The 57,671-nt window shown below is 59.8% G+C and carries 44 protein-coding genes and 1 riboswitch (2 of these 45 cut by a window edge); of the genes, 10 read left to right on the top strand and 34 right to left on the bottom strand.

Annotation, left to right across the window (positions count from 1 at the left end; all coding sequences use genetic code 11):
• Window positions 1-1,206: the 3' portion of an ABC transporter permease gene (locus tag ACM6JQ_RS03130; protein WP_095113499.1), read on the top strand. 360 nt of this gene lie to the left of the window's left edge; only the last 1,206 of its 1,566 coding nucleotides appear in the window; its start codon lies off the left edge, out of view; the stop codon is at window positions 1,204-1,206.
• Between the two features lie 109 nt (window positions 1,207-1,315).
• Here ACM6JQ_RS03130 and ACM6JQ_RS03125 read toward each other — a convergent pair whose 3' ends face one another.
• The 12 genes from ACM6JQ_RS03125 to ACM6JQ_RS03070 all read right to left on the bottom strand — a co-directional run bounded on the left by ACM6JQ_RS03125 (window position 1,316) and on the right by ACM6JQ_RS03070 (window position 16,313).
• A complete protein-coding gene (locus ACM6JQ_RS03125) occupies window positions 1,316-3,250 on the bottom strand; it encodes a methyl-accepting chemotaxis protein (RefSeq protein ID WP_123376901.1) in 1,935 nt (644 codons plus the stop codon).
• A 140-nt stretch (window positions 3,251-3,390) separates the two neighbouring features.
• Window positions 3,391-4,680 carry an adenylosuccinate synthase gene (locus tag ACM6JQ_RS03120; protein WP_007915835.1) on the bottom strand — a complete coding sequence of 430 codons (1,290 nt, stop codon included), beginning with the start codon at window positions 4,678-4,680 and terminating at the stop codon, window positions 3,391-3,393.
• Between the two features lie 54 nt (window positions 4,681-4,734).
• Window positions 4,735-5,922, bottom strand: a complete 1,188-nt coding sequence (locus tag ACM6JQ_RS03115; RefSeq protein WP_007915833.1) for an ATP phosphoribosyltransferase regulatory subunit — start codon at window positions 5,920-5,922, stop codon at window positions 4,735-4,737.
• A gap of 313 nt (window positions 5,923-6,235) precedes the next feature.
• On the bottom strand, window positions 6,236-7,105 hold the full coding sequence (gene hflC, locus ACM6JQ_RS03110) for a protease modulator HflC (protein WP_007915830.1): 870 nt from the start codon (window positions 7,103-7,105) through the stop codon (window positions 6,236-6,238).
• A complete protein-coding gene (gene hflK / locus ACM6JQ_RS03105; RefSeq protein WP_007915828.1) occupies window positions 7,105-8,277 on the bottom strand; it encodes an FtsH protease activity modulator HflK in 1,173 nt (390 codons plus the stop codon). The genes hflC and hflK overlap by 1 nt, the downstream gene beginning before the upstream one ends.
• A 96-nt stretch (window positions 8,278-8,373) precedes the next feature.
• Window positions 8,374-9,675 (bottom strand): ribosome rescue GTPase HflX, encoded by a 1,302-nt coding sequence (gene hflX / locus ACM6JQ_RS03100; RefSeq protein ID WP_007915827.1) that lies wholly within the window; start codon window positions 9,673-9,675, stop codon window positions 8,374-8,376.
• 12 nt (window positions 9,676-9,687) lie between these two features.
• Complete coding sequence (hfq, locus tag ACM6JQ_RS03095) at window positions 9,688-9,948, bottom strand: RNA chaperone Hfq (RefSeq protein ID WP_007902656.1); 261 nt, start codon at window positions 9,946-9,948, stop codon at window positions 9,688-9,690.
• 95 nt (window positions 9,949-10,043) lie between these two features.
• Entirely contained in the window at window positions 10,044-11,015 is a 972-nt protein-coding gene (gene miaA / locus ACM6JQ_RS03090) for a tRNA (adenosine(37)-N6)-dimethylallyltransferase MiaA (protein WP_095113497.1), read from the bottom strand.
• Window positions 11,015-12,916, bottom strand: coding sequence for a DNA mismatch repair endonuclease MutL (mutL, locus tag ACM6JQ_RS03085; protein ID WP_176472352.1), 1,902 nt, complete (start codon window positions 12,914-12,916; stop codon window positions 11,015-11,017). The genes miaA and mutL overlap by 1 nt, the downstream gene beginning before the upstream one ends.
• Before the next feature lie 8 nt (window positions 12,917-12,924).
• Window positions 12,925-14,355 carry an N-acetylmuramoyl-L-alanine amidase gene (locus tag ACM6JQ_RS03080; RefSeq protein ID WP_414893208.1) on the bottom strand — a complete coding sequence of 477 codons (1,431 nt, stop codon included), beginning with the start codon at window positions 14,353-14,355 and terminating at the stop codon, window positions 12,925-12,927.
• Window positions 14,356-14,826, bottom strand: a complete 471-nt coding sequence (tsaE, locus tag ACM6JQ_RS03075; RefSeq protein WP_007915806.1) for a tRNA (adenosine(37)-N6)-threonylcarbamoyltransferase complex ATPase subunit type 1 TsaE — start codon at window positions 14,824-14,826, stop codon at window positions 14,356-14,358.
• Window positions 14,814-16,313, bottom strand: a complete 1,500-nt coding sequence (locus ACM6JQ_RS03070; RefSeq protein WP_414893207.1) for an NAD(P)H-hydrate dehydratase — start codon at window positions 16,311-16,313, stop codon at window positions 14,814-14,816. Before ACM6JQ_RS03070 ends, tsaE begins: the two co-directional genes overlap by 13 nt.
• 63 nt (window positions 16,314-16,376) lie before the next feature.
• Here ACM6JQ_RS03070 and queG point away from each other — a divergent pair, with 63 nt between their 5' ends.
• The gene (queG, locus tag ACM6JQ_RS03065; RefSeq protein WP_414893206.1) at window positions 16,377-17,447 is read left to right on the top strand and encodes a tRNA epoxyqueuosine(34) reductase QueG; all 1,071 of its coding nucleotides are present in this window, start codon (window positions 16,377-16,379) and stop codon (window positions 17,445-17,447) included.
• 78 nt (window positions 17,448-17,525) lie between these two features.
• Here the strand turns inward: queG and ACM6JQ_RS03060 are convergent, their stop codons facing one another.
• The 5 genes from ACM6JQ_RS03060 to orn form a co-directional block, all read right to left on the bottom strand.
• Window positions 17,526-19,055, bottom strand: coding sequence for a leucine-rich repeat domain-containing protein (locus ACM6JQ_RS03060; protein ID WP_095113493.1), 1,530 nt, complete (start codon window positions 19,053-19,055; stop codon window positions 17,526-17,528).
• Window positions 19,056-19,328: 273 nt separating this feature from the next.
• Window positions 19,329-24,128 (bottom strand): RHS repeat-associated core domain-containing protein, encoded by a 4,800-nt coding sequence (locus ACM6JQ_RS03055; protein ID WP_414893205.1) that lies wholly within the window; start codon window positions 24,126-24,128, stop codon window positions 19,329-19,331.
• A 303-nt stretch (window positions 24,129-24,431) separates the two neighbouring features.
• Window positions 24,432-25,475, bottom strand: coding sequence for a hypothetical protein (locus tag ACM6JQ_RS03050; RefSeq protein ID WP_095113492.1), 1,044 nt, complete (start codon window positions 25,473-25,475; stop codon window positions 24,432-24,434).
• Between the two features lie 171 nt (window positions 25,476-25,646).
• Window positions 25,647-26,258, bottom strand: coding sequence for a trimeric intracellular cation channel family protein (locus tag ACM6JQ_RS03045; protein ID WP_038360340.1), 612 nt, complete (start codon window positions 26,256-26,258; stop codon window positions 25,647-25,649).
• Between the two features lie 250 nt (window positions 26,259-26,508).
• Window positions 26,509-27,051, bottom strand: coding sequence for an oligoribonuclease (orn, locus tag ACM6JQ_RS03040; protein WP_095113491.1), 543 nt, complete (start codon window positions 27,049-27,051; stop codon window positions 26,509-26,511).
• A gap of 107 nt (window positions 27,052-27,158) precedes the next feature.
• Between orn and rsgA the strand changes: the two genes are divergently transcribed.
• The gene (rsgA, locus tag ACM6JQ_RS03035; protein WP_034151654.1) at window positions 27,159-28,190 is read left to right on the top strand and encodes a small ribosomal subunit biogenesis GTPase RsgA; all 1,032 of its coding nucleotides are present in this window, start codon (window positions 27,159-27,161) and stop codon (window positions 28,188-28,190) included.
• A gap of 47 nt (window positions 28,191-28,237) precedes the next feature.
• On the opposite strand, the gene ACM6JQ_RS03030 is transcribed toward rsgA, so the two are convergent.
• From ACM6JQ_RS03030 to motA, 3 genes are all read right to left on the bottom strand, one after another.
• Window positions 28,238-29,401: a sterol desaturase family protein gene (locus ACM6JQ_RS03030; RefSeq protein WP_414893204.1), complete on the bottom strand. Its 1,164-nt coding sequence runs from the start codon at window positions 29,399-29,401 to the stop codon at window positions 28,238-28,240.
• A gap of 90 nt (window positions 29,402-29,491) precedes the next feature.
• Complete coding sequence (motB, locus tag ACM6JQ_RS03025) at window positions 29,492-30,547, bottom strand: flagellar motor protein MotB (RefSeq protein ID WP_414893202.1); 1,056 nt, start codon at window positions 30,545-30,547, stop codon at window positions 29,492-29,494.
• Between the two features lie 3 nt (window positions 30,548-30,550).
• Complete coding sequence (gene motA, locus ACM6JQ_RS03020; protein WP_007915795.1) at window positions 30,551-31,402, bottom strand: flagellar motor stator protein MotA; 852 nt, start codon at window positions 31,400-31,402, stop codon at window positions 30,551-30,553.
• Window positions 31,403-31,568: 166 nt separating this feature from the next.
• On the opposite strand from motA, the gene ACM6JQ_RS03015 reads away from it, so the two are divergent.
• The 4 genes from ACM6JQ_RS03015 (at window position 31,569) to ACM6JQ_RS03000 (ending at window position 36,668) form a co-directional block, all read left to right on the top strand.
• A complete protein-coding gene (locus tag ACM6JQ_RS03015) occupies window positions 31,569-33,107 on the top strand; it encodes an HDOD domain-containing protein (protein WP_007915793.1) in 1,539 nt (512 codons plus the stop codon).
• Window positions 33,108-33,149: 42 nt separating this feature from the next.
• Complete coding sequence (gene rhdA / locus ACM6JQ_RS03010; RefSeq protein WP_007915787.1) at window positions 33,150-33,965, top strand: thiosulfate sulfurtransferase; 816 nt, start codon at window positions 33,150-33,152, stop codon at window positions 33,963-33,965.
• An 18-nt stretch (window positions 33,966-33,983) separates the two neighbouring features.
• Window positions 33,984-34,844: an archaetidylserine decarboxylase gene (gene asd, locus ACM6JQ_RS03005; RefSeq protein WP_007915786.1), complete on the top strand. Its 861-nt coding sequence runs from the start codon at window positions 33,984-33,986 to the stop codon at window positions 34,842-34,844.
• Window positions 34,845-34,913: 69 nt separating this feature from the next.
• Entirely contained in the window at window positions 34,914-36,668 is a 1,755-nt protein-coding gene (locus ACM6JQ_RS03000; RefSeq protein WP_123376892.1) for a molecular chaperone, read from the top strand.
• 89 nt (window positions 36,669-36,757) lie between these two features.
• On the opposite strand, the gene serB is transcribed toward ACM6JQ_RS03000, so the two are convergent.
• Complete coding sequence (gene serB, locus ACM6JQ_RS02995; protein WP_008079219.1) at window positions 36,758-37,972, bottom strand: phosphoserine phosphatase SerB; 1,215 nt, start codon at window positions 37,970-37,972, stop codon at window positions 36,758-36,760.
• A 134-nt stretch (window positions 37,973-38,106) separates the two neighbouring features.
• Here serB and ACM6JQ_RS02990 point away from each other — a divergent pair, with 134 nt between their 5' ends.
• Entirely contained in the window at window positions 38,107-39,618 is a 1,512-nt protein-coding gene (locus tag ACM6JQ_RS02990; protein WP_414893201.1) for an AhpA/YtjB family protein, read from the top strand.
• A gap of 422 nt (window positions 39,619-40,040) precedes the next feature.
• On the opposite strand, the gene ACM6JQ_RS02985 is transcribed toward ACM6JQ_RS02990, so the two are convergent.
• The 9 genes from ACM6JQ_RS02985 to ACM6JQ_RS02945 all read right to left on the bottom strand — a co-directional run bounded on the left by ACM6JQ_RS02985 (window position 40,041) and on the right by ACM6JQ_RS02945 (window position 49,531).
• Entirely contained in the window at window positions 40,041-40,751 is a 711-nt protein-coding gene (locus ACM6JQ_RS02985) for a membrane integrity-associated transporter subunit PqiC (protein WP_007915780.1), read from the bottom strand.
• A gap of 177 nt (window positions 40,752-40,928) precedes the next feature.
• On the bottom strand, window positions 40,929-43,193 hold the full coding sequence (parC, locus tag ACM6JQ_RS02980; protein ID WP_414893200.1) for a DNA topoisomerase IV subunit A: 2,265 nt from the start codon (window positions 43,191-43,193) through the stop codon (window positions 40,929-40,931).
• A 7-nt stretch (window positions 43,194-43,200) separates the two neighbouring features.
• Window positions 43,201-43,725 carry a TIGR02281 family clan AA aspartic protease gene (locus ACM6JQ_RS02975; protein ID WP_095113484.1) on the bottom strand — a complete coding sequence of 175 codons (525 nt, stop codon included), beginning with the start codon at window positions 43,723-43,725 and terminating at the stop codon, window positions 43,201-43,203.
• Window positions 43,722-44,711 (bottom strand): esterase-like activity of phytase family protein, encoded by a 990-nt coding sequence (locus ACM6JQ_RS02970; RefSeq protein ID WP_095113483.1) that lies wholly within the window; start codon window positions 44,709-44,711, stop codon window positions 43,722-43,724. The genes ACM6JQ_RS02975 and ACM6JQ_RS02970 overlap by 4 nt, the downstream gene beginning before the upstream one ends.
• A complete protein-coding gene (gene parE, locus ACM6JQ_RS02965; RefSeq protein WP_007915770.1) occupies window positions 44,711-46,618 on the bottom strand; it encodes a DNA topoisomerase IV subunit B in 1,908 nt (635 codons plus the stop codon). Before parE ends, ACM6JQ_RS02970 begins: the two co-directional genes overlap by 1 nt.
• Before the next feature lie 41 nt (window positions 46,619-46,659).
• Window positions 46,660-47,268 (bottom strand): YqiA/YcfP family alpha/beta fold hydrolase, encoded by a 609-nt coding sequence (locus ACM6JQ_RS02960; RefSeq protein ID WP_095113482.1) that lies wholly within the window; start codon window positions 47,266-47,268, stop codon window positions 46,660-46,662.
• Window positions 47,269-47,557: 289 nt separating this feature from the next.
• Entirely contained in the window at window positions 47,558-48,373 is an 816-nt protein-coding gene (gene cpdA / locus ACM6JQ_RS02955; RefSeq protein WP_414893199.1) for a 3',5'-cyclic-AMP phosphodiesterase, read from the bottom strand.
• Window positions 48,374-48,470: 97 nt separating this feature from the next.
• Window positions 48,471-48,923 carry a DUF1249 domain-containing protein gene (locus ACM6JQ_RS02950; protein WP_095113480.1) on the bottom strand — a complete coding sequence of 151 codons (453 nt, stop codon included), beginning with the start codon at window positions 48,921-48,923 and terminating at the stop codon, window positions 48,471-48,473.
• Window positions 48,914-49,531: an NUDIX domain-containing protein gene (locus ACM6JQ_RS02945; protein WP_007915755.1), complete on the bottom strand. Its 618-nt coding sequence runs from the start codon at window positions 49,529-49,531 to the stop codon at window positions 48,914-48,916. Before ACM6JQ_RS02945 ends, ACM6JQ_RS02950 begins: the two co-directional genes overlap by 10 nt.
• A gap of 227 nt (window positions 49,532-49,758) precedes the next feature.
• Here ACM6JQ_RS02945 and ACM6JQ_RS02940 point away from each other — a divergent pair, with 227 nt between their 5' ends.
• Window positions 49,759-50,505, top strand: a complete 747-nt coding sequence (locus ACM6JQ_RS02940; RefSeq protein WP_007915753.1) for an RsiV family protein — start codon at window positions 49,759-49,761, stop codon at window positions 50,503-50,505.
• Here ACM6JQ_RS02940 and cytX read toward each other — a convergent pair.
• Together cytX and thiC are read right to left on the bottom strand one after the other, a co-directional pair.
• Window positions 50,474-51,766, bottom strand: a complete 1,293-nt coding sequence (gene cytX, locus ACM6JQ_RS02935) for a putative hydroxymethylpyrimidine transporter CytX (RefSeq protein ID WP_414893198.1) — start codon at window positions 51,764-51,766, stop codon at window positions 50,474-50,476. The two genes, ACM6JQ_RS02940 and cytX, sit on opposite strands and share 32 nt — an antisense overlap.
• Before the next feature lie 130 nt (window positions 51,767-51,896).
• Window positions 51,897-53,786 (bottom strand): phosphomethylpyrimidine synthase ThiC, encoded by a 1,890-nt coding sequence (gene thiC / locus ACM6JQ_RS02930; RefSeq protein WP_007915736.1) that lies wholly within the window; start codon window positions 53,784-53,786, stop codon window positions 51,897-51,899.
• Between the two features lie 146 nt (window positions 53,787-53,932).
• Window positions 53,933-54,038: riboswitch (TPP riboswitch) on the bottom strand.
• Window positions 54,039-54,244: 206 nt separating this feature from the next.
• Here thiC and ACM6JQ_RS02925 point away from each other — a divergent pair.
• Entirely contained in the window at window positions 54,245-55,678 is a 1,434-nt protein-coding gene (locus tag ACM6JQ_RS02925) for a TolC family outer membrane protein (protein ID WP_007915734.1), read from the top strand.
• An 89-nt stretch (window positions 55,679-55,767) separates the two neighbouring features.
• Here the strand turns inward: ACM6JQ_RS02925 and waaA are convergent, their stop codons facing one another.
• Window positions 55,768-57,042, bottom strand: coding sequence for a lipid IV(A) 3-deoxy-D-manno-octulosonic acid transferase (waaA, locus tag ACM6JQ_RS02920; RefSeq protein ID WP_414893197.1), 1,275 nt, complete (start codon window positions 57,040-57,042; stop codon window positions 55,768-55,770).
• A gap of 11 nt (window positions 57,043-57,053) precedes the next feature.
• A protein-coding gene (locus tag ACM6JQ_RS02915) for a LysR family transcriptional regulator (RefSeq protein WP_414893256.1) crosses the window boundary here: on the bottom strand, window positions 57,054-57,671 show its 3' portion. It continues 285 nt past the right edge of the window; the window shows 618 of its 903 coding nt (coding positions 286-903); its start codon lies off the right edge, out of view; the stop codon is at window positions 57,054-57,056.

Below are 57,671 nucleotides of genomic sequence, written 5' to 3'. Positions count from 1 at the left end.
TTCACCTGGGTGTCGTTGAGCGCGCAGTTCGAAGGCCTTGGCGGGGCGATTCTGGTCATGAGCCTGTCGAAGTATCCACTGATCTTCCTGCCCGTGGCGGCAACCCTGCGCAATCTTGATCCATCCCTTGAAGAATCGGCCCGCACCCTTGGGCAGAATCGCTGGGGCGTGTTTTTCCGTGTCACCCTACCGCTGCTCTGGCCTTCACTGCTGGCGGGTTCGTTGCTGATCGCCCTGCACATGCTGGTGGAATTCGGCGCGTTGTCGATCATCGGCCTGCAAACCTTCACCACAGCGATCTATCAGCAATTCGAACTGGAATTCAGCAACGCCAACGCGGCGATGCTGTCGGCCGTATTGCTGGCGCTGTGCCTGGTGTTGCTGTGGCTGGAGTTGCGCGTACGCGGCAAAGGCCGGCATGTGCGCACCGGGCAAGGCGCGGCGCGTCAGGCTGAGCAGGTTCGGCTAGGACCATGGGCAGCGGTCGGTCAGTTGTATTGCCTGATGCTGGCGATTGTTGGCAGCGGAATTCCGCTGGGGATGTTGGCGTATTGGCTGGCGGTCGGTTCGTCGGCGGCTTTTCCGGTGGCCGCGATTACTGAAGCCCTGCTCTCGTCTTTGGCGCTTTCTCTTGGCGGGGCGGCATTGTGCCTGGTGCTGGCAGTGCCAGTCGGATTGCTGGTAGTGCGCTACAAAGGCCAACTGGCGATCTGGGCCGAACGCTTGCCGTATCTGCTGCATGCACTGCCAGGATTGGTGATTGCGTTGACGCTGGTGTATTTCGCTCTGCATTACGTGCCGGCGCTGTACCAGACGTCGGGGCTGCTGCTGATCGCTTATGCGCTGCTGTTTCTGCCACTGGCGCAGGCGCCGATCCGCACGGCCCTGAACAAGGCTGCGCCACAGCTGGAAGAAGCTGCGCGGACGCTGGGCGCTTCGTCGTTCACCGCGTTTTGCCGGGTGACGTTGCCGATTATCTTCCCGGCATTGGGCGCGGCGTTTGCGCTGGTGTTTCTGGATGCGATGAAGGAATTGACGGCGACGCTGCTGTTGAGTCCGACCGGGCTCAATACGCTGGCGACCGAAGTGTGGGCGCATACCGCGAATGTCGAATTTGCGGCGGCGGCGCCTTATGCGGCGTTGTTGATTTTGGTATCGGGGTTGCCGGTTTATTTACTGACGACTCGAATGTATCTGAGTCGCTGATACCGCTATCGCGAGCAGGCTCACTCCCACATGTTGACCGAGTTCCATCAGAGGAACGCGATCTAATGTGGGAGCGAGCCTGCTCGCGAAGAGGCCCGCCCAGACGACCTCAAGCCCTGAACTGCCCCAGACTCGCCTTCAACTGCGCAGCCAAGCCATCCAGCACCTTGCCACTCGCCGTGGTCTCCACCACCGCCTGCGCCGCTTTCTCGGCCTGCGCATGAATCGTCTCGACGCGCCCACGCACCGCCTGCGCACCTTGCGCCTGATGCGCCGCTGCCTGGGTTGCCAGACCAATCGCCGCGTGCACCTGCTCGACAGACGTTTGTACCGACTGCTGCAACCGCGCGCTGTCACGCAACACCAGCAAACCTTCGCTGGCTTGACGCCCGGCCTGGCCGATTGCCTCGACCGCCTCACGTGCGCCCTGTTGCAACGCGACGATATGCGCCTGAATGTCGCCGGTAGAACTTTGTGTCTTGCTGGCCAGCGCCCGAACTTCGTCCGCTACCACCGCAAAACCACGCCCGGTCTCGCCAGCGCGCGCAGCTTCAATGGCAGCGTTTAGCGCCAGCAGGTTGGTCTGCTCGGCGATCCCGTGAATTACCGTCAGCACCACTTCAATCTGCTCGCTCTGCTGCGCCAGTCGCTCGATCACTTTTGCACCGGTATCGACTTGTCCGGCCAGCGCCTCGATCAGGCTGCCGACCTTGGCGGAGGTGCGGGTGTTTTCATCAGTGGCCTGGCGAATATCCACAACCTGCTTCAACGCCGCTTGCATCGCATGGCTTTCCGATTGCGCTTCATCCGCCATTTGCGAGAGTGCGCGCAAACTCTCCGCCACTTCATCACGCTGCATGCCCGCCGCCGCATCTGCACCGGCATTGCGCAGGGTCATCGCACCAATCTCGACGCCGGTACGCTGCGCCACATCACCTGCCTCACGCACGATCGGTTGCAACTTATCCACAAAGCGATTGACCGCCGAGGCCATGTCGCCAATTTCATCGTTGCTGTTGATCTGCACACGCTTGGTCAGGTCGCCCTCACCCGCCGCCAGATCATCCATCGCGGCGTTGAGCATCTTCAGGCGATTGACGACGCGATGGCCGAGCACGACTGCCAGCAACAGCAACACGCCGCAACCGACCAACGCCAGGCCCATGCCGATCCGCCAGCGCAGGGTCGCAGCCGCCTCTTGAACAGTATTGGCGGTATTGGCTTTCATCTCGACGGCCGTTGACTGCGCCGATTGCAGGCGCGCCTGCATGGCTTTGGCACTGTCGGCAGCGGCGCCTTTGAGGCTATCGCCGACCAGTTGATCACTGCTCGCGATCAGCGCGGAGAAGCGCTTGTCCAGTGCCGCCAGATCGGTTTCCACCGACGCAGTGGAAACGCCCATCAGCACCTTGCCGATTTCCACACCATTGGGATTGATCGAGGCTTCCAGGTAGTAAACCGAAGGATCGTTCTTCGCCGCATCCAGCACTTTATCCAGCGCACGTTCACCCTGGCCTTTTTCCAGTAAAGCCTTATTGATCGGGTTTTCGCGGTTGAGATAACGGGTCAGGTGCTGGCCGGTAGCGTCGTCGTAGACCACGAACAGCACGTTGGGATTGCGCTGGGCGCGACGGGCGAACTCGGACAGGGTCGGAACGTCGCTGTCCCACATGGCACGCGGCGCAACGGAGGCGAGCAATTGCGCCATGTCATTGGCCGAATCCTTTAGATCCTTTTCCAACGTCGCACGCAACTGCGCCTGCTCGTCTTTCAGGCGCAAAGACAGACCGGCAGTCAGCCGCTGGCGGGTGCTGGCAGACAAGGCATCGAGGCTCGACGTGACTTCACGCCCGGCCTGCTCCAGCTCAGCGGAGAGTTTCTGGCTGTCGGCGCCCAAGCGCACCGCCAAATCAGCTTCCAGCGCGGTGACGGTGCTCCGCGTCAGGGCAACCGCCACCAACACCTGCACCAAAAGGGCGATACCAAGGGTAACGAACACGGGCCGCAACAAACGGCTTTGTAACAGTGAGAGAACGGCCGACACTGTGAATCCCTCTACTTCTGACGCCATTAATTTGATGGCACTCTTGTAGACAGATTCACAGCAAAGGTCATGCCGTCCAACAGGCATAAACGACAAAGGCCCCGATGAAGGGGCCTTTGTGTTTTTACATCAACGACTTATCAAGCAAACGGATGACGCAGAACGATGGTTTCGTTGCGGTCCGGGCCCGTCGAAATAATGTCGATCGGCGCGCCGATCAGCTCTTCAACGCGTTTGATGTAGGCACGAGCGTTAGCTGGCAGTTCTTCCAGGGTCTTGGCGCCCACGGTCGATTCGGTCCAGCCCGGCACTTCTTCGTACACAGGCTGCAGGCCTACGTAGCTGTCAGCGTCGGTCGGCGCAACAGCATTGCCTTCGGCATCTTTGTAGCCAACGCAGATGTTGATGGTTTCCAGACCGTCGAGCACGTCCAGCTTGGTCAGGCAGATGCCCGAGATGCTGTTCACATCGATCGCGCGACGCAGGATAACCGCATCGAACCAGCCGCAACGACGGGCACGGCCGGTGGTCGCACCGAACTCGTGACCTTGTTTGGCCAGATGCGCGCCGACGTCGTCGAACAGCTCAGTCGGGAATGGACCCGAACCAACGCGAGTGGTGTAAGCCTTGGTGATGCCCAGGATGTAATCCAGGAACATCGGGCCAACGCCGGAACCGGTCGCCACGCCACCAGCGGTGGTGTTGGAGCTGGTCACGTACGGGTAGGTACCGTGGTCGATGTCGAGCAACGAACCCTGAGCACCTTCGAACATGATGTCTTTGCCGGCGCGACGCAGGTCGTGCAGCTCGGCGGTGACGTCGAGCATCAGCGGCTTCAGCAGCTCTGCGTATTCCTTGCACTCGGCCAGGGTCTTTTCGAACTCGATGGCCGGCTCTTTGTAGTACCCGACCAGCATGAAGTTGTGGTAATCCACCAGTTCACGCAGCTTGTCTTCGAAGCGCGGCATGTTCAGCAGGTCGCCAACACGCAGGCCACGACGAGCGACCTTGTCTTCGTACGCCGGGCCGATGCCGCGACCGGTGGTACCGATCTTCAACTCGCCACGGGCCTTTTCACGGGCCTGGTCCAGCGCCACGTGGAAAGACAGGATCAGCGGGCAGGACGGGCTGATACGCAGGCGCTCGCGCACCGGTACGCCTTTCTCTTCCAGCTTGGTGATCTCGCGCAGCAGGGCGTCAGGTGCAACCACCACGCCGTTGCCGATCAGGCACTGCACGCCTTCGCGCAGCACGCCCGACGGAATCAGGTGCAGGACGGTTTTCTCGCCGTCGATCACCAGTGTGTGGCCAGCGTTGTGGCCACCTTGGTAGCGCACTACGGCTGCAGCATGTTCGGTCAGCAGATCAACGATCTTGCCTTTGCCCTCATCACCCCATTGGGTGCCCAGGACTACGACATTCTTACCCATAACACTTGTCCTCATTCGCGCAAACTTGGTGCCGGCGATGGCCGGCAGGAAAACTCAAGAAGCCAGTGGCGATACTTGCCAAAGCCCGTTCTGCTGAATCAATTGCCGGTCGCAGTCCGCATCACGGGCGGCGGCCAAAGGTTGTCCAGGCAACGCCTGAACGACACGCTGACCCTCACTGCGCAACTGGCAAACCTGCTGCCAGAGTGCCGCATCCGTACTGTCAGGCATCCAGATACCGCCAGACGGTAGCTCGATCTCAGCACGCCCCAGGGTCACCAGGGTTTTCAAATCGGTGGAGAAGCCTGTCGCTGGACGGGCGCGGCCAAAATCTGCGCCGATGTCATCGTAACGACCGCCCTGAGCGATGGACTGGCCAACGCCCGGTACGAACACCGCAAACACCACACCGGTGTGGTAGTGGTAGCCACGCAGCTCGCCCAGATCGAAGTACAACGGCAGCTCCGGGAAGCGCGCCGACAGACGCTCGGCGATCGCCAGCAAATCTTCCAGTGCTGCCAGAACCGGCGCCGGCGCATTGGCCAGACGCTCACGGGCAGCGCTTAACACTTCACGGCCGCCGCACAGATCAACCAGCGCACGCAGCATGCCGGACAGGTCGGCCGGCAGGCCTTCGGTCAAGGTAATGACCTCGTCGATGGCTTTGCGTTGCAGCGCGTCGAACAACTGCTGCTCGACTTCACCGGACAGACCGGCGGCACGCGCCAGGCCACGGTAGATGCCGACATGACCAAGATCCATGTGCACATCCGGCACGTCGGCCAGTTGCAGCATGGCCAGCATCAGGCTGATCACTTCAACGTCGCTGCTCGGGCTGGCGTCGCCGTACAACTCGGCGCCCAACTGGATCGGGCTGCGCGAGGACGACAGTGCACGCGGCTGGGCATGCAGCACACTGCCGGCGTAGCACAGACGGCTCGGACCTTCGCGACGCAGGGTGTGCGCATCGATGCGCGCCACTTGCGGCGTGATGTCGGCACGGAAACCCATCTGCCGGCCCGACTGCGGGTCGATGACCTTGAAGGTACGCAGATCCAGGTCCTGGCCCGCGCCGGTCAGCAGGGATTCCAGGTACTCGATATGGGGAGTCACGACAAACTCGTAACCCCAGCTCTGGAACAGATCCAACACCTGACGACGCGCGACTTCAATGCGCGCCGCTTCCGGTGGCAGTACTTCTTCGATGCCATCTGGCAGCAGCCAGCGGTCTACCGTTGCCATTACGCCATTCCCCTTTGATCCGGGCGGCCAGCCTGCGGGCGAGCCTTGAGTGAAGCAGAAAATGACCGGTCCGTTCAAAACGCACGCGCATGAACGACGCGGCGAAAGGCCTGTTACCGGCTTCGCCCATCACTTTCCTCGAAATACTCTCGGGCCATTCAACCCGATGCCTGCAACAAAAAACAGCAATCAAACGTGCAGACGCAAAAAAGCCGGGAATTTCCCGGCTGCCGCATCATACACACGTTTTCCCAAAGGATCACCCCGCCCGAGGTATTAGCCGCCGGGCGGAATGATTCAGGTCAACGGCATATCAAGGCTTGGCCTTTTCCAGGTAGTGGAAAAAGTCGCTGCTTGGGTCGAGGACCAATACGTCGGATTTGTTCGCGAAGCTTTCACGGTAGGCGCGCAGGCTACGGTAGAAACTGTAGAACTCCTGATCCTGGCCGTAGGCCTTGGAGTAGATCGCAGCGGCCTGGGCATCACCGTCACCGCGAACCTCTTCGGATTCACGATAGGCTTCAGCCAGCAGCACGCGGCGTTGACGATCGGCGTCGGCACGGATGCCTTCCGCCAGCTCGTTACCCTTGGCGCGGTGCTCGCGAGCTTCACGCTCACGCTCGGTGCTCATACGTTCGAACACGCTGCGGTTCACTTCTTTAGGCAGATCGATGGTCTTGACCCGGACATCGACCACTTCGATACCCAGCTCTTTTTCCGCCATTTTGTTCAGCGATGCGGTGATGTCAGCCATCAGTGCATCACGCTCACCCGACACCACTTCGTGCAGGGTGCGCTTACCGAACTGGTCACGCAGACCGGACTCCAGACGACGGGACAGACGCTCGTCGGCGATTTGCTTCAGACCGGAAGTCGCGGTGTAGAAGCGCTCGGCATCTTTCACGCGCCACTTGGCATAAGCGTCGACCATCACGGCTTTCTTTTCCAGGGTCAGGAAACGCTGTGTCGGTGCATCCAGCGTCATCAGACGTGCGTCGAATTTACGCACCTGGTTAACGTAAGGCACTTTCACATGCAGGCCTGGCTGAACATCCGCCTGAACCACACGACCGAATTGCAGCAGCACCGCACGCTCGGTCTGAGCGACGATGTAGAAGCAGTTCCAGCCCACCAGCACGACAACGACGCCAACAATAAGGGCGATCAGCGATTTATTGCTCATCAGCGGGTCTCCCTTGTGCGCGATTGCGGCAGGTCAGTGACATGCGGCGTGACGTCCGTGTTGTTACTGGCGGCAGCCGAACCGGTGACCGGTGCATTGCTGCCCGAACTGTTCTGAATCATTTTGTCCAACGGCAGGTAAAGCAGGTTGCTCTGGCCGTTCTTGTTGCCGGTCACGAGTACCTTGCTGGTGTTGCTGAAGACTTCCTGCATGGTGTCCAGGTACAGACGCTGGCGGGTCACCTCAGGTGCCTTGCGATACTCGGCGACCAGTTTGGTAAAGCGGTCGGCTTCACCCTTGGCGCGCGAGACCGTCTCGTCACGGTAACCGTTGGCATCCTCAAGGATACGCTGGGCCTGACCACGGGCTTCCGGCACGACGCCGTTGGCGTAGGTTTCAGCCTGGTTGCGCGAACGCTGCTCGTCTTCACGGGCGCGGATCACGTCATCGAAGGCTTCCTGCACTTCACGCGGTGCCGCTGCGCTCTGTACGTTGACCTGAGTGACGGTGATACCGGTGCGATAGGTATCGAGGAAGCGTTGCAGACGCTCCTTGATTTCGCTGGCCATCAATTCACGACCTTCGGTCAGCACCTGGTCCATGGCGGTGGAACCCACCACGTGGCGCAGGGCACTGTCGGTCGCATGCTGCAGGCTGATTTCCGGCTGATCGACGTTCAGCACGAAGTCCTGCAGGTTGCTGATCTTGTACTGCACGGTCAGCGGCACTTCGACGATGTTCTCGTCTTCGGTCAGCATCTGGCCCTGCTTGGTGTAGGCACGCTCACGCGTGACGTTTTCCATGTACTTTTTATCGATCGGCGGGAAATAGATGTTCAGGCCCGGGCCGACAGTCTCGTAGTACTTGCCGAAGCGCAGCACCACGGCTTGCTCCTGCTCGTCGACCACGTAGACCGCGCTGTACAGCCAGACAGCCGCCAGCACAACGAGGCCAATGCCGAGCAGACCGCCGAAGCCGCCACTGCTCTTGCCCGAACCACCGCCGTCATCACCACGTTTCTTACCACCACCGAACAACCCGTTCAGGCTTTCCTGCAGCTTTCGGAAGGCCTCGTCGAGATCCGGTGGCCCCTTGCGGTCGCCATTATTGCGGCGTTTGCCACCCCAAGGATCCTGATTATTCGAGTTGCCACCCGGCTCATTCCAAGCCATAGCGCTCTCCATCTGATAAAGCAAAGACGCACCCACGGCGCGCCGACCAATGCTACAGAATGCCTGCCGTTGCGGCACAACCGCTTTGTCAGGCTTTTATTGCAAAGTGTGTTGCTCGATGAATTCCATCGGCTGCAATCCTTCGCGGCTTACCAGTCGATTCAACTCGACACGGGGCAAACGAACGGCCAGCAAACTGATGCCTTCTTCGTCGTGCTCTTCTTTCTGCACCGCACCGAGTTCGAAAAACTGCGCACGCAGTCGCGCGAATCGTTGCGGCAAGCGCAAGGTACCGATAAACAAATCACTGCCAAGTAATTCGGCAATGGCTTGTTCAAGCAACTCCAGACCACTGCCATCTCGCGCCGACAGCCAGACCCGCTGGGGCTTGCCGTTTTCGTCGCGCTGGATTTGTGGCTCAACGCCTTCAAGCAAATCGAGTTTGTTATAGACCTCGAGGATCGGCAAGTCCTGGGCACCAATCTCGCCCAGTACCACCATCACCTGCTCGATCTGCAACATGCGATCCGGTTCGGCCGCATCGATAACGTGCAACAACAGATCGGAATTGCTCGACTCTTCGAGGGTAGACCGAAATGCCTCGACCAGCTTGTGCGGCAAGTGACGAATGAAGCCCACCGTGTCTGCCAGAACAATCGGCCCCAGATCGTCCAGTTCCAGACGACGCAGGGTCGGGTCCAGCGTGGCGAACAATTGGTCGGCCGCGTAGACATCGGATTTCGTCACGTTGTTGAAGAGCGTGGACTTACCGGCGTTGGTATATCCCACCAGAGACACGGTCGGAATATCGGCACGGGAACGACCACGTCGCGATTGCTCGCGCTGGCTGCGCACCTTCTCCAGCCGCCCCTTGATCTGACGCAGGCGAACCCGCAGCAAACGGCGGTCGGTTTCCAGTTGGGTTTCACCTGGGCCGCGCATACCGATGCCGCCACCCTGACGCTCAAGGTGAGTCCAGCCACGAACCAGGCGGGTGCTCATGTGGTCAAGCTGGGCCAGTTCGACCTGGAGCTTGCCTTCATGGGTACGGGCGCGTTGGGCGAAAATATCGAGAATCAGGCCGGTACGGTCGATCACGCGACACTCGAAAACACGTTCGAGGTTACGTTCCTGACTCGGCGTGAGGATGTGATTGAAAATCACCAGATCAGCTTCTTCAGCCTTGACCAGGTCGCGCAGTTCCTCGACCTTGCCGCTGCCGATCAGGTATTTGGCGGTTGGCCGATGACGCGGCACGTTAAAAAACGCAACGGTCTCGGCGCCGGCCGAATTAGCCAATTCCTGAAACTCCTGCGGATCTTCGCGCGCCTCAGGGTCCTGTCCATCCAAGTGAACGAGGATGACTCGTTCACCACCACCGTGGCGCTCAAAGAACAAAGGAGACTCCTATCAGGCGTTACCTGGCTCAGCGTCACCTGCTTCGGATTCGGTTGCGCTAGGCAGACGAATTGGACGAACCGGCACTACTGTCGAGATAGCGTGTTTGTAAACCATTTGGCTCACGGTGTTTTTCAGCAGGATCACGAACTGGTCGAACGACTCGATCGTGCCTTGCAGTTTGATACCGTTGACCAGATAGATGGAAACCCCAACTTTCTCTTTACGTAAAGTATTCAAGTAAGGGTCTTGTAGCGAATGCCCTTTTGACATGTGCCGCACTCCTTTAAGGATTCAATAATAAAAAATAGGTAATTCAGATGGCTTTGGCCGTCACACCCCCAAGGATAGACGGCAATTGCAAGGACTCAGCTCAATATGGAGATGGTCCCAAGGTATTTCAAGGCGCGTGGCAGATTGTCGCAATCAAGACTGTCCAGCCAGTGTATATCTTCCCAGCTGCGCAGCCAGGTGAACTGGCGTTTGGCCAATTGGCGCGTGGCGATGATGCCGCGCTCCTGCATTTCGGCCAACGTCAGCTTGCCATCCAGGTAGTCCCAGACTTGGCGGTAGCCTACCGCACGTATAGACGGCAACCCCGAATGCAGGTCACTTCTTTTACGCAGGGCTACGACCTCGTCGATGAACCCCTGTTCCAACATAATTGTGAATCTTTGTTTAATGCGCTCGTGCAGTACCTGACGATTCGCCGGGGCAATGGCCAAGTTCGCGACAGTATAGGGCAATTGTTGCAGTCCCGAAGCGGCTGCTTCAGTACTTTGCGCAGATTGTTGCTGGCGCAGCTCGGTCATGCTCTGACCGCTGACTCGATAAACTTCCAGCGCGCGACTCAGGCGCTGCGGATCGTTCGGGTGAATCCGCGCTGCGGATACCGGATCGATGGTCGCTAATTGGTCGTGCAGGGCTTGCCAGCCAAGGCGTGCAGCCTCTTCTTCGATCTGCGCACGGACCTCGGGATCGGCGGCCGGCATGTCTGCCAGGCCTTCGACCAAAGCCTTGTAATAGAGCATCGTGCCGCCGACCAGCAGCGGAATTTTCCCGCGCGCGGTAATTTCGGCCATGGCTTGCAGGGCATCACGACGGAAATCCGCAGCGGAATAGGCTTCGGCCGGATCGAGAATATCGATCAAACGGTGCGGATATTCGGCCAGCAGTTCTTTCGAAGGCTTGGCGGTGCCAATGTCCATGCCGCGGTAGACCAACGCCGAATCAACGCTGATCAGCTCGCACGGCAGCACCTTGGTCAGCTCGATGGCCAGATCGGTTTTGCCCGCAGCGGTCGGGCCCATCAGAAAAATCGCTGGAGGGAGTTGGCTCATCAACGACCGCGCAAGAACAGTTTGTCCAGATCGTCCAGGCCCAGTTGGGTCCAGGTCGGTCGGCCATGGTTGCATTGACCGCTGCGTTCGGTGTTTTCCATGTCACGCAGCAGGCCGTTCATTTCCGGCAGGGCCAGGCGCCGATTGGCGCGAATCGCGCCGTGGCAGGCCATGGTGCCGAGCAATTCGTTGAGGTGTGCCTGAATCCGGTCGCTGGTGCCGTATTCCATCAAATCCGACAGCACGTCGCCGACCAGACGGTTGGCTTCAGCCTGCTTCAACAACGCCGGAATCTGGCGGATCGCCAAGGTTTCCGGGCCCAGACGCTGCAATTCAAAGCCCAAACGCTGAAACCATGCCGCGTGCTCTTCAGCACAATCGGCCTCGCGCTGGCTCACGGCCAGGGATTCCGGCACCAGCAGCGGCTGGCCGCTGAGGCCTTCGCTGGCCATGGCGATTTTCAGACGCTCATACATGATCCGTTCGTGGGCGGCGTGCATATCCACCAACACCAGACCTTGGGCGTTCTCGGACAGAATATAAATGCCTTTGAGCTGCGCCAGCGCGTAACCGAGCGGCGGAATGTCTTCCCGACCGGCCGGCAATGCGTTGGCATTGGCTTCCGGCAGCGGTGCGAAAAACTCTCGATAAGCAGCTTGCGCCTCGGCAGCCGGCGGCACTGCCGATTGCGGACGTGGCGTGTATTGATACTGATAAGCCCCGCCAGCACTGGCACCGGACGAAGTATTGAACGCCGGTTGCGCCTGCGGTTGCTCCAGCAAGGCATTGGCCGCCAGACGCATTTCACCTTGTGGGCCGAACTCACCGGCATCGAGGCCCGTTGGCCGCACGACGGCAGTGGTCACGGAACCGGCAAGCTGATCTTCCGGACGCACATCGCCCAACGCTCGGTGCAAGGTGCCATAAAGGAAGTCATGCACCATGCGCCCGTCACGGAAGCGCACTTCGTGTTTGGTTGGGTGCACGTTGACGTCGACCGCCGCCGGATCGACTTCGAAAAACAGTGCAAAGGTCGGGTGCCGGCCGTTGAACAGCACGTCGCGATAGGCCTGACGCACAGCGTGGGCGACCAGTTTGTCGCGCACCGCTCGGCCATTCACGAAGAAATACTGCAAATCCGCCTGACTACGGTTGAAGGTCGGCAAACCGACCCAGCCCCACAGGTGCAAGCCGTTGCGCTCGATCTCGATCGGCAGCGCCTGCTCAAGGAAGCCCGAGCCGCAGATCGCCGCCACACGCCGGGCGCGGGCCGCATCATCGTGGGCCTCGTGCAGACTGAGGATGGTTTTGCCGTTGTGGCGCAGGTGAAACGCGACGTCGAAACGCGCCAGTGCGAGACGTTTGATCACTTCTTGCAGGTGATCGAATTCGGTTTTTTCGGTCTTGAGGAATTTGCGTCGCGCCGGGGTGTTGAAGAACAGGTCGCGGACTTCCACCGAGGTGCCGACCGGATGCGCAGCTGGCTGAACCCGAGGCGCCATGTCGCGGCCTTCGGTTTCCACCTGCCAGGCCTGATCGGCATCGCGGGTGCGCGAGGTCAGGGTCAAGCGTGCCACGGAGCTGATCGACGCCAGTGCCTCACCACGGAAACCGAGGCTCATCACCTGTTCAAGGTCTTCCAGGTTACGGATTTTACTGGTGGCGTGACGAGCCAGGGCCAGCGGCAGATCATCGGCGGAAATACCGCTACCGTCGTCGCGCACGCGCAGCAGCTTGACGCCACCCTGCTCGACGTCGACATCAATGCGTCTGGCGCCGGAGTCGAGGCTGTTTTCCAACAATTCCTTGATCACCGAAGCCGGGCGTTCAACCACCTCACCGGCGGCGATCTGGTTCGCCAGCCGTGGGCTGAGCAGTTCGATGCGGGCAGCAGCGTTCAACACTTCGTTCATTCTTTGGACGCCAGTTCGGTGCCTGGAATGGTCAAGTGTTGACCGACTTTCAGCTCATCACTTTTCAGGTTGTTGGCGGCGCGGAGCGTGGCCGGCGATACCTGATAGCGCACGCCGATCATCGCCAGCGTTTCGCCCGGACCGACGCGATGATCGCGCGGGCCTTGGACAATTTTGCCGGAATCACGCAACCAGGCGATGTAGGTGCCCGGTGGCGGGTTCTGCTGGAAGAACTGACGCACGCCGCTGCTGATCGAACGCGCCAGCGCTTGCTGGTGGCTCGACGCCGAGAGCTTGTTCGCTTCGTTGGCGTTGGAGATAAATCCGGTTTCGACCAGGATCGACGGAATATCTGGCGACTTCAACACCATGAACCCGGCCTGCTCCACCCGCTGTTTGTGCAGCGGCGTGACGCGACCGATATTGGTCAGGACTTTCTGGCCGACGTTTAGGCTGGAGGTCAGCGAGGCCGTCATCGACAGGTCGAGCAATACGCCGGCGAGCATGCGGTCCTTATCATCGAGGCTGACGTTACCGGCCCCCCCGATCAAGTCAGAACGGTTTTCGCTGTCGGCCAGCCAACGCGCGGTCTCCGACGTTGCACCACGATCAGACAGGGCAAACACCGACGCACCAAACGCTGCGGCAGATGGCGCGGCGTCGGCGTGGATCGAGACAAACAGGTCGGCGCCTTTCTTGCGGGCGATTTCGGTACGGCCGCGCAACGGGATGAAGTAGTCGCCGGTACGGGTCAGCTCGGCGCGGAAGCCTTTCATGCCGTTGACCTGACGCTGCAGTTCGCGGGCGATCTGCAATACCACGTCTTTCTCACGCTGACCGCGCGAACCGGACGCACCCGGGTCTTCGCCACCGTGGCCGGCGTCGATCACCACAATAATGTCGCGCTTGCCGGCCGGGGCTGGCGGCAACTTGATTGCAGGCTCGGTCGGGGTTACCGGCACCGCTGGCACGGTCGCCACCTGCGGCGTTGGTGCCGGCGGCGGTGCGGCGTCGGCCGGGTTGTCGAACAGGTCGACCACCAGACGGTTGCCGTACTGCGCGTTCGGCGCCAGCGAGAAGCTTTTCGGGGTGACGGCTTTCTTCAGGTCGATGACCACGCGCAGGTCGGTCGGCGTGCGCTGGGCCGAGCGCATCGCGGTGATCGGCGTGTTTGCGGTCTGCACATTCAACGGAGCACCGAGGGTGGCACCGTTGATGTCGATCACCAGCCGGTCCGGTGAGGTCAAGGTGAAGACGCTGTGCTGCACCGGGCCACTCAGGTCGAAGACCAGTCGCGTGTTGTCCGGCGCCCGCCACAGGCGCACGCTGTTGACCTTTGAATCGGCCACAGCGTTGACGGTTACTGCCATCAACAACAGTCCAGCGGCAGTCACCAACGCGCGAAAGCGCATACCTAACCCCATCATTTAATTGGATTCCAATGCCAAAGCGGCACACCAGGCCTCGCCACGCGAACCCTGGGATAAAATTTTCAGCGAACGCCCGCTGTCTTGCGGGCTAATGGTAATGGTCAGGTCAGGCTTTGGCAAAAAGCCTGCACCTTTATCGGGCCATTCGATCAGGCACATCGCATCGTCTTCGAAGTAGTCGCGGATGCCGAGAAACTCCAGTTCTTCCGGATCGACCAGGCGATACAGGTCAAAGTGGAAGGCGCGGATGTCACCGATTTCGTAAGGTTCGACCAAAGTGAAGGTCGGACTTTTTACCGCGCCGACATGGCCCAGCCCGCGAATGATGCCTCGCGACAGGGTGGTTTTGCCCATGCCCAGATTGCCTTCGAGAAAAATCAGGCCATGGCCTTGAGTCACGCGGGCGATCCGTGCGCCAAAGTCGCTCATGGCCTGTTCATCGGCCAGGTACAGGGTTACTTCAGACACGGTGCTTGCTCCTCCAACAACTGACGAATGGCTGGAATCAGATCACTGGCCGCCAGCCCACGGCCGAATTTTCCTTGTTGCCTACCGGCATTGGCGTGCAGCCAGACGGCCAGACACGCGGCCTCGAAACCGTCCAGGCCTTGCGCAAGCAGCGCACCGGTCAAGCCCGCCAGCACGTCGCCGAGTCCAGCGGTGGCCATGGCCGGGTGGCCTTGGTGACACAACGCCAGACGGCCATCGGGATGCGCGATCAGACTGCCCGCGCCCTTCAACACGACCACAGCTGTATATTTTTTGCTCAATGCCAGCGCCGCCGCCGGACGATCCGCCTGCACTTCGGCCGTACTGATGCCCAGCAATCGCGCCGCCTCTCCCGGATGCGGGGTGATCACGCAATCCTTGGGCAGCTCAACGAAACCGCTTGCCAGCAGATTCAGCGCATCGGCGTCCCACACTTGCGGCAATGCCGCGTTGGCCGCCGCCGACAACAGTGCGCGCCCCCAACTGGCCTGCCCCAATCCCGGACCGACCACCAGCACAGAAACTTTCTCCAGCAAACCCATCAACTGATTGGCCGATGAGGTGCCAAGCGCCATGGCTTCTGGCACACGAGTCAGTGCTGCCGCGACATGCTCTGGGCGAGTCGCCAGCGAAACCATACCCGCGCCGCTGCGCAAGGCCGTTTCGGTGCTGAGCAGAATCGCCCCGCCAAAGCCGTGATCGCCACCGATCAGCAGCACATGACCAAAGCGGCCCTTGTGCGAAGTCGGTGCACGCGCCGCCAACCCCGGAAGATTAGCCGTGTTGAGCCGTTGGGCGATGATCGGAATGTCACGATAGATGTCGGCGCTGGCCTGTAAATCGTTAAACACCAATTGGCCGACATGATCCGCCGCGTCGCCGGTGAACAGGCCGATTTTCAGCCCGATAAAGGTCACCGTAAGATCAGCCTGCACAGCGGCGCCCAGAACATGCCCGGAGTCGGCGCTTAGACCTGAAGGGATATCGACGGCAGTCACCGGCAAACCACTGGCGTTAATTGCCTTGATCGCCGAGACATAAGGCTCGCGCACATCCCCGCTCAGCCCCGTGCCGAGCAAGGCATCGAGAATGATCCCGCGCATTTCGCTTTCAGCCTGCCAGCCCTGCACCGCAACACCTTCAGCCAACGCCTCGGCACGGGCCTGCGCGGCATCGCCCTGTAAACGCTGCGGATCGCCGACCGCCAACACGCGCACCGACCACCCGGCTCGCTGCGCCATGGCCGCGACCAGATAACCGTCACCGGCATTGTTGCCGTGCCCGGCCAGCACCGTCAGTTCAGTTGCCGACGGCCATTGCCGCACCAACGCACGCCAGGTCGCATGCGCCGCGCGCTGCATCAATTCGAAGCCCGGCGTACCCGCGGCAATCAGCCGTGCATCGAGCTCGCGCACCTGCGCGGCGCCATACAGCGCGTCGGGTAATTCATCTTTCGTGTGCGGCATGCGTCTTCGGGCTCCGATGTCTGGCAGAATTATACGCACCTCAGCTCCGGTTTCTCTCGCCTCATGTCCGCCATCACCACAGACCTGCCCGCCCTCGCCCAATCGATCAAGGATTGGGGCCGCGAGCTGGGCTTTCAGCAAGTCGGCATCAGCGGTCTGGATCTGGCCGAGCATGAGCAGCACCTCGCGCGCTGGCTCGAGGCCGGCTACCACGGCGAAATGGACTACATGGGCGCCCATGGCAGCAAACGCTCGCACCCGGAAGAACTGGTGCCGGGCACGTTGCGCGTGGTTTCGCTGCGCATGGACTACCTGCCCGGCGACACACAAATGGCGCAAATGCTGGCGCAACCGGAAAAAGCCTACGTGTCGCGTTATGCCTTGGGCCGCGATTACCACAAATTGATCCGTAAACGTGTGCAGCAGTTGGCCGACAAGATTCAGGCGCAGATCGGCCCGTTCGGTTTCCGCGCGTTTGTCGACAGCGCCCCAGTGCTGGAAAAAGCCATCGCCGAACAGGCCGGGCTGGGCTGGATTGGCAAAAACACCTTGGTATTGAATCGCAAGGCCGGCAGTTATTTCTTTCTCAGCGAATTGTTCGTTGATCTGCCATTGCCAGTCGACGAGCCGCACAGCAGCGAACATTGCGGCCGCTGCACCGCGTGTCTCGATATCTGTCCGACCAACGCTTTCGTCGGCCCCTATGTGCTGGACGCGCGGCGCTGCATTTCCTATCTGACCATCGAACTGAAAAGCGCCATCCCTGAAGACCTGCGTCCGTTGATCGGCAATCGCGTGTTCGGCTGTGATGACTGCCAGATCGTTTGCCCGTGGAACCGCTTCGCCAAGCCTTCCGGGGAAAGCGATTTCAAGCCACGGCACAACCTGGACAATGCTGAACTGGCCGAGCTGTTTTTGTGGGATGAAGAGAAGTTCTTGAGCAGTACTGAAGGCTCGCCGTTGCGGCGGGCGGGGTATGAGCGCTGGTTGCGGAATCTGGCGGTGGGGCTGGGCAATGCGCCCTCAACGATTCCGGTGCTGGAAGCGTTGAAGGCGCGACGGGATTATCCGTCAGAGTTGGTTAAAGAGCATGTGGAGTGGGCGTTGCGTCAGCATCTTCCTGACACGCTGTAAAAGATTTTCGATCCACTTTCACGGTGTGCCCCATCGCCGCCACAATCAGCTGCCCCCAACAGGTTGCCAGCGAATGGATCAGCCCTCATCGGCGCTTTCCAGTCCACTGTCCACGCCGTCAGACACTATATTCTGTTGGGGCACCCAGACATCGCCATCCACTTGAATCAGGATTCTTCTGTCTAAACCGGCGCCGTCGAAATAGGCAGTGATTCGTTGCAGAGTGTCGTCATCCAGCGGATTGTTTCGAAAATCATAATTGACCTCGCGAACGTCGGGCACATCGAACAGTTCTCGTGGCAGGCTCGTGAATCCGTTATGCCGAAAATCCACATAGGCCAGACTCTCGATGTCAAATATCCCGACTGGCACTTCGGTCAGGCCCGTTTTCGACAGATAAAGGCTGTCCAGGCGCCGCATGTAACTGACATCAGGTGGGAGACCCAGTGGGTTGTTGCTTAAGTCCAGCAGCGTCAATCCTTCAATGTGGGCGAGACCTTCGACAGTCGCTTCGGAGAGTCGAATGTCGCAATTGTCGAGGGTTAACGTCGTCAGCTCTCTCATTTGAAAAATTTCAACAGGAAACGCTTTCAACGCTAAACCAGTGAGCGTCAGGTGCTGCACGCCCGGAAAAGCTGCAAGAAAGGCGCTGCCACTCAACACATAGGTACCGGAGAGACTCAGTTCACGGACATGACTGAAGTCAGCCGACAAACGCGGCAGAGTGCCCGTCATATCCAGAACGTAGTCAAGCTTTTCGGGGGTGTACGGATTTGCGGTGGTTAACTGGCGCGACCAATTGGCCTGTAGTTCCTGCGCGAAAAGCGCGCGGTGCGATCGCAGCCTTTCAATCTCAGTTATTGTCAGTGCCTGCCCCGTGACCGGGTGCAGCGATGGCACCTCTACTGCCCACGCGCCAAGATCTTTCACCAGCGTGAGGTGTTCCACCTCCAGCCGAGCCAGTGCCTGCCCCGTATCTGCGCTCAATCGCTCGCGGTGCAAGTCAGCTCGCGCCTCTTCGGTCAATGTCGGATACAACACGGCCAGGCGTTCGTCTATCGTACGAAGCGGTTCCACCTGAAAATTCCCATCACCGGACCACGCACCGCTATGCTCCTGTGCTAGCTGCCCGGGTAGACCATCGCTGTCCGCCGGACGCCAGAACTTGCCCTCGGCACCCGGTTTCATCAGCGGACCGGAAGCGTTGAGCTCGCTGGCGACGGTAGCGCGAAACTGGCCGCTTTCGGCGTCCTGAACCACTTGCACGAAGTAATCATCAGCGACGGCTACAAACAGACGCTGTTTATACAGCCGTATGCCGGACGCGTCGGCGTCACCGAGATTTTTCCAGTCTTGTATCCAGTAGTCTCGAAATGAAGATGCAGACACAGCCATCTCCACTTCACTGACGTAGGCAGCCATTGGACTTACGCTGACCGACTGTGCGGCGGCGCCAATATCCGACCTGCGAAGGGGAAAGGGCGCGTCCAGATGCGCGAGGCTCGATGGGGTGTGCTGACTGCTCCGTGGCAGTCCTTGGGAGCCGCCAGCGCTGAAGTCATCAGTTCTACTTAGGGCAGGTTTAATCTTTGGTGGTTTACCAGCCATAAACTTTCATCCTTGGTTTAGTTGCGCCGATGCCGCAGCGCTGCACCGGCAGCGCCGGCCATCAATGCAAGTAGTCCTCCTGGACCACTTGGCGATTGGATGGACCAGTTTATCGGGATGACTGCTGCGTGAAGATATAAATAGATCTTCACGCAGCCTTATTTACTCAAGTGTAAGAACGAACTACACCACCACGAACCCTTGCCCGTGACGAGCCGTCAGTATGGGAACACTGACGCTGCACGATTGCGAATAACTTCGCTCACAGACATATCAGCCGCCCCTCTGCGTGTGACCTATCTTATGCGCCGTCACCGTTCGAGTGTCCTTGTTCGCGTAAAAAAACAAACGCTTGCCGCCACTAAGCCTGATTTCGGTGTAACCCGTCTTGTTGAAAAATCCAGGCTCTCCTAGTTCCAATTCAGTAGCGCTGCGAAACGCGACCATTTCATTGTATTTAACGCTTGATCCCAAGCGCTTTGCCGCTTTGGAAGGCGTCAATCCCTGTTCGACAATTCCATTTTTGAACAAGTAATAGTCGGCTACTTCAGCATTCCCGAGCGCCTCAAAACCATCAACTGCGCCCATTCCGGTTTTTTTTCCCGCCACCTTCCCTTTGAAATTGTAAGTCTTGAAAGTCCAGGGTTCTGTTGCAGCCGCCGCTCTCTGAGAGCTTCCTTCGCCCCGCGGGCTGAAGAATGTGGTGTATTCTTTTTCGACGATTTTGACCGGAGGCTCATCCGCGACTGTCGCGATGTAAGCGCGCGCTCTCGTGTGCTGCGTGAAGATCTTCTGCACCGCCAGGGCGCCTGCTGCTATCGACACGATGCCCAGCCCCAGACTCACCCAGCCAAGTATTGCCCCTGCCTGGGATTCCGAGTCGAGGGCATTCGCCACCTCACTGCCTATGCCCGTAGCTCCCGAAGCGACGCCCAACCCCATCGCCAACAGGCTCAGTGGCGTGGTAGTCCCCATGGTCACGATACTCAAGGCAATCCCGATGACTCCCAATGCGATTCCGGCAATTGACTGCCAGGAGATATGACCCGTGGGGTCAATCCGATTGACCGGGTCACCCAAGCAATACGCGTACGCATTCACGCCACCCGCCCCAAACGGGCTCATGCTGTCGGGGCTATTGAAACGCATGAGCGTCGGGCTGTAGGCACGGTAACCATGACCCAGAAGGTACAATCCCGTGACCGCATCGAGTTGCTCGCCATTGAATCCCGCCAAACTGAAGAGACCGCCTTCAGCAACGCGATGGCCGTAAGGGTTGTAAGGGTTGTCTTCCCATTGATCCCCGTGCAACTGAGTCAGCACACTTTGCTGTTGATCCGTCCCGAAGATCCGGCTGCCAGCGTCCGCCCCGAGTTGTTGTTGTCCCAATAACACTGCGCCGTTGCGCACCACACTGCGCGAGTCGTCACCACGGATTTCGCAACTGACGGTTGAGTTGTGGTAATAGCGCTGAGCATCCGCCATGCGCGGTTGCGACAACTCGACGATTCGATCAAAGCCGTCGTAATGAAAACCACGCACCACCTCCCCTCTGGCGTCACTCACCTGGGTCAGGCGACCGAAGGCGTCATATGCCAGAGTGCGAGCCTGATCGTCCTTGACCATCCGGCCATCGGCGTCGTACTCCAGCGTAACCGACGCAGGATAGTCGGCATGCGAGTGCGATACCCCAATAAGCTGCGCCGGATCGCTTTCGCTAAAGCTGAAAGTCGTTAGATTGACGCCTTCGGGAAACGTGGTTTGCAGTGTCAGGATGTTATCCAGTGCGTCGAAGGTAAATGCCTGCTGGACGATCTCCTTGCCGTAGGGGTCCCGCGGCCGCTGGCTGCCCTCGCAGTCGTACTGCGTAAGGCGCCCGCGCACGTCGTAGGTGAAGCGCTCATCACGCAGCACGAAAGCGCCGCGCTTCAAGACCTTTTGCGCCAGTTTGCCGGCCACGGTGTAGGTGGAGCTCAGCGTCTGGGTGGGCAAACCGTTGACCTCAAAGCTTCGGGTCGCTTCACGGCCGATATCGTCGTAGGTCAGGCGCGTCGTCAGCAGGCGCTTGGTCGACGTATCGCGCGTTTCGATCTTCGTCAACAAACCGCGCTTGTCGTAGGAAAAATCCGCCTGCACAGCACCTTGCTTGAACGAGGACCTACGCCCCCATCTGTCATACCCGGTCTGATGCTTTGTACCCAGTACATCCATGTAGATCAGGGGCAAACCGGCAAAAGAATAGGTATGGGAAACCGTCTTGCGCTGTTCGCCATATCGGCTGGTTTCCGACTTTAGGCGTCCGGAAGGGAAATACTCGAAATGACGCTCGCGACCTTGTTCGATGCAGCTCTTGATTTTACCGGTCAGGGGATCGTAGGTGAATCGGCTGGTCAAGCCATCCTTCCCCTCAGTCACGGCTTTGCGCTCAGTCAACAATCCGCCCAGCTCGGACGCATGGATGAACTCGACCTTCTGCCCCCTGGCATCGGTGGAAGACTTGGGCAGGCTGCGACCGGCCTCATAACTGGCCAACGTCTTACGCCCTCCCACAGTTATCTCGGTCACACGGTTCAAGCCATCGAACGTCTGCTGCCCCAGTAGCGAACCGGCCACTTTGATTTCAACGGGCAGCTCGGCGGCGCTATGGGCTGCAAACGTGGTTTCCACGGCATGGCCGTCCGGCAGAACACTGCGAGTCATCCGGTCGAACACATCATATTCATAGCGTGTCGTGTTGCCTGCCGGGTCGGTCTGACTGAGGGTTCGGCCCAAGCCGTCATATTTATAAACGGATTCGCCCAGGCTCTGGTTTTTGAGATCAAACACTTCAATGCTGTCCGGCTTGCCGAACGCATTGAAGGCGGTAATTGTCTTGCCCATGCCGTCCTGCCAACTCTGCTGCTGGCGGCTGATCGGGTCAAACTGACTGTGAACGACTCGCCCATCGCCGTGCCGGGTTTCTGTGACCTGACCCCAGTCGTCGTAAGAAAATTCCGTCTTGACCTCTCGCACGAGGCCGTCCCACCAGTCACTGTGGATGACCTGCACTTGGCGGCCGCTCTGGTCATGGAGGGCGCTGTAAGCATTGCGCATCGGGAAGTTGCCTTGCGGATCAGGGTTGTCGCAATCCTTTTCCTGAATCGCACAGATGCGTCCCAGCGCGTCAAACGTGGCTATTTGCATGCCACCTGCCGAGTCTTTCGTGATCATCGTTGCGGGCTGGTTACCCTTGGCCGCCTGATAGCTCCAATGGGTAGTGGAGGCGAACGCCGTAGCGGGTGCGAGTGTCCTGCGCAGGCGTCGGCCCAATTTGTCGTATTCGTACTCGATCACGGTGTCTTCAGCATCGCGCTCGCACATTACCAGTCCGCTCAGGATCGAGAGCGTTTGTTCGCTGGAACTGGTTTTGCCGTCAAAACCCTGCACCGTTTTCTTCAGCACCAACTTGGTACCGTCGAGCACATAAGAGCAATCGAGACGAGTAGTCGTCGCATTGCGCGTGACGCTTTGCTGTTGCAGCAACCCGTGTCTGGCGGGGTCCTTGGGCGAATTGAGATAAGTCAGATCGACCTGGGATCGAAGCGTCTCACTGCCGTCGATCCACTCGAAAAAGCTCTCTTGGATGGGCACAACATTGGCCTGCGACGCACCTTCGATGGCGGAATGCAATGCATATCGGTAGCGTGTCACGGTAGTTGCGCCGCCGCCAGCCGCGGGAGTCACGGCCCTCTGCTTCAGAAAGCGGACGAATCCTAAAGGATCTTTCGGGCAATCCTTTGATTCGGTGCCTGGATAGTATTCGAACTGCGTGACCACCCCATCGCCCCCTACCTGCCTAAGCAGATTGCCAGCGGCATCGAATTCAGTGGTGGATGTCTCGGTGCGTTTGTTCTTGGTTTTGCTGTTTTCGTAAGTGCGGGTCTGAGACTTGGGCAACCTGAATTGAGCGACCTGCTCTGTAAACGGCTTGGCGACGTTACAGTGGTACTCGGTAGTCGTCGAAACGATAGCGTCATTGCAGGTGGTCACTTCTGAGACCAACAGATGAAATTTGTTGTACGTGCGCTTGGTGTGAGTATGAAGCTTGTGCCCCACGATCAGCTTCTCAGTGGAGTTGTACTGATACGTCCCCGGTGCCCGGTAGAGAGGGTCGCCGTCATCAGTGGAATCGGGCGGCACACCATGCCCCAGGTAATTGCGATCCGAATAGGTGTACGTTTTGATGACCTTCGGCTGGCCTTGCTTGGCGAAAATGTCATGGGCTATAACGTACGGCAGACCTTGCACTGCCCCCAGCACAGGTTGCAGGTGCCCGAGCCTTTTGTAGCGAATGTTTTCCACGGCGCCGAGTGGCGACTCCACGCGTTTCACATAGCTGATGCCGTCAATCACTTCGTACTGAATATCCCAACCCCTGCCCACCGGTAAGCCGATGGCGGTGACGCGATCATTCTTGAAGGTCATCGAGAATTCAGCGCTGTCTGGCGTATCGGGATTCTGGGTCAATGTCAGCCGGCCAGCGGTACGGCTGACTTTGAGCAACTGTCTTTTTGCGTCGCTGATTTCCACGAGCATCGGCTGCTCATTGAACAGGGCATATTTCAAGGCAATGCTTGCCCCGTTCGCCGCGATGATCTTCATGGGTACGGCAATGTGCGTGGCGCCAAAAACTTCAAGTTCTTCGCGCCGGCCATCCTTGTAGCGCACTTCATATCGCCCGATGCCTGTTTTCAGAACCTTGGCGCTCTCCAGTTTCATTTCCTTGAAGAACAGCGCTTTGGCTGTTTCAGCGGCTTTATAGGTCTCACCGCTGGCCAACGTGATGACTTTACTGCGCAAGTCATAACGACTGGTCGACAGCGACCACCCTGTGCCATAGCCGGCGTTGCGCGTATTAAGCGGATTGAAGCCAAGGGCAAGATTAAATGAGGGTCCATTGAGATCGGCAGAGCGAATGGCACCGAGTGTCAATGCCAGGGTATATATACCTGTACGGGGATCAACACCACCAGCGACAAAGCCACCGAAGTTGAATGCATTGGAACGCACCGAATCAAAATTTTGACTATCCATGGATAACATCCTGTCACTTTCAGAAAAAAACACACACGTAAGCGTCGCGCTGACTTCACAAGGAAATAATGAAACCGGAACAACCCCGGAAAATTTTCATTAACTTAATATGAACGACCGACTGAGGACCGATTACAGGTTTGCGGGGGGTTGTGCTGGCTCCGTAGCACCACGGAGCCCGCGAACATTTATCTATAAAGCATCGAAACTGCAGTCAATCATGAGTTTGATGAAGTTACAGCTTACAGGCCCACAACATCTGAAACGGCATATATATATCTACGCCTTTTAGCATCTCAGTACTCAACCACGCTCCAGCGAAAACTCCCGCGCATCAAAGTCAGTGCGAATGGCGAGTTTGTGTTCGGTACCATATTGATCAATGGCGACAAAATGAAAGGGCGGAGCGTGCTTGTGCGCCGCTTCAATTGTCGAGTACTCAGACAAGCCCTGCACCACGGTCAACTCCCCATCTCGGTCATTGACTCTTACGGAGTATTTCTCTTTGCGTTCCGACAACTTCAAGATGCCGTCCACAGCAAAGGTCAGTACGTCGCTAAGCGGATGACTGCTGTACGGCAAATACACATCATGGGTTATTTCCTCTGGAACAACGAAGATACCTTCAAGGTAATTGGTATTCCATGCACGAAGCTTGTTACCTCGGGCAAATATCCGATCACCGCGAATACCTTCCGAAACCCAGTCCACCAGTTTGATTTGCTGTCCGCCCTGAGGGTACAACCCCAGGTAATAGTTGACGATGCGATTACCTGGCGCCTCATCACCACGCCGGGTTTGCTGCCAGCGGAAACTTTCGATGGAATAAGCTGCCGGCTGTTTTGCAGTCAGCGAGACACTGCTGTCATGCACACTGGAAAGCGTCGTACCGTTGGTGCGAATGGTTGTGTCATTCCATGACAACCGTGCAGCGATACGGGTTTCTCCTGCTCCCTGTGAAGAGACCCAAAAAGACCGCACTTGGGGATGAATGCTGTCATCCTCATCTTCATCGGACACCGCTACCGCATGATCTGCATTGCGCATTTCCAGCGTGTAGGAACCTTGCTCGGTGCTGGAAACCCAGCCGCCCTGCAATCTGCTACCGCCATCGTAATGGATCAGCTCAATACTGTTCATCACTTCAGGCGGTACGTGAACTGCATTTCCGTTAATGTCGGCTCCCGCAACGACAACTTGCACTTTAACCTGCATCCGACCATTGCCATACAGCTCTTTACTTCGGGTAGTTTCAGCGGTATCAAACTTCACCTTGAACAAGGTAAGGCTATCAAAAGCAGCCAAACTGCTTGACCGCGCCTGAGTCTCTTCCATGACTTGATTCATGACTTACTCCGTTATCTCAATGCTATTTAAGAAATCGACATCAACTGCGATGACGTCAAAACAAATAACACGATGAGCACAGGAACAGAAAATCAAAAAATGTAAGAAACTTGCAATTACCTATACAGATCAAAATAATACAATTTATTCAAACCAACAGACCGAGCTTTCTCAATGCTCATCGTTGTAGACAAACTTGGGCATTTCCCAATGAAAACGAATGGCCAGCAGACGCAACAAGAACCCACCGAACAGCGTAATCAGAATGGCTTGTTCACTTGGCACGTTCAAATAAAGGCACAGCATGTAGCACCACGCTGCGGCGAAGGAAACGCTCGCATAGAGTTCACGGCGGAAGATCAGCGGAATATCGTTGCAGAAGATATCCCGCAGGATGCCACCAAAGACGCCGGTGATCACACCGCTGACCGACGCCACCAACATGCCATGGCCCATTTCCAGCGCGGTCATGCAGCCGATCAGGGTGAACGCCACCAGACCGACGGCGTCGAGTACCAGAAACAGCGAGCGCAGGTGGCGCATCCAACGGGCGGTGAACACGGTAAACATCGCTGCGACCGAGGTCAGCACCAGATATTCCGGGTGTTTGACCCACGTCAGCGGGTAATGCCCCAGCAGCACGTCACGCACCGAACCGCCGCCCAATGCCGTGACGCAGGCGATCAACACCACACCAAACCAGTCCATGCCGCGACGTCCGGCAGACAAGGCGCCAGTCATGGCTTCGGCGGTGATGGCGATCAGATAGAGCATCAGCAACATGGTGGCGATCCAGGCAGGAAGGCGCGCAGTCTAGCCATTTAGATGCGGCACCAAAAGGGGGCAATGCCATCACAGAGTTCTCTGGTTGAACCTGTGGCGAGGGAGCTTGCTGCCGCTGGAGGGCGAAGCACTCCCCTGCGCTCATTCAGACGACCGGAGGCTGCAGGTTTTGCGACTGCTGCGCAGCCGAACGAGAGCGAGCTCCCTCGCCACATTAGCCCGGCACCCACCAACGGTTGTCGCGGTGAAATCAGAACTTGATGAAGTGCTTGCGGTAATGCTGCAACTCGGCGATCGATTCGCGGATATCGTCCAGCGCCAAGTGCGTGCTGCCCTTCTTGAAGCTGTCGCGCACGTCCGGCGCCCAGCGCGCGGCCAGTTCCTTGAGCGTGGAAACGTCGAGGTTGCGGTAATGGAAATAGCTCTCCAGCGCTTTCATGTGCGTATAAAGGAAGCGACGGTCCTGGCAGATGCTGTTGCCACAGATCGGCGACTTGCCCTTCGGTACCCATTTTTCCAGGAAGGCGATGGTTTCGGCTTCAGCTTCGGCCATGTTGATACGGCTGTCGCGCACGCGCTGGGTCAGGCCGGAGTTGCCGTGGGTGCGGGTGTTCCACTCGTCCATGCGCGCGAGGACTTCGTCACTGTGGTGGATGGCGATCACCGGGCCTTCGGCCAAGGTGTTGAGGTCACTGTCGGTGACGATGGTGGCCATTTCGATGATGACGTCGTTTTCCGGATCCAGACCGGTCATTTCCAGGTCGATCCAGATCAGGTTCTGCGGGTTTGGCATATGTCGGCTCCTAGGCAATGCTGCGCAGTTTAGCCTAGGCCGGTGGCCGGGCGTGCTAAACTCGCGGCCGTTTTACCTAATCGCTGCATTCTTCAGACGGAACACCCATGGCCAAACGCCAACTCAATCGTCGTCAAAACTGGCGCATCGAAAAGATTCAGGGCGAACGCGCTGCCCGCGCCGCCAAACGCGAGTCCTCGGCGGTCGAGGCCCTTGAGGGCGGCGATCTGGGCCCGGAACAAACAGGTCTGGTGATCGCCCACTTCGGTGTACAGGTCGAGGTCGAGGCGGTTGACGGTGATCAGGCCGGCCAAGTGTTCCGCTGCCACTTGCGCGCCAACCTGCCAGCACTGGTGACCGGCGACACGGTCGTCTGGCGCGCCGGCAACCAAGGCATCGGGGTGATCGTCGCGCAACTGCCGCGCACCACCGAACTGTGCCGTCCGGACAGCCGGGGTCAGCTCAAACCGGTCGCGGCCAACGTCGACATGATCGTCATCGTCTTCGCGCCGCTGCCTGAGCCTCACGCCAACCTGATCGACCGCTATCTGGTCGCGGCGGAACATGCGGGCATCCGTCCGTTGTTGCTGCTGAACAAATTCGACCTGATCGACGAGCAGAACGCCCCGGCGCTCAATGCGCTGCTGGCGGTGTATCGCACGCTGGGTTATCCGGTGCTGGAAGTGTCGGCGCACCACGGCAATGGCATGGAACAACTGCAACAGCAGCTCGACGGGCGCATCAGCGTGTTCGTCGGCCAGTCCGGTGTCGGCAAGTCGTCGCTGGTCAACAGCTTGCTGCCTGAAGTCGAAACCCGCGTCGGGCCGTTGTCCGAGCTGTCCGGCCAGGGCACGCACACGACGACCACTGCACGCCTGTTCCACTTCCCCGGTGGTGGCGAATTGATCGACTCCCCGGGCATTCGCGAATTTGGCCTGGGCCACGTCAGCCGCGCTGACGTTGAGGCAGGTTTCATCGAGTTCGATGATTTGCTCGGCACTTGCCGTTTCCGCGACTGCAAGCATGATCGCGAACCGGGCTGTGCGTTGCTCAAGGCGCTGGAAGATGGCCGCGTGCAGCAGCAGCGCATGAACAGCTACCGCTCGATCATCGCCAGCCTGCCGGAAAACGGTTATTAAATAGCCAGACATAAAAAAGCCGCGATCATCTCGCGGTTTTTTTTGCCTCAAACGCTGGTTGGCGGTTTTGGCACAACCACTTTCAGCTCAGGTTTCTGAAACGCATACAGATGCTGACGCACAATCCCGCCCGGCAATTCCTTACCAAACACGCCATAACGCACCGGCCACTCTTTCGGCGGCAGCTTGAACGTGCCGAACAGCATGTCGATCAGCGGCGTGTGGATCGCGTAGTTTTTGTAGATGTAGTCCTTGTGCCGGGCGTGGTGCCAATGGTGATAACGCGGCAGCACGATCAGGTAGTTCAGCCAGCCGCCGTTGATCCGCACGTTGGCGTGAGCCAGCACCGCTTGAACACCGACCAGAATCACATAGGCATTCAGCGCTTGCGGCGCGAAGCCCAGCAGCATCAACGGCACCAGCACCCCGGTGCGGGTCAGCAGGATTTCGATGAAGTGCACGCGCGAACCCGCGAGCCAGTCCATGTGCGTGCTGGAGTGATGCACCGCGTGAATGCGCCACAGCCATGGCACGACATGGTAGAGCCGGTGCAGCCAATACTGACCGAGATCGGCGACCAGGATCGCCAGCAGAAACTGCACCAGCAACGGCAGGCTTTGCACGCTGGCCTGCAAGCCAGGCGACACCGCCCAACCGGCGATGTAGCTTGAGGACGCGGTGATGAAGATCAGGATGAACTGCACCAGCATGTGGCTGACAAAAAAGTAGGTCAGGTCGGTGCGCCAGTGGGGGCGCAGGATGTTTTGCTCGGGATCCTTGGAGTAGAGCTTCTCCAGAGGAATGAACACGATGGCCGACACCAGCAGCGCCAGCACAAACCAGTCCAGCCCCAGCGAATAAGGCGTCTGCCCGATCGAGCTGACCTGCACATTGGTACCACCGAGAAATACCGCCAACCCCGATGCAACCAGACCGGTAATCCCCAGGCGTTTGCGTGTGTTCAGCAGGATATTCAGGGTGCCGAGGCTGAAAGACAGCACCAGACCGAGCAACAGCGTGGTGCGTGCGAACTGCTCGTCATAGACCTTGCGCAGTTCGGCCGTGGTCAGCCATTCCGGGAAGAGGAAGCAGAACACCGCCAGCAGGCTCAACAGCCCGAGGGTGGCCGAAATATAGCCACTGACCCGCCCCTCGCCAAACTTGAAGGGTGCGTTGCCATGCCGTTGAAAATAGGCTTTGAGTCTTTCCATAACTGATCTTCCGTGATTGCGAAAACTGCGACTGGTCATTGCGACGCAGGCAGATACAAAAAAGCCACGGTGACCGTGGCTTTTTGTGAATCACGGCTTGGGGGCTGGGGGAGCAGGCGCTGGCGCCGCACTCCCCGGCCCGGCCGGTTTCGGCGCGGCGTCGTCGAACAGGTTCAGGCGTTCGCGCAGTTCGTGCGCTGGCACCGGTTGCTGATCCGCCGGCAGTGCATTCGGGTCGACAGGCGCTGCCGGAGCAGCACCGTTCTGCCCCTGATCCGCCGGTTTTGCCGGATCGGCACCTTGCGCACCTTCGATGGCCGCCTGGGCTTTTTTGGTCAGCACCACAATATCGATGCGGCGGTTGACCGGGTTGAACGGGTTTTCCTTGTCGAACAGCGCCGACGAGGCATAACCCACTACCCGCGCCACTTGCGCATCCGGATAGCTACCGGCGATCAAGGCACGACGCGCCGCGTTGGCACGGTTGGCCGACAGCTCCCAGTTACCGAAATCGCCCGTGCCGGTGTAAGGCTTGGCATCGGTGTGGCCGCTGATGCTGATCTTGTTCGGCACGGCTTTGATGGTGTCAGCCATGGCCAGCAGGATGTCTTCGAAGTACGGCTTCAGGCGTGCAGAACCGGAGTCGAACATCGGCCGGTTCTCGGCGTCCATGATCTGGATGCGCAAGCCGTTCGGCGTGATCTCGAAGAGAATCTGATCCTTGAACTTCTGCAGTTGCGGGTTCTCGTCGACCTTGTTCTGCAGTTCTTGCAGGAGCAGCTCCAGACGTTCCTTCTCGACCTGCTCGGCCATGCCTTCAACCTGCTCGGTGTCGACCGTGACCTTGTCAGGCTGCGGTTGCGACTTCACTTCCGGGTTGAGGGTGTTTTCCGGGGCCAGGGTCGGCGTGCCGCCCAGGTCGATGATGTAAGGCGTGCCGCTTTCGGAGAAGCCGACCGGGTCTTTGAAGTAACCGGCGATGGCGATCTTCTGCTCCGGTGTGGCGGTGGACAGCAACCACAGCACCAGGAAGAACGCCATCATCGCCGTGGCGAAGTCGGCGAAAGCGATTTTCCACGCCCCGCCGTGATGCCCGCCGGCTATGCGCTTGACGCGCTTGATGATAATCGGCTGATTATTTTCCATTTCTTAGCGACCGCGAACGGCTTGTTCCAGCTCGGCAAAGCTTGGACGGTGAGCCGGGTACAGCACCTTGCGACCGAACTCGACCGCCAGCGATGGCGGCATGCCGGAAGCCGAAGCCACCAGCGAGGCCTTGATGGCTTCGTAGACGTTCAGCTCTTCCTTGGCATCGTGCGCCAGCGAATGCGCCAGCGGGCCGAAGAAACCGTAGGCCGCGAGAATACCGAAGAAGGTACCGACCAGTGCCGCACCGACGTGCAGACCGATGGATTTCTGGTCACCTTCACCCAGCGAGGCCATGGTCACCACGATACCGAGTACCGCCGCAACGATACCGAAACCCGGCATGGCGTCGGCGATGCCGTTCACCGCGTGGGATGGATGCTCAAGGTCTTCCTTGAGGCTGTACAGTTCCATGTCGAACAAGCCTTCCAGCTCGTGCGGGGCCATGTTGCCGGACGACATGATGCGCAGGTAATCGCAAATGAACGCGGTCATGCGCTCGTCTTTGAGCACCGCCGGGTACTTGGCGAAGATCGGGCTCGCAGCGGCGTCTTCGATGTCGCCTTCGATGGCCATCATGCCTTCGCGGCGGCTCTTGTTGAGGATCTCGTAGATCAGCCCGAGCACTTCCAGATAGAACGTGTGGCTGAAGCGCGAACTGAACATGCTCAGGGATTTCTTGAGCACGTGCATCGTCATGTAGCCGGGGTTGGCCTGCAGGAATGCACCCAGTGCCGCACCACCGATGATCAACACCTCAAAGGGCTGGATCAGGGCGGCAATCTTGCCGTGGGAGAGCACGTATCCGCCGAGCACGCTCGCGAATACGACGATGATGCCGATAATTTTAGCCATAGGTAGAAAGTACTTACTTAAGTCGGGTTCAAGGTCATATTCGGAAGTTAAAAAATCTCTTCTTCTACTTATCGGCAAAACTGCGCCAGACTATAGCCAGTTCAGGCGAAAAGCCAATTTAGCCCATGCCGGGCGCGTCTACAGTCAGTGAAGATCCCGTCCAGACATGGCTAATGAAACGAACGTCCCACACGCAAAACCGACCACGCTCGACGGCTGGGTAAAGTTGCTCGATGGCGTGCGACTGCCCGTGCCGCAAGAGGCTCACGACAAAGTCTGCCGGGCGATCCGTGACAATCGCAGCTCGCTGCGCGACATCGCCGACCTGATGCAGGACAGCCCGGCACTGGCCTTGAGCATCATCCGTGAGGCGAATCGTCACACCCATGGCACCATGGCCACACCAGCGGAAAATCTCGAGGTGGCGATCAATCGTCTGGGCCTGGCACGGACCGAAGAACTGCTGGCGCGCCTGCCCGCTGAACCGCAGATGCAAATCCCCAAGGCCCTGCGCCAATTGCAGATGATCAGCCAGCACGCGACGCAACAGGCCAACGGTTTTTTCGCCAGTCGCCTGGCGCGGCTGTGGCAGGACATTCATTGGGGCAGCCTGCTGTTTCTGTCGCCGCTGTGGCCGTTGGCGCTGACCTATCCGCAATTGCTTGAAGAATGGGAACTGCGGGTTATCCACAAGGGCGAATCGGCGCGCGTGGTCGAGAAGCAATTGTTCGGCGTGCGCCTGCTGAAAATCGCCGAGGCGCTGGTGCAAGTCTGGCACCTGCCGATCTGGGTGCAGCAAGGCTATAAACTGCTGCTCAGCGAACAGCGCGAACTGGTCAAAGTCCTGCGCATCGCCCGTGACAGCGAACATCCGCTGCGCCAGCAAAACCGCCTCGACGATGATCCGACCCTGCGCCGCTGGCTCAATCAGCCGGCCAACACCGTGCTGCTGGCCAACGGTCTGGCACTGTCGGCGCAACAGGCCTGGGACAGTCCGCACAGCGAACGCTGGCAGTACCTGACCAGCCTGTATCTGCAGATTTCCATGGACGAGGTGCAACAACAGTTGCACCAGCAAGCCGCCAACAGCGCGCGTCATCATGCGATGCCGGACTTGTGGCACCCGGCGGTTTCGTTGCTGTGGCCGTGGGGCACCCGTCGTTTGCCGGCCGGCATGTTGCCGGCCGCCGCGCCCACCGCTGAAGACCTGGGCCAGTGGCGCAAGCAATGCGCCGAACTGCTCGCAGAACCGAGCCGCTTCACCAATGCCATGAGCCTGACGGTCGCCGCTCGCGACGCATTGGTCGCCAGCGGCATGCGCCGCGTAATGATCCTGATGGCCGACCGCACGCAGTCCAATCTGCGCGTGCATCAAACCGCCGGGCTGCCGAAAGAAGCGGCGGCGCTGAATTTTGTCGTCGGTCAGAGCAAGGTCCTGCAACGGCTGCTTGCGCAACAGGCGCAGGTACGCATCACTCCAGAGAACGATGCGCAATTCTCCGCCCTGCTGCCAGCGAGCCTGCGCACGCTGTTTCGCGGCGAGCATCTATTCCTGCGTTCACTGGTCAACAACGGGCGGGTGATCATGATCGTCGTCGCCGATCAGGGCGGCGGGCCGTTCGCCGACATCACCGTGCAGGCCTTTGGCAAAACCGCGCAGTGCATCGAAAAAGCCCTGCACAGCTTTAGCAGCCGTGGCCGATGAGGCTGCGCTACAATTCCCCCCTTTGTGCTCTGGAGACCTCACATGTCTGACTTCTCTGGCTTGCCGCTCGTCATCGAGCCGAGCGACCTGCTCCCGCGCCTCGATTCCCCTGAACTGATTCTGGTGGATCTGACCAGCGCTGCCCGCTACACCGAAGGTCATCTGCCCGGCGCACGCTTTGTCGACCCGAAACGCACCCAGCTCGGCCAGCCGCCGGCGCCGGGTCTGCTGCCGGCCAAAGCCGATCTGGAAGCTCTGTTCGGTGAACTGGGCCACCGCAAAGATGCGGTCTACGTGGTCTATGACGACGAGGGCGGCGGCTGGGCCGGGCGCTTCATCTGGTTGCTCGACGTGATCGGTCACGACAAGTACCACTATATAGACGGTGGTCTGCCGGCATGGCTGGCAGATGGCATGCCGATGTCGATCCAGGTGCCTGCAGCCGTCGGTGGCCCGCTGCCGTTGACCTTGCACGACGGGCCGACTGCCACGCGCGAATATTTGCAAAGCCGTCTCGGTGCTGCTGATCTGGCGATCTGGGATGCGCGCGGGCCGCTGGAGTATTCCGGTGAGAAAGTGCTGGCCGCCAAGGCTGGGCACATCCCCGGCGCGGTCAATTTCGAATGGACTGCCGGCATGGACAAGGCCCGTCAGCTGCGCATTCGCACCGACATGCCGCAGATCCTCGAAGACCTCGGGATCACCAAGGACAAAGAAATCATTACCCACTGCCAGACCCATCACCGGTCGGGCTTCACTTATCTGGTGGCCAAATCCCTCGGTTATCCGCGGGTCAAGGGCTACGCCGGTTCCTGGGGCGAATGGGGCAACCACCCTGACACGCCAGTCGAGATTTAAGGTTTTTAAGGACAACTAATGAAAGAGCGTCTGTTTATCCTCAGCCAGTACCTGCTGCCTCATCACCTGCTGTCGCGCCTGGCCGGCTGCGTTGCCGAATGCCGCGTGCGCTGGTTCAAGAATGCCTTTACCCAGTGGTTCGCCAAGCGTTACCAGGTGGACATGTCGCAAGCACTGGTCGAAGACCTGACCGCTTACGAGCACTTCAATGCCTTCTTCACCCGCGCTCTGAAAGACGGCGCGCGTCCGCTGGACGAAACCCCGGGCGCGATCCTCAGCCCGGCCGACGGTGCGGTCAGCCAGCTCGGCCCGATCGAGCACGGTCGCGTGTTCCAGGCCAAGGGCCACAGCTTCAGCGTGCTGGAACTGCTCGGCGGTGATGCGGCCAATGCGGCGCCGTTCATGGGCGGCGACTTCGCCACCATCTACCTGTCGCCAAAGGACTACCACCGCGTGCACATGCCGCTGGCCGGCACCCTGCGCGAAATGGTCTACATCCCGGGCCGGATTTTCTCGGTCAACCAGACCACCGCCGAAAACGTCCCGGAACTGTTCGCCCGTAACGAGCGTGTGGCGTGCATCTTCGACACCGAGCGCGGGCCGATGGCCGTGGTGCTGGTGGGCGCGATGATTGTCGCTTCGATTGAAACCGTGTGGGCCGGTCTGGTCACGCCGCCGAAGCGCGAACTGAAAACCTTCCGCTACGACGAAGCTGCGCGTGCGCCTATTCATCTGGAAAAAGGCGCGGAACTGGGGCGCTTCAAACTGGGTTCGACCGCCATCGTGCTGTTTGGGCCGGATCAGGTGAAATGGGCTGAAGAGCTGGCGGCAGGTTCGCCGGTGCAGATGGGCCAAGGCCTGGCGCTGCCAAAAGCCTGATGCAGATTTTGCGGGAGCAGCGTTGTGCTGGTCCCGCAGATTCCACTATTTGCTGCTATGGTTTTTGGCATGAGCCAGACCATCTCTCCCCCACCGTTGCGCGCCTCGATCCCGACGCAATCGCGCCTGTCGTTTTGCGAAGCCACCCCGCGCGACCTCAAGCGCTGGATCGCCGGCCTGCCCAAGGCCAACATCGGCGAAACCGCTCGCCTGCTGTATCAAGGCCTGGGCGAACTCAACCAATTGCTCACACCCAGCGACAACCGCCTCAACCTGCTGGAGCTGTTGCGCCCCGAGGTTTATTTCGTCTGCCAGCATCTGGAACGACACTTCCTGCATCAAGCGATCATGCTCGACGAACGTTCGCGCAAAATCAGCAATCTGTGCCAGGCGCTGCAAAGCCATCTGGCCATCGGCTATAAACAGATCGTGCTGCGGATTGCGCCGAAGTACAGCAAGGATCGCGCGGCATTGGTCAGCACGGCCCTGCAACGGGCGGCCCATGCACTCAAAGGCCAGTTGCTGCGCGCCACGCAGCTGTATAGCTCGCCGCCGGAGCATGTGTGGTTCGAACTGCATCAGCTGTATCGCACCGCCTGCGAACTGCAGCTCCAACAGCGCCGGGTCCATGACGACCTCGCCAGCCTCACCACCGAACTCAGTTTCGAACAGACTTACATCGCCGCTCTGCTGCTGGGCAGCGCACGCTGCAATCAATTGCGGCAAAACCAGATCGCCCGATTGGCCGAAGTAATCGAGCCGTGGAGTGCCCTGCTCAAATTGCATCCCGGCCGTGCGAGCGAAGGCCTGTTTGCGATCAGCCCGACAATCGATGCCGGCCCGCGCTACCGCAACATGTTTCGCAACGAAGAACAGGCCGGATTGCTCGGCCTCGATCCGCAGCCGCTGGTGAACGCCATCGAAGCGCATTTGCAGCATCAGCACACCTCACCCCCCCTGCCAGTGCCGACCGGACTGAGCCTCGATACCCTGCAGCACCTGCATGCCACTTGGGGACAGGCCGCCGAGCGCAGTTTTCAGCGCACCGTCGGCCAGGGCCATCTGACCGTGTGTGTGGGCATGAGCGCTCTGCACTTCTACCTCGGTGGCGAGCGCAGCTTCAGCGAACTGCTCAAACATCCCGGAACGCGCTCGGCGAACTTCAGCAGCGCCGTGATCAAGGGTGAAAAAGACAGTTGGAGCCAGGCCTTCGACGCGGCACCGCAGAGCAAGGCTGATGAGTTTTTGCCGTACGAGGAAATCCAGTACGACCATTTGCCCGAGGATGAAAACGGCACGGACAGTACGCCGCACTACCCGACCCATGTCCTGCCGGTGATCAATCACAGCCCCGGCGGATACTGCCTGGCGTGGCCAAATGAAGTGCCCGCCGAGTTGCAGGCCGGAGAAATGCTCGGCATCCAGGACAGTGTCAGTCTGGGCTGGAGCATCGCGGTCATTCGCTGGATCCGCCAGGTACGCGGCGGCGGCACGCAAATGGGTATTGAACTGGTGGCGCCACATGCCCAGCCTTGCGGCCTGCAACTGGTGCGCTCGCGGGACGATCACAGTCAGTATTTGCGCGGACTATTGTTACCGGAGATCAGCGCGATCGATCTACCGGCAACCTTGCTGGCACCGCGCTTGCCGTTTCAGGAAGGCAACAAGGTGATGATCAACACCCAGGGCGAAGAGCACCGCGCCGGGCTGGATCGGCGGGTGGCGAGTACGCACAGCTTCAATCAGTTCGCTTATCGCTCGCTGGAGACTGCGCGCAATGGCGGGAGCGAGGAGGATTTTGATTCGTTGTGGAAGTCACTTTGAAGCAAAAGATCGCAGCCTGCGGCAGCTCCTACAGAAAAACGCATATTCCTCTGTAGGAACTGCCGCAGGCTGCGATCTTTTGATCTTAATTACAACTGCCCGTCGCGATCGCGGAAACCCAGCAGATACAGCACGCCATCCAGACCCAACGTCGAGATTGCCTGCTTCGCCGATTGTTTCACCAGCGGCTTGGCGCGGAACGCCACGCCCAGCCCGGCAATCGCCAGCATCGGCAAATCATTCGCGCCGTCGCCGACCGCGATGGTCTGTTCCAGACGCAAACCTTCCTTGTGCGCCAGCTCTTTGAGCAAATCAGCCTTGCGCTGCGCATCGACAATCGGCTCGATCGCCACGCCAGTACACTTGCCATCGACCACTTCCAGCTCGTTAGCAAACACGTAGTCGATGCCGAGTTTGGCTTGCAATTGCTTGGCGAAATAAGTGAAGCCACCGGACAGGATGGCGGTCTTGTAGCCCAGACGCTTGAGTTCGGCGAACAGTGTTTCGGCGCCCTCGGTCAGGCGCAGGGAAGCGCCGATCGAGTCGAGCACGCTGACATCCAGACCTTTAAGCAAAGCCAGACGTTCTTTGAAACTGGCGCGGAAATCCAGCTCACCGGCCATGGCGCGTTCGGTGATTTCAGATACCTGCTCGCCCACCCCGGCAGCCTTGGCCAGCTCGTCGATGACCTCGGCTTCGATCAGCGTCGAGTCCATGTCGAACACCGCCAGACGACGATTACGGCGGAACAGCGAATCTTCCTGGAAGGCGATGTCGACGTTCAGCTCTTGGGCAACGCTGAGGAATTCGGCACGCAGCGCCTGCGGATCAGCCGCTTCGCCACGCACGGAAAACTCGATGCAGCCCTTGCCCTTATCAGCCGGGGTGTCCAGCGGCATGCGACCCGACAGACGGTCGATGTGATCGATGTTCAAGCCATATTTGGCGGTGATCGAGCTGACGGCCTGCAACTGGCCGGCGGTGACTTTGCGGGTCAGCAAGGTAACGATGTGGCGTTTCTTGCCCTGATTGCCCACCCATTGCTGGTAATCCTCTTCGGACACCGGGGTGAAGCGCACCTGCTGGTCGAGCTCATAGCCCTTGAACAGGATGTCCTTGAGCACGGATTTACCCTGCTCGGAATCGGGGATTTCGACCAGGATGCCGAACGACAGGGTGTCGTGGATCACCGCCTGACCGATGTCGAGAATGTTCACACCACCTTGTGCCAGAACGCCGGTAATGGCCGCAGTCAGACCCGGACGGTCGACTCCCGTGATGTTAATCAGGACGATTTCGCGCAACGCGCACCCCCGCAACTGGAAAAAAACCGCATTCTACCCACTTTCAGTGACCATCGGGCACCGCGAGCGCTTTGCCGGTCTAGGGCCTGTCGCTATACTGCGCGTCAACTTCACGGACAAAAGAGCCGAGCTCAGTGAACCGGCCAACGCCAGTTAAAACCGATAACTTCTTCCTGCTGATCTTCCGTGCACTGCGCCACCGCCGTGTACCGATTGCATTGCGCATTGCCAGCCATAACGTGATCCTGGTCGCTCTGGCCCTGGTGATCTATGCCGGCGTGATGGGTTTGCAATTCAAGCAGGCCATGCACCAGCAGGCCGATGCGCTGGGCGAAAGCCTGACTACGCAGACCGCGACCTCTGCCACGGAGCTGTTGGTGTCCAACGACATCCTCAGCCTCAACGTGCTGCTCAACAACCTGACCAAGAACAAACTGGTGGCCCACGCGGCGATCTACAGCGTGGATAACCGCATCCTCGCCGAGTCCGGTCAGCGCCCCAAGCACAGCCTGCTGGGCGAAGCCGAGGGCATGTACGAGAGCAAGATCACTTTCCAGGACGTCACTGCCGGGCAACTGCGCATCAGTCTGGACATGGATCAGTTTCAGCAGCCGATGACCATCAGCCTGCAAAGTATGGGCATTCTCAGCGGGATCCTGTTGGCGCTGTCGCTGGCCCTGAGCCTGCGCATGGGCCGCTACCTGTCGACGCCGTTGCTGCAACTGCGCGTCTGGTTGCGCCGCATCGACGAACACACGCCGGGCATCGACCGTCAGGATGAAATCGGCGATCTGGCGCGTCAGCTGCACGCCAACTACGCGCCGGAGCCTGCACCTGAACCGGAGCCGGAGCCGGAATTCGAGGACGAAGAAGACGAGCCGGAATTCGAGGTGCGCAACTTGCGTGATCCGAGTTTCGACGAAACCCGTCCGATGGCCGCGCAGAAGCCTGCACCGCGACATCTGGTCAGCACCGTCGAAGACGATGATGACGATGACGCATTCGCCGACCTGCGCGACGAGTCGCTCAATGGCGCGCCACAACCTGTCGTCCGCCAACCGTCACCAAGCGTGCCGCAGCACACCGCCGTGCTGGCCGTGCAACTGGGCTCGCAGGAGCAACTGCGCCGCTTGCCACGGGCACGTCTGGAAGAGTTGCAGGAGCGCTATCGCGACTGCCTCGACCAGGCCGCTTCGCTGTATCAGGGCGAAATCGAAACCCTGAACGACGGCAGCACGCTGATGCTGTTTCACACCGAAGACAGTGGCGATGATTACCTGACCAACGCGATCTGCTGCGGCGAGCTGCTGCGCGCGCTGGGCCATCAGCTGCAGATTGAGGTCGCGGACAGCGGCATCACCCTGCAATTGCAACTGGGCCTGACCTTGGGCGATGAATTGTTCGGCCTGAGCCAGATCGATCTGCTGCTGACCGATTCGGCACAGGACGCACTGGCCTTGTCGCAGCACAGCCGCAACCTGCTGCTGGTTGAGCGCAAGATCAGTGATGACGCGCTGATTCGCCAGCGTGCGCGGATCCGCCCGATTGCCAGCCCTGAGGGTGCCTGCTGTGTAGAGCGGTTGATGGAGCCTTATCCGTCGATGCTGGAACGGCAACTGGCGCGGATGCATGAGCGTCGGGCTTAAGTTGTAGGAGCTGCCGAAGGCTGCGATCTTTTCGCTGCTAAACATAAGGCTCGCAGACGAGTGATTGTCTGCGGGCTTTTTTGTAGGTAATAGAAAAGCCCCTCACCCTAGCCCTCTCCCGGAGGGAGAGGGAACCGATCCGGGAATACTGAAGACCTACAGCGACTTGAACGCCCAGCGGTGAATCCATAATCGCCAAGATCTTTCAGGTCGATATATAACGCCAGACACCACGGTCGCCCCTGCTCTACCGAATCCATAATCGCCAAGCTCTTTCAGGTCGATGCATAGCGCCAGACACCTCGGTCGGCTCCCTCTCCCTCTGGGAGAGGGCTGGGGTGAGGGGCTTTTGATCTTGCCTACCAAACCCCAGACACAACAAAGCCCGCACAAGGCGGGCCCTGTTCTGACTCGGTCCAGGCTTAGAAGCGGAACACTTCCATATCTGTCCGAATCGGCGAGGCCATCGGAATCTTCGGCTGCTTCTCGGCTTCCGCTGCTGGCGCCGCCGGCTTCGGTGCCGATTTACGCGGCGCCTCGGCCACCGGCGGCTGATTGGCCAACGGCTTCAGCGCCACCGACAATTGCTCGGCCAGACGCTGCAGCAAAATACCCTGTGCCTGCACCTGCGAAGCCGTACTGCCGGCATGCAGCTCTTGCAGGTGAACGATGCGGTTATCGCGCACCTGACCACGACGGTCGATCAAACGCCATTGCGCATCAAGTATCGCCGGTTGTTTCTGGCCAGAGTCCAGACGCGTAATGGTCAACAACACCTGCACATCCGGAGTGAACCCCGTTGTGGCCGGTGCCAGCACTACACGTTGGCTGTCCAGATGGCCAGCGACCTGACGCATCAGCAACTGATCGATATCCGACGAAAGGCTGCCAGCCCAACGACCGTCGGTCGCCGCTTGCAGACTGCCGTCTGGTTGACGTTGCAGTAATGTTTCACGTTGCAGGTAATCGGCTACGACTACCGGGCCTAACAAAACCGCCATGCCTGCGCTTTGCGCAGGCTGAACCGGACTTCCGCTGTCCAGTTGATACAGCGACACCGGCTGGTGAACGCTGCAACCCGCCAGGCCCAAAACGCCGGCGAGCAGGAAAATAAGGGGGCGCAGAGCTGTCATCATCCCGTCCAGGTGGCCGCCACAAGGCTGACCACAGTGAAAATACTCAATAAATATGAAGAACGCTCAGCCACGCCGGCGCTTGGAAAGGCCATATCATCCGTGAATATGCGTTCCGACTCCAGCGCCAAAGCGTCGATCTACGCGTTAAATCGTGGATCGACGCCTCTAGGACGCCTAATTGAGGTTTTCGACGAGCAGCGCATCCACTCTCTGGAAGCCCCTTGGAAGCTTATTGCCACGACGTCCACGTTCACCTTTGTAGTGTTCGAGGTCGTCGGCCTTCAGCGACAGGGTGCGTTTTCCGGCCTGCAGCACCAACGTGGCGCCTTCCGGAATGACCGCGATGTCCGTGACATATTCTTCGCGACTGGCCACGCGCTCACCGGAAATACCGATGATCTTGTTGCCTTTGCCCTTACCTAATTGTGGCAGATCGCTGATTTTGAAGATCAGCAGGCGACCTTCGGTCGTGACCGAGGCCAGCCAGTTGTGCTCACGATCAGCTACCGGACGCGGCGCGATGACTTTGGCGTTGTTCGGCAGGCTCAACAGGGCTTTACCGGCCTTGTTCTTGGCTTGCAGGTCTTCGCCTTTGACCACGAAGCCGTAACCGGCGTCGGAGGCGATCACGTACAACGCATCGTCTTCCGGCATCAGCACACACTCGAACGAGGCGCCCGGCGGCGGCGTCAGACGACCGGTCAACGGTTCACCCTGACCACGCGCCGACGGCAACGTGTGCGCGGCGACCGAATAGCTGCGGCCGGTAGAGTCAATCACCACGGCAGACTGGTTGGAGCGCCCCGCCGCCGAGGTCTTGAAGCCGTCGCCGGCCTTGTACGACAGGCCGGTAGCATCAATGTCATGACCTTTGGCCGAACGGATCCAGCCTTTTTCCGACAGCACCACGGTGACTTTCTCGTTCGGCAGCAGATCGTGCTCGGTCAGCGCCTTGGCTTCTGCACGCTCGACGATTGGCGAGCGACGGTCATCGCCGTAAGTTTCAGCGTCTTTCAGCAGTTCGGTGCGCACCAGCTTCTTCAGCTTGGCTTCGCTGCCCAGCAGCGCTTGCAGCTTGGCTTGTTCCTTGAGCAGTTCGTCCTGCTCGTCGCGCAACTTCATCTCTTCCAGTCGCGCCAACTGCCGCAGACGGGTGTCGAGGATGTAGTCGGCCTGAATTTCGCTGAGGGCGAAACGCTCGATCAGCTTGGCCTTCGGATGCTCCTCGGTGCGGATGATGTGGATCACTTCATCGAGGTTGAGGTAGGCAATCAACAAACCGTCCAACAGGTGCAGACGACGCTCGACCTTGTCGAGGCGGAATTGCAGGCGGCGACGCACGGTCAGCACGCGGAATTCCAGCCACTCGACCAGCAAGGCACGGAGGTTTTTCAGCTGTGGTTTGCCGTCCAGACCGATGATGTTGACGTTGACCCGGTAGGTCGACTCCAGCTCGGTGCTGGCGAACAGGTGCTGCATCAGCGCTTCGTGATCGACGCGGCTGTTGACCGGAATGATCACGATGCGGCACGGGTTTTCGTGGTCGGATTCGTCGCGCAGGTCAGCGATCTGCGGGGCTTTTGACGGCTTGGCCTGCATCAGCGCGGCGATCTGCTCCAGCACCTTGGCACCGGACACCTGGTGCGGCAGCGCGGTGACGATGATGTCGCCGTCCTCGACGTGGTACACGGCGCGCATGCGCACCGAGCCCTTGCCGGTTTCGTACATCTTCAGCAGGTCGGCGCGCGGGGTGATGATTTCTGCTTCGGTCGGATAGTCCGGGCCTTGAATGTGTTCGCAGAGTTGCTCGACCGTGGCTTTCGGCTCATCGAGCAGGCGCACGCACGCGGTGGCGACTTCGCGCAGGTTGTGCGGCGGCACGTCGGTGGCCATGCCCACGGCGATACCGGTGGTGCCGTTGAGCAGAATGTTCGGCAGGCGCGCCGGCAGCACCAGCGGCTCCTGCAGGGTGCCGTCGAAGTTCGGCCCCCAGTCGGCAGTGCCCTGGCCGAGTTCGCTGAGCAGCACTTCGGAATAACGCGACAGACGCGCTTCGGTGTAACGCATGGCGGCGAAGGACTTCGGATCGTCCGGCGCACCCCAGTTACCCTGACCGTCGACCAGCGTATAGCGATAGCTGAATGGCTGGGCCATCAGCACCATCGCTTCGTAGCACGCCGAGTCACCGTGCGGGTGGAATTTACCGAGCACGTCGCCGACGGTACGCGCCGACTTCTTGTGCTTGGAATCGGCGTCCAGGCCCAACTCGCTCATCGCATAAATGATGCGACGCTGCACCGGTTTCAGGCCGTCGCCGATATGCGGCAAGGCACGGTCCATGATCACGTACATGGAGTAGTTGAGGTAGGCACTTTCGGTGAAGTCGGCCAGCGAGCGGCGTTCTACACCGTCCAGGCTGAGATCAAGGGGGTTGCTCATGCAGGCCTCATCGGTTCGTTGTCTGGCGCAGCAGCATGGTGCCACCGCGCTGAGTAAATTCAAGTTTGTTCAGGGCGCTCATGCCGAGCAACACCTGATCGCCATGCAGCCCCGGCGCCACCAGTGCGCGGACGTCGCGCAGCACGATGTCGCCCAGTTGCAGGCGGTCGATTTTGGTCCGGTAGCCCTGGCTCAGGCCGTTGGCCGTGCTCAGGGTCACACCGAAACCTTCTTCCAGTTTCAAACGCTTGGCCAGATCCGCCGGGATCGCCACATCGGTCGCGCCGGTGTCGAGCATGAACTCCACCGGCTCACCGTTGATCTGACCGCTGGCGACAAAATGCCCTTGGGCGTTGCCGGCCAGCTTCACCTCGATAAAACCTTCGCCCTGCTCCGAACTGACGACGACGTTCGGATTCTGCTGACGTTGCTCCCACTGGCCGAAAAACCGCGTCGCCAGAAACAGCGCCGCGCACCACGCCAGAATCATCAGCACCCGACCGGCGCTCTTGCCCGGCGGCTGTTGACTCATGGCTTGGCGCTCCAGCCGCCATCAGGTGCGGCGAAGCGCCAGACGATCGGCCGAACCTCACCGTCGGCCCGCGGGCCGAAATTATTGTCGACGCCGACCCATGCACCATCAGCGTCAACGATCAGCGCCTCTTCCAGCCCGAAGTTCTGCGAATAACGGCGGTGGGCCTGTAACAGTTCAGCGGCGTACGACCAGCAACGCTCGACCTTGGCGGTCTGCGCATCGCGCCGACAAATCTGGAAAGCGTTGCGCTCAAGGGTAAACAATTTGCCGTTGAACAACGAAAGGTCGGAAAAGTCTCGGTCGACCGCTCTAGCCTTGGGGAACTGCGGCGGCTGCATTTCCTTGCCGCCCTCGCTGAGCAGCACGCAACGACCGTCGCAATCCCACACTGTCTGCTGGCGCTTGATCAGCAGCAAGCCACGGCTTTGCCGCTCGGCGGCCAGCCACATCTGATCGCCCGCCGGGCTGATCGCCAGGCCTTCGAAAATCGCATTGAAATGCAGGAGCATGCCGCTGGCCCGCGCTTCGCGAACCATCATCGGCGAGATCTTCAGCCAGTTGACCGGGCCGCTGACGGGCACCTGCAAGACCGCCGCATGGCCCTCGCTGACAATGTAGCGATTGCCGGTGCTGTCGCAACTGATGCCTTCGAAATCCAGGTCGCCACCGCGCACGAACGATGCGGCCCAATTGCGCGAGCGCAACCCCCACGGTAGACCGGTCTCCGGCACCAGGGGCACGTCGATGTGCAAGGCTTCGGCCTGCCAGACCTGATCGGCGGTATTGAGCCGATAGATCTGATCATCATCGCGGTCCGACACCGTCCACAACTCGCCGCCACACATGGCCAGCCCCGACAGGTTACCGCCGCGCATGCCGTCGACGGGGTGTTCGGAGAGCACGCGCAATTCCTGCAAAGGCTCGGCCGACACGCTCATCACACTCAGCAGCAACACACCCGCCAAGGCCCAGCCAAACCGCATCAGGCCAGCACCTCGGCGAGGTTGCCTTTGGATTCGAGCCAGGTCTTGCGGTCACCGGCGCGTTTCTTCGCCAGCAGCATGTCCATCATTTCCGAGGTTTCGGCAAAATCCTCGCCCAGCGTCAACTGCACCAGACGTCGCGTGTTCGGGTCCATGGTGGTTTCACGCAGCTGCGGCGGGTTCATCTCACCCAGACCTTTGAATCGGGTGACCTGCGGTTTGCCGCGTTTCTTCTCGGCGACCAGGCGGTCGAGAATGCCGTCGCGCTCGGCTTCGTCGAGAGCGTAGTAGATCTCTTTGCCCAAATCGATGCGGTACAGCGGCGGCATGGCGACGTAGACGTGACCGGCATCCACCAGCGGGCGGAAATGCTGGACGAACAACGCGCAGAGCAAGGTCGCGATGTGCAGACCGTCGGAGTCGGCGTCGGCGAGGATGCAGATCTTGCCGTAACGCAACTGGCTCATGTCCGCCGCGCCCGGGTCGACACCGATGGCCACGGCGATGTTGTGCACTTCCTGACTGGCCAACACTTCACTGCCGTCGACTTCCCAGGTGTTGAGGATCTTGCCGCGCAACGGCAGGATCGCCTGGAACTCTTTGTCCCGCGCTTGCTTGGCGGAACCGCCGGCGGAATCACCTTCGACCAGAAACAGTTCGGAACGCATCGGATCCTGCCCGGCGCAGTCGGCCAGTTTGCCCGGCAACGCGGGGCCTTGAGTGACGCGTTTACGCTCGACCTTCTTACTCGCCTTGAGACGACGACCGGCGTTATTGATTGCCAGCTCAGCCAGGGCCAGACCGGTTTCCGGGTTGGCGTTGAGCCACAGGCTGAACGCATCCTTGACCACACCGGAGACAAACGCCGCCGCTTCACGGGACGACAGACGCTCTTTGGTCTGGCCGGAGAATTGCGGCTCCTGCATTTTCATCGACAGGACGAACGCGATGCGCTCCCAGACGTCTTCCGGCGCCAGCTTCACGCCGCGCGGCAGCAGACTGCGGAATTCGCAGAACTCGCGCATGGCGTCGAGCAAACCCTGACGCAAACCGTTGACGTGGGTACCGCCCTGCGCCGTCGGGATCAGGTTGACGTAGCTTTCCTGCACCGCGTCGCCACCTTCCGGCAGCCACAGCAGCGCCCAGTCGACCGCTTCTTTATTACCGGCGAAAGCGCCGCAGAACGGCTCGTTCGGCAGGCGTTCGAATTCGCTGACGGCGTCGACCAGATACGAGCGCAGGCCGTCTTCGTAGTGCCACTCGACTTTCTCGCCGGTGCCTTTGTCTTCGAAGCTGACCAAAAGGCCCGGGCACAACACAGCCTTGGCCTTGAGCACGTGCTTGAGGCGGCTGATGGAGAATTTCGGTGAATCGAAATACTTCGGATCCGGCGCGAAGTACACGCTGGTGCCGGTGTTGCGCTTGCCGACGGTGCCGACGATTTCCAGCTCGGTGGCTTTGTAGCCATCGGCGAACGTCATCTGGTATTCGTTGCCGTCACGCTTTACGCGCACGCGCACTTCGGTCGACAAGGCGTTGACCACGGAAATACCCACACCGTGCAAACCGCCGGAGAACTGGTAGTTCTTGTTGGAAAACTTGCCGCCCGCGTGGAGTTTGGTGAGGATCAGTTCGACGCCCGATACGCCCTCTTCCGGGTGGATATCGACCGGCATGCCACGGCCGTCATCGCTGACTTCCAGCGAGTGATCGGCGTGCAGGATGACCTGCACCGATTTGGCGTGGCCAGCCAGGGCTTCGTCGACACTGTTGTCGATGACTTCCTGGGCGAGGTGGTTCGGCCGACTGGTGTCGGTGTACATGCCGGGGCGTTTGCGCACCGGGTCGAGGCCCGAGAGGACTTCGATGGCGTCGGCGTTATAAGAGCTAGCGCTGGGAGTGGCCATAGGGTCTCGTCGTCAGTCATTCATGAAATAGGGGCAAGACTTCACAGTGCGGTGAAATCGATTGCCTGATACACATCGGCACCAATGCCGGCAAAACTCAGCAACGCCGGCAATTGCCCGGCAAAGCCTTGGAAACTGTGGTCGCCGCCGGCCTGAATGCGCAAGGCACAGGCGCGGTAATACTGCTGGGCGAGGCGATAATCCAGTGTTTCATCGCCGGTCTGCAACCACACCTGATAACGCTGGGCGTCCTGAGGCGCCGGCACTTCCAGTTCGGCCAGGGCCGTGACGTGGTCGTGGGTCAATTCCCAGGTTTCATCGGTATACAGGTTTTTCTGTGTGCCCAGATAGCCGTCGAACATCCGGTGCGGGCTGACCGCCGGGTTGACCAGCAGGGCTTTCAGGCCATGGCGCTCGGCCAAGTGAGTCGCATAGTAGCCGCCGAGTGAGCTTCCCACCAGCAGCGGGCTGCCCAGTTCGGCAATCGCTTGTTCCAACTGACCGATGGCTTCACGCGGGTGGTGATGCAAGGCCGGAACACGCAGTTTGTCGCTCAAACCCAGCTGCTCCATCACGGAGACCAGCTGGCAAGCCTTTTTCGAGGCCGGGGCGCTGTTGAAACCGTGGATATAGAGGATCGAACCGGACATTTGAGCTCCCTGGGTGTCGGTTTGGGTTTGCGGAGTTTACAGGGAGAGAAGAGCGGATTGGGGGTGGTTTCGAGAAATTGGTTATTCAGCAGGGGCGGCCCTCACCCTAGCCCTCTCCCAAAGGGAGAGGGGACTGAATGGGGAATATTCAAGAACTACACCGACCTGAAAGTGATTGGGCGAATCCATAATCGACTCGGTATTTCAGGTCGGCGCATGACGCAATACACCTCGGTCGGCTCCCTCTCCCTCTGGGAGAGGGCTGGGGTGAGGGGCTCTTGATCGAAAATCAGTAACCTTCGGAACCGTAATCAACGGTAAAAGCAAATCCAGTCACACGCTCAACGCCGGTTTCAATTCGCCCATCCGGCAACAACCGCAACCACCGATACCCCGGCGCCTGCTCCCCCACCTTAAAATCCGCACTCCCCGGCTCGAACTGAATGCAGGTCGAAGGCGAAGCCATCAAGCGCACGCCATTGCGCTCACGATCAATCTCCTGATGCACATGCCCCCACAACACCGCGCGAGCCTGTGGAAAACGATCCAGCACCTCGAAAAACGCCTCGGGATTGCGCAAACCAATCGGCTCCATCCACGCGCAACCGATCGACACCGGGTGATGATGAAAACAAACCAGATGATGGCGCTCCGGCGCTTCGCTCAGGGAGCGGGCCAGCAGCTGCAATTGATCATCCTGAAGATACCCCGGCACCGAACCCGGCACCGCCGAATCCAGCAGCGTCACCCGCCAGTTACCAATATCGACTACCGACTCCAGCAACGCGCTCTGCACGGCGGCCTGGGCCATGATCATCGGTTCGTCGTGATTGCCGGGAATCCAGCGCGCCGGGGCAGCGATCTGCGCGCTCATCTGGCGAAACTGCTGATACGACGCCAGCGTGCCGTCCTGCGAGATATCGCCGGTGGCCAGAATCAGGTCGATCTGCGGCTGCTGCTCCAGCACCAACTCGATCACCTGTTGCAGGCTCTCGCGGGTGTTCATGCCCAGCAGCGTACCGTGCGCTTCAGCGAACAGATGGCTGTCGGACAACTGCACCAGCAGCGGCGAATCGGCGGAGGTCAACGTGGATACGCTCGGCAAGGCGCTCTCCCAAGGCAAAAGCACGGAATCGATAGTGGCGCAATTATGCTGGGGGATCACTGAAAGAGGAAACTGCCGAACCGGACGCAGTTCACAACTAGCGTACGACTTCGTACTCGTGCCCCAACGCCAGGCAATGACTCAGCCATTCCCCCAGGAACAGATTGAGCTGGGCCTTTTCATCTGGCTGATGCATGGCCGCGTTCGGGTAAGGATAGATGCCGCGAAAGCGTCGTGCATGTTCGGCGCTGACCACTTCGGCCATGCGCGCGTCGTGATAGACCTGCACTTCCAGTTGCGGCACCGGCAGCCACGGCAGGCTGTGTTCCTGACGCACTTGCAACGTTGTGGTGTATGGGCAGGTTTGCAGCACTTCGAGGGCCAGCACGCCGAGCATCTGCTCGCCCTGGGTCACGGCGATGCGCCGCGCCTCGGGCTCGTTGCGCATGTCCGGCAGCAGTCGCATCAGGCGCGCGTAGTTGGCCTCGCAGGCGGCTTGCAGCCCCGCGAGGTCGACTCGATAACGATCGCGCAACTTGTTTACGACCATAACCCCCTCACTTCGGCGCGGTTCAGCGCCAGCCACTGCAAAGCGATGATGCTCGCCGCGTTGGCAATGCGACCGTCACGGACGGCCTGCAAGGCATCTTCAAAGGCCCAGACCGTGACGCGGATATCTTCTGCCTCTTCTTCCAGGCCATGCAGGCCGCCAACGCCGTCAGTGCTGCAACGCCCCAGATACAAATGCACGAACTCGTTGCTGCCGCCCGGCGACGGGAAATACTTGGTCATCGGCCACAGGGCCTTGATGTCCAGCCCAGCTTCCTCCTGCGCCTCGCGGTGAGCAACTTCTTCCGGCACTTCGGCCTTGTCGATCAGACCAGCGACCAGTTCGACCAGCCACGGGTTGTCGGTCTTGCCCATGGCGCCGACGCGAAACTGCTCGATCAACACCACCTCGTCGCGCTGCGGATCGTAAGGCAGCACACACACGGCATCGTGGCGTACAAAGACTTCACGGTTGATCTCGCGGCTCATGCCACCGGCGAACAATTCATGACGCAGGTGCAAACGGTCGAGTTTGTAAAAACCCTCGTAGCAGCGCTCGCGTCGCACGACGTCGACGGTGGTCGGAATGGCGTTGGCAAAATCAGTCATGAGCATCCTCTTTACTGCAGATCCATTACGAGTTGCCGCTTGTTACTGGCAACCTCGACTTCGCGCCATCCTAACGCGCCCGCACCGTTTGATGCAGCCCCTTTACCGTCAGCGGGATGGACGGTGGAGGCGAAACCCACTCTAATTAGCTTAGTGGCGAACTGACTGCTTCTGCGAGAGTCGAAGCGGATATCTTTTTGCCTTCCCCTGCTTTCGAAAGGACGCCCATGTCGCTTTTCAAAATTGCCTCCGTGGCCGCCATTGCCCTGACTCTGGGTGCGTGCGCCAGCCTGTTCCAGCCCAACTACCGCACGCCGCTGGAAACCACCCGCGATGCATCGGAACAACTGAAACCGGGCTGTTCCAACCCTGATTGCCCACTGGTGAACATCGACACCCTGCGCTTCCCGGCCGAACCTGCGCTGGACGGCATCATCGAAAAACGCCTGCTGCAAATGACCCGCACCGAGAAAAACGCCCAGGTAGCGCCAACCCTGGCGGCCTATCGCGAGCAGTTTCTGGCCAGTGCCGGCCCGCGCAACAGCAGCTACCTGCAAGCGAAAGTACGCGAGCAGCATGACGGCTTGGTGATCATCGAGGTGTCGAGCTACCTCGACACCGGCGGTGCGCATGGCACCCCGGGGCGCGGTTTCATCAACTATTCGCGCCAGCAGCACAAGGTGCTGAACCTGTCCGACATGCTCGTGCCGGGTCAGGAAGAGGCGTTCTGGAAAGCGGCGCAGGTCGCGCACAACAGTTGGTTGATCAGCACCAAGCTCGATCAGGAGCCGGAGTTCGTGGCGAACTGGCCGTTCGTGAAGACCCCGAACGTGGCGCTGACCTATGGCGGCGTGATCCTCAAGTACGACGTGACCACCATCGCGCCTTACGCGCTGGGCCACGTCGAACTGAAGATTCCTTATCCGCGTCTGAACGGCATTCTCAAGCCCGAGCTGTTTCCCGGCCGTAACTGAAGGCCCGGCCGAGCACTAGTTGCAATAGCCCTGCCAGCACCAGCGCCGGCAGGGTTGCGCCGACATCCGGATACAGATTCGCCAGCAAGTGGTAGGTGCTCACACCACCCAGCCACGCTAACAACGCCGGCCAGCGCAATGCCGCCAAAGCGACCTGAGCGCTGCGCTTGCGCAGGATGAAGTGATCCACCAGCACCACGCCGAACAGCGGCGCAAACACCGAGCCGATCAGCAGCAGGAAATTCTGGTACTGCGCCAACGGCGCCAGCAGGGCGATCAGCGTGCAGATCACGCCAATGGCCAAGGCCAGATGCTCGACTTTCAGGCGCAACAGAATCCCGCTGGAAACCGCTGCCGAGTGAATGTCGGCGAAGGCGTTTTCCGACTCATCCAGCAGAATCAGCAACAGCGGAATGCCCAGACCTGCACCGGCCAGTGCCAGCAGCAACGCATTGACTTCACCGCTCGGCGCGAACGCAAGCGTGTAAGCGACGCCAAGGCTCATCAGCCAGAAGTTGCCGATAAAGAAACCAACCGCAGTGCCACCAAAAACATTCTTCGCACGCTTGCCGAATCGCGAGTAGTCGGCGATCAGCGGCAGCCACGACAGCGGCATCGCAATGGCAATGTCAAAGCCCACAGCGAATGGCATCGAACCGTCACCGGCACGCGACCAGAGATCGGCCAGATCGGCTTTGGCAAACAGGTTCCAGGTCAGCCACAGGCACGCCGCCAACAGCAGCCAGATGCCCCACTTGCGCAGGATCTGCCGCACAAAAGTCAGCGGCCCGCTAACAGCAAGCAACGTCGCCAGCGCGCCGAAAAACAGTGTCCACAAAACCGGGTTCGACCACAGCGAACCTTCGCTGAACGCGCGGGTGCCGAGCAGGCTGGCAGCGTCGCGCATGACGATGATTTCGAACGAGCCCCAACCAATCAGTTGCAGCAGGTTGAGCAGCGCCGGCAGGCTCGCGCCTTTGCTGCCGAGGCTGAGTTTCAGCGCGGCCATCGAGGACAGACCGGTGTCGCTGCCGATCACGCCAACGGCGGCCAGCAACAGTACGCCGACCAACGTGCCGAGGAAAATCGCCAGCAGCGAACCGGACAGGCCCAGACCTGGCGCGAGTAATGCGCCGGTCTGCAAAACCATCAGGCCGATGCCGAGGGAGAACCACAAGGAAAACAGATCGCGACCACCGAATACACGCTTGTCGGCGGGTACGGCGAGGTCGGGGGAATAAGTGCTGGGTTGAATGCTCAAGGGTGTTATCTCAGAGGGACACTTGTTGTGATCGTTCCCACGCTCCGCGTGGGAATGCCTCTAGGGACCAGTGACGCGGAGCGTCACGGGCTGCATTCCCACGCAGAGCGTGGGAACGATCAGTACGGGCTCAAACCTTTTTGTACAGCTGACTGCCTTCCTTCTTGAACCGCTCGGCCTGTTCCGCCAGGCCTTGGGCGACGTCCACGTCGACCGCGTCGATCCGCTGGTTGGCCGCATACTCGCGGACTTCCTGAGTGATCTTCATCGAGCAGAATTTCGGCCCGCACATCGAACAGAAATGCGCGACCTTCGCCGAATCCTTCGGCAGGGTTTCATCGTGATACGAACGCGCGGTATCCGGATCCAGACCCAGGTTGAACTGATCCTCCCAACGGAACTCGAAACGCGCCTTGCTCAAGGCGTTGTCGCGAATCTGTGCGCCCGGATGCCCTTTGGCCAAGTCCGCTGCGTGCGCGGCGATCTTGTAAGTGATGATCCCGGTCTTCACGTCATCCTTGTTCGGCAGACCCAAGTGTTCCTTCGGCGTCACGTAGCAGAGCATCGCGCAACCGAACCAGCCGATCATCGCCGCACCGATACCCGAGGTGATGTGGTCGTAGCCCGGCGCAATGTCGGTGGTCAGCGGGCCGAGGGTGTAGAACGGCGCCTCATCGCAGCACTCCAACTGCTTGTCCATGTTCTCTTTGATCAACTGCATCGGCACGTGGCCCGGGCCTTCGATCATGGTTTGCACGTCGTGTTTCCAGGCGATCTTGGTCAGTTCGCCGAGGGTTTCCAGTTCGCCGAATTGAGCAGCATCGTTGGCGTCGGCAATCGACCCCGGACGCAAGCCATCACCCAGCGAGAAGCTGACGTCATAGGCTTTCATGATTTCGCAGATTTCTTCGAAATGCGTGTAGGCGAAGTTTTCCTTGTGATGCGCCAGGCACCACTTGGCCATGATCGAACCGCCACGGGAAACGATACCGGTCACGCGTTTGGCGGTCAGCGGCACGTAACGCAGCAGCACGCCGGCGTGAATGGTGAAGTAGTCGACGCCCTGCTCGGCCTGCTCGATCAGCGTGTCGCGGAACAGCTCCCAGGTCAGGTCTTCGGCCGCGCCGCCGACTTTTTCCAGCGCCTGATAGATCGGCACTGTGCCGATCGGCACCGGCGAGTTACGGATGATCCACTCGCGGGTTTCGTGAATGTGCTTGCCGGTGGACAAGTCCATGATGTTGTCCGCGCCCCAGCGAATGCCCCAGGTCAGTTTCGCCACTTCTTCTTCGATGGACGAACCCAACGCGCTGTTGCCGATATTGCCGTTGATCTTCACCAGGAAGTTACGGCCGATGATCATCGGTTCCAGTTCGGTGTGGTTGATGTTGGCCGGAATGATTGCGCGGCCACGGGCGATCTCTTCACGGACAAATTCAGGGGTGATGATTTTCGGCACGCTGGCGCCGAAGCTGTGACCCGGGTGTTGCTGATCCAGCAGGCCGGCGGCGCGGGCCACCTCAAGCTTCATGTTTTCGCGGATGGCGACGAATTCCATCTCGGGCGTGATGATGCCCTGACGCGCATAGTGCATTTGCGTGACGTTGGCCCCAGCCTTGGCGCGGCGCGGGTTGTTGACGTGGGCAAAGCGCAGCTTGGTCAGTTCCGGATCGGCGAGGCGCTCGCGACCAAAGTTGGAACTCAGACCCGCCAGGCGCTCGGTGTCGCCACGGTCATCGATCCACGCCGAACGCACATCGGCCAGGCCTTTGCGTACGTCGATCACCACGTTCGGATCGGTGTAGGGGCCCGAGGTATCGTAAACGGTGACCGGTGCGTTGATTTCACCGCCGAAGTCAGTCGGGGTCACATCAAGGGTGATTTCGCGCATCGGCACGAGGATGTCCGGGCGCGAGCCCTGAACGTAGACTTTTTGCGAACGGGTGAACGGCTTGACCGATTGCTCGTCGACCTTGGCCGAGTCACTCAGGTTGATCGCGTTTTTTGATTTTGTAGTCATCACGGGCTCTCCAGACAGCATCCAGGCAGTGGATTGTCGGAGCAGAACCTGAAAGGCACGGACGCACCAGGACCGGTGCTGTGCATCGTCGTCGAGCGTTCGATTGTCGAACAATTTCCCGGACGAAGCACAAGAGGACTCGCCGGGTGACGAGAAATCTTGTTCCCTACGCAGGCGCTAACCTGATCAGGTTCAACGGGATCCGAAATTATTCGATCTCAGCCTCATAGCAAGGCACCCCGACAAGAACCCGGCCAGTCTAGACACAACCGGCAAAGAACGCCAACACCGCAGCAAACACCATGATGAATGGCGCAAATACACAGGTTGGGCCGATTGTTGTGATCGATTTGCGCAACTACACTCGCTTTGCCCCGCCACGCCTTGACGCTGCGGGGCTTGCGCCTTACCTTTGGCGCCCGGATTACTTCCATAATATTAATGCTAGGGATCGCCTCATGCTGCGCAAACTCTCACTGGCTGTTGCCGTGTCTTGTGCGTCCAACGCAATGGCCTGGGCAGCAGAAGCGCCCTTGTCGACCAAAACCGATCTGGTCAGCGTCTATCAGGAAGCGGTCGACAACAATGCCGACCTGGCCGCCGCCCGCGCTCAGTACGGTGCGCAGAAAGAAGTCGTGCCACAGGCCCGCGCCGGTCTGCTGCCGAACCTGTCGGGCGGTGCCGAAGTGGCCAATGTGCGCACGTCGATCGATCAACCCTCGGCCACTGCCAATCGCAGCGCTCACTCTTATCAAGCGACTCTGGCCCAGCCATTGTTCCGCGCCGATCGCTGGTTCCAGTACCAGGCCGCGAAGGACGTCAACGAGCAAGCCGCCCTGCAACTGTCGGCGACTGAGCAGAACCTGATCCTGCAATCGGCCGAAAGCTATTTCAACGTGCTGCGCAGCCAGGACAACCTCGCCTCGACCAAGGCCGAAGAAGCCGCGTTCAAGCGCCAACTCGACCAGTCCAACGAACGCTTCGATGTCGGCCTGTCGGACAAGACCGACGTGCTGCAATCGCAAGCCAGTTACGACACCGCACGGGCCAACCGCATCGTTGCCCAGCGTCAGGTCGATGATGCCTTCGAAGCGCTGATCACCCTGACCAACCGCCAGTACAACTCGATTCAGGGCATCGTCCATACGCTGCCGATCCTGCCGCCGGCGCCGAACGATGCCAAGGCGTGGGTCGACACAGCGGCGAAACAGAACCTTAACCTGCTGGCGAGCAACTTCGCCGTCAGCTCGGCCGAAGAAACGTTGAAGCAGCGCAAGGCCGGCCATTTGCCAACCCTCGACGCCGTGGCCAAATACGAAAAGGGTGACAACGATGCGCTGGGATTTGCCAATCCGAACTCGTTCGGCACGCCTTATCACGGCAACGTCGAGCAGAGCACAGTCGGCTTGCAACTGAACATCCCGATCTACAGCGGCGGGTTGACCAGCTCGCAAGTGCGCCAGTCGTATGAGCAACTGAATCAGAGCGAACAACAGCGCGAATCCCTACGCAGGCAGATCGTCGAGAACACCCGCAACCTGCACCGTGCGGTGAACACCGACGTCGAGCAAGTGCAGGCGCGTCGTCAGTCGATCATTTCCAACCAGAGCGCAGTGGAAGCCACCGAGATCGGTTATCAGGTCGGTACGCGCAACATCGTTGACGTGCTCGATGCGCAGCGTCAGCTGTACACCTCGGTGCGCAATTACAACAACACGCGTTATGACTACATCCTCGACAACCTGCGTTTGAAGCAGGCGGCGGGGACACTGAACCCGGGTGACCTGGAAGATCTGCGGCGGTATCTGAAGGCCGATTACAACCCAGACAAGGATTTCCTCCCGCCGGATCTGGCCAAGGCCGCCGAGGCGCAGCTCAAGGCCCGGCCTTAAGCCTTAAAAACAAAAGATCGCAGCCTCCGGCAGCTCCTACAGGAAACGGATTCCAATGTAGGAGCTGCCGAAGACTGCGATCTTTTTGCTTAATTGATCAATCTTCCCAAGCCATCCAGCAAGCGCTGCAACGCGCCCTGATTGCGGCGCATCACCGCCAGCCCGGCGTCGGCCATACGCTGCGCATCACGCGGCAATTCGAACAAGCGCTGCACCTCCACCGCCAGCCCTTCGGCATCATCCACTTCGGCCAACGCTCCGGCTTCACGCATTTGCGCGGCGATGTCGAGGAAGTTGAACAGGTGCGGGCCGCTGATCACCGGTTTGGCCAAGGCTGCCGGCTCCAGCAGGTTGTGCCCACCGTTAGGCACCAGGCTGCCGCCGACAAACGCACTGTCCGCCAAGGCATAGAGAAACAACAATTCGCCCATGGTGTCGCCGAGCAGTACTGAAGTCTTTGCATCGACCTGAGCTGCGGTCGAGCGTCGCACCGTGGCAAAACCTTCGCGCTGACACAGTTCGAACACCGAGTTGAAACGTTCCGGGTGACGCGGCACCAGGATCAGCAGGGCATCCGGATGATTGGTCAGCAAGCGGCGATGGGCATCGAGCACCACTTCGTCTTCGCCTTCGTGGGTGCTGGCGGCGATCCACACCGGGCGCTCCAGCGCCTGCCACTGCCCGCGCAGTTCGGCCGCGCGTTGCAGCAGTTGCGGGTCGATGGTCAGGTCGAACTTGATCGAACCGGTGACTTCGACTGTTTCCGCACGCGCACCCAGATCGCGGAAGCGCTGGGCTTCGGCTTCGGTCTGCACGGCGAACAAACTCATCTCGGCCAGCATCGGCGCGGTCAGCTTGCTGAAGCGGCCATAACCGCGTGCGGAGCGCTCGGACAAACGTCCGTTGGCCAGCGCCACCGCAATTCCACGCTTGGCGCACTGATGAATGTGGTTAGGCCACAACTCGGTTTCCATGATCACCGCAAGCTTGGGCTGAACGCGATCAAGAAAACGCGACGCCGCACACGGCAAGTCGTAGGGCAGATAGCAATGCTGAATGCGCGGCTCGTTGGCGAACAGCGCCTGAATCCGCTCCGACCCGGTCGGGGTCATGCAGGTCACGGTAATTGGCAACTGTGGATAACGTTGCAACAAAGCGCGGATCATCGGTGCGGCAGCGATGCTTTCGCCCACCGATACCGCGTGCACCCAGATGCCGCCGGGTTGCAACCTCGGCATGCCGTAGGAAAAACGTTCGCCAATCCGCTTGGCATACGCCGGCGCCTTGCGCGCCCGCAGCCATAGCCGAATCGCCACCAATGGCAGCCCCAGGTAAAACAGCGCGGTGTAGAGAGTTCTATTCATGGCGGCGGAGTTTATCGACTTTTGCCACCGATCGCCCGCAAGTGCACGGCAAAACGTTCGGCCAGCCAACGCGCGGCCGGGCCGAGCGGTTCGTCGCGGCGCCAGACCAGCTCAACCACCAGCGCCGGCGGCGTCCACTCACTGTCGAGTTCAACCATCAAGCCCTGATACGCCGAGTACTGCACCACGTGGCGTGGCAACCAGGCCCAGCCCAGATCGCGCACCAGCCATTCGGACATCACGTAGAAACTGTCGGCGCGCCACACCTGCGGGCTGGCCGGCTCGTTGCCGGGATAGACGCTGGTTTGCGTCGACATCAGCAATTGTCGGTGTTGCGCCAGTTGTTGGCAGGTCACATAGGACTGCGCCGCCAGCGGGTGCTTGATGCCACAGACCGTGACCATCTCCACGCTGCCGAGGACGCGGCGCTCCAAGGCCTCGGGGATTTCATCGTGATAGAAAAGCAGGCCGAGGTCGGCGCGACGTTCGACCAGTTTTCGCGCGACCTCGCCTTGCGCGGCGCTGGTCAGTTGCACTTCAAGGCTGGGGAATTGCTCGGCCAGTTCACCGAAACTTTCCACCAGCGCCTGATAGGGCATCGCCTCGTCCTGGGCCACGCGCAGTTGCGC

The sequence above is a fragment of the Pseudomonas sp. IT-232MI5 genome, from assembly GCF_949767845.1.
Lineage (GTDB): Bacteria > Pseudomonadota > Gammaproteobacteria > Pseudomonadales > Pseudomonadaceae > Aquipseudomonas.
The sequence above is the reverse complement of the archived record's forward strand: the minus strand, read 5'-3'. Positions and strand labels throughout refer to the sequence as shown.

Excerpts from the sequence above, each read along its gene's own strand:
- ACM6JQ_RS03120 (WP_007915835.1), bottom strand. The coding sequence starts at position 4,680 with ATGGGTAAGAATGTCGTAGTCCTGGGCACCCAATGGGGTGATGAGGGC.
- ACM6JQ_RS03115 (WP_007915833.1), bottom strand. The coding sequence starts at position 5,922 with ATGGCAACGGTAGACCGCTGGCTGCTGCCAGATGGCATCGAAGAAGTA.
- hflC (WP_007915830.1), bottom strand. The coding sequence starts at position 7,105 with ATGAGCAATAAATCGCTGATCGCCCTTATTGTTGGCGTCGTTGTCGTG.
- hflK (WP_007915828.1), bottom strand. The coding sequence starts at position 8,277 with ATGGCTTGGAATGAGCCGGGTGGCAACTCGAATAATCAGGATCCTTGG.
- hfq (WP_007902656.1), bottom strand. The coding sequence starts at position 9,948 with ATGTCAAAAGGGCATTCGCTACAAGACCCTTACTTGAATACTTTACGT.
- miaA (WP_095113497.1), bottom strand. The coding sequence starts at position 11,015 with ATGAGCCAACTCCCTCCAGCGATTTTTCTGATGGGCCCGACCGCTGCG.
- ACM6JQ_RS03080 (WP_414893208.1), bottom strand. The coding sequence starts at position 14,355 with ATGATGGGGTTAGGTATGCGCTTTCGCGCGTTGGTGACTGCCGCTGGA.
- ACM6JQ_RS03070 (WP_414893207.1), bottom strand. The coding sequence starts at position 16,313 with ATGCCGCACACGAAAGATGAATTACCCGACGCGCTGTATGGCGCCGCG.
- queG (WP_414893206.1), top strand. The coding sequence starts at position 16,377 with ATGTCCGCCATCACCACAGACCTGCCCGCCCTCGCCCAATCGATCAAG.
- ACM6JQ_RS03060 (WP_095113493.1), bottom strand. The coding sequence starts at position 19,055 with ATGGCTGGTAAACCACCAAAGATTAAACCTGCCCTAAGTAGAACTGAT.
- ACM6JQ_RS03055 (WP_414893205.1), bottom strand. The coding sequence starts at position 24,128 with ATGGATAGTCAAAATTTTGATTCGGTGCGTTCCAATGCATTCAACTTC.
- ACM6JQ_RS03050 (WP_095113492.1), bottom strand. The coding sequence starts at position 25,475 with ATGAATCAAGTCATGGAAGAGACTCAGGCGCGGTCAAGCAGTTTGGCT.
- ACM6JQ_RS03045 (WP_038360340.1), bottom strand. The coding sequence starts at position 26,258 with ATGTTGCTGATGCTCTATCTGATCGCCATCACCGCCGAAGCCATGACT.
- orn (WP_095113491.1), bottom strand. The coding sequence starts at position 27,051 with ATGCCAAACCCGCAGAACCTGATCTGGATCGACCTGGAAATGACCGGT.
- rsgA (WP_034151654.1), top strand. The coding sequence starts at position 27,159 with ATGGCCAAACGCCAACTCAATCGTCGTCAAAACTGGCGCATCGAAAAG.
- ACM6JQ_RS03030 (WP_414893204.1), bottom strand. The coding sequence starts at position 29,401 with ATGGAAAGACTCAAAGCCTATTTTCAACGGCATGGCAACGCACCCTTC.
- motB (WP_414893202.1), bottom strand. The coding sequence starts at position 30,547 with ATGGAAAATAATCAGCCGATTATCATCAAGCGCGTCAAGCGCATAGCC.
- motA (WP_007915795.1), bottom strand. The coding sequence starts at position 31,402 with ATGGCTAAAATTATCGGCATCATCGTCGTATTCGCGAGCGTGCTCGGC.
- ACM6JQ_RS03015 (WP_007915793.1), top strand. The coding sequence starts at position 31,569 with ATGGCTAATGAAACGAACGTCCCACACGCAAAACCGACCACGCTCGAC.
- rhdA (WP_007915787.1), top strand. The coding sequence starts at position 33,150 with ATGTCTGACTTCTCTGGCTTGCCGCTCGTCATCGAGCCGAGCGACCTG.
- asd (WP_007915786.1), top strand. The coding sequence starts at position 33,984 with ATGAAAGAGCGTCTGTTTATCCTCAGCCAGTACCTGCTGCCTCATCAC.
- ACM6JQ_RS03000 (WP_123376892.1), top strand. The coding sequence starts at position 34,914 with ATGAGCCAGACCATCTCTCCCCCACCGTTGCGCGCCTCGATCCCGACG.
- ACM6JQ_RS02985 (WP_007915780.1), bottom strand. The coding sequence starts at position 40,751 with ATGACAGCTCTGCGCCCCCTTATTTTCCTGCTCGCCGGCGTTTTGGGC.
- parC (WP_414893200.1), bottom strand. The coding sequence starts at position 43,193 with ATGAGCAACCCCCTTGATCTCAGCCTGGACGGTGTAGAACGCCGCTCG.
- ACM6JQ_RS02975 (WP_095113484.1), bottom strand. The coding sequence starts at position 43,725 with ATGAGTCAACAGCCGCCGGGCAAGAGCGCCGGTCGGGTGCTGATGATT.
- ACM6JQ_RS02970 (WP_095113483.1), bottom strand. The coding sequence starts at position 44,711 with ATGCGGTTTGGCTGGGCCTTGGCGGGTGTGTTGCTGCTGAGTGTGATG.
- parE (WP_007915770.1), bottom strand. The coding sequence starts at position 46,618 with ATGGCCACTCCCAGCGCTAGCTCTTATAACGCCGACGCCATCGAAGTC.
- ACM6JQ_RS02960 (WP_095113482.1), bottom strand. The coding sequence starts at position 47,268 with ATGTCCGGTTCGATCCTCTATATCCACGGTTTCAACAGCGCCCCGGCC.
- ACM6JQ_RS02950 (WP_095113480.1), bottom strand. The coding sequence starts at position 48,923 with ATGGTCGTAAACAAGTTGCGCGATCGTTATCGAGTCGACCTCGCGGGG.
- ACM6JQ_RS02945 (WP_007915755.1), bottom strand. The coding sequence starts at position 49,531 with ATGACTGATTTTGCCAACGCCATTCCGACCACCGTCGACGTCGTGCGA.
- ACM6JQ_RS02940 (WP_007915753.1), top strand. The coding sequence starts at position 49,759 with ATGTCGCTTTTCAAAATTGCCTCCGTGGCCGCCATTGCCCTGACTCTG.
- thiC (WP_007915736.1), bottom strand. The coding sequence starts at position 53,786 with ATGACTACAAAATCAAAAAACGCGATCAACCTGAGTGACTCGGCCAAG.
- ACM6JQ_RS02925 (WP_007915734.1), top strand. The coding sequence starts at position 54,245 with ATGCTGCGCAAACTCTCACTGGCTGTTGCCGTGTCTTGTGCGTCCAAC.
- waaA (WP_414893197.1), bottom strand. The coding sequence starts at position 57,042 with ATGAATAGAACTCTCTACACCGCGCTGTTTTACCTGGGGCTGCCATTG.